The organism is Novosphingobium indicum (genome assembly GCF_014645195.1).
Lineage (GTDB): Bacteria > Pseudomonadota > Alphaproteobacteria > Sphingomonadales > Sphingomonadaceae > Novosphingobium > Novosphingobium indicum.
Genome location: NZ_BMLK01000016.1, coordinates 1 through 57,098 on the forward strand (window position 1 = coordinate 1; position 57,098 = coordinate 57,098).

The 57,098-nt window shown below is 59.7% G+C and carries 61 protein-coding genes and 1 pseudogene (1 of these 62 running past the window's edge); 38 read left to right on the forward strand and 24 right to left on the reverse strand.

Annotated features, from left to right (window positions below; all coding sequences use genetic code 11):
- Together IEX64_RS16030 and IEX64_RS16035 are read left to right on the forward strand one after the other, a co-directional pair.
- Positions 1-396: pseudogene (locus tag IEX64_RS16030) on the forward strand (UPF0149 family protein); the annotation flags it as partial.
- A gap of 42 nt (positions 397-438) precedes the next feature.
- Positions 439-1,071 (forward strand): hypothetical protein, encoded by a 633-nt coding sequence (locus tag IEX64_RS16035; RefSeq protein WP_141521624.1) that lies wholly within the window; start codon positions 439-441, stop codon positions 1,069-1,071.
- Between the two features lie 18 nt (positions 1,072-1,089).
- Here the strand turns inward: IEX64_RS16035 and IEX64_RS16040 are convergent, their stop codons facing one another.
- Together IEX64_RS16040 and IEX64_RS16045 are read right to left on the reverse strand one after the other, a co-directional pair.
- Positions 1,090-1,557 carry a hypothetical protein gene (locus tag IEX64_RS16040; protein WP_098108345.1) on the reverse strand — a complete coding sequence of 156 codons (468 nt, stop codon included), beginning with the start codon at positions 1,555-1,557 and terminating at the stop codon, positions 1,090-1,092.
- A 9-nt stretch (positions 1,558-1,566) separates the two neighbouring features.
- Positions 1,567-2,091, reverse strand: coding sequence for a helix-turn-helix transcriptional regulator (locus tag IEX64_RS16045; RefSeq protein ID WP_098108346.1), 525 nt, complete (start codon positions 2,089-2,091; stop codon positions 1,567-1,569).
- Positions 2,092-2,768: 677 nt separating this feature from the next.
- Here IEX64_RS16045 and IEX64_RS16050 point away from each other — a divergent pair.
- Positions 2,769-3,461 (forward strand): hypothetical protein, encoded by a 693-nt coding sequence (locus IEX64_RS16050; RefSeq protein ID WP_141521625.1) that lies wholly within the window; start codon positions 2,769-2,771, stop codon positions 3,459-3,461.
- On the opposite strand, the gene IEX64_RS16055 is transcribed toward IEX64_RS16050, so the two are convergent.
- Positions 3,458-4,255, reverse strand: coding sequence for a hypothetical protein (locus tag IEX64_RS16055; RefSeq protein ID WP_098108347.1), 798 nt, complete (start codon positions 4,253-4,255; stop codon positions 3,458-3,460). The genes IEX64_RS16050 and IEX64_RS16055 overlap by 4 nt on opposite strands.
- 130 nt (positions 4,256-4,385) lie before the next feature.
- Between IEX64_RS16055 and IEX64_RS16060 the strand changes: the two genes are divergently transcribed.
- Positions 4,386-4,574: a hypothetical protein gene (locus IEX64_RS16060; protein WP_141521626.1), complete on the forward strand. Its 189-nt coding sequence runs from the start codon at positions 4,386-4,388 to the stop codon at positions 4,572-4,574.
- 10 nt (positions 4,575-4,584) lie between these two features.
- Here the strand turns inward: IEX64_RS16060 and IEX64_RS16065 are convergent, their stop codons facing one another.
- The 20 genes from IEX64_RS16065 to IEX64_RS16160 all read right to left on the reverse strand — a co-directional run bounded on the left by IEX64_RS16065 (position 4,585) and on the right by IEX64_RS16160 (position 23,514).
- Positions 4,585-7,416: a conjugal transfer protein TraG N-terminal domain-containing protein gene (locus tag IEX64_RS16065; RefSeq protein ID WP_098108348.1), complete on the reverse strand. Its 2,832-nt coding sequence runs from the start codon at positions 7,414-7,416 to the stop codon at positions 4,585-4,587.
- A gap of 12 nt (positions 7,417-7,428) precedes the next feature.
- On the reverse strand, positions 7,429-8,871 hold the full coding sequence (locus tag IEX64_RS16070) for a conjugal transfer protein TraH (protein WP_098108349.1): 1,443 nt from the start codon (positions 8,869-8,871) through the stop codon (positions 7,429-7,431).
- Positions 8,871-9,674, reverse strand: a complete 804-nt coding sequence (locus tag IEX64_RS16075) for a conjugal transfer protein TraF (RefSeq protein ID WP_098108350.1) — start codon at positions 9,672-9,674, stop codon at positions 8,871-8,873. Before IEX64_RS16075 ends, IEX64_RS16070 begins: the two co-directional genes overlap by 1 nt.
- On the reverse strand, positions 9,667-10,050 hold the full coding sequence (locus tag IEX64_RS16080; protein ID WP_141521627.1) for a hypothetical protein: 384 nt from the start codon (positions 10,048-10,050) through the stop codon (positions 9,667-9,669). Before IEX64_RS16080 ends, IEX64_RS16075 begins: the two co-directional genes overlap by 8 nt.
- Complete coding sequence (locus IEX64_RS16085; protein ID WP_188821194.1) at positions 10,047-11,879, reverse strand: conjugal transfer protein TraN; 1,833 nt, start codon at positions 11,877-11,879, stop codon at positions 10,047-10,049. The genes IEX64_RS16080 and IEX64_RS16085 overlap by 4 nt, the downstream gene beginning before the upstream one ends.
- Entirely contained in the window at positions 11,876-12,610 is a 735-nt protein-coding gene (gene trbC, locus IEX64_RS16090; RefSeq protein ID WP_098108395.1) for a type-F conjugative transfer system pilin assembly protein TrbC, read from the reverse strand. The genes IEX64_RS16085 and trbC overlap by 4 nt, the downstream gene beginning before the upstream one ends.
- Positions 12,611-12,618: 8 nt before the next feature.
- The gene (gene traU, locus IEX64_RS16095; protein WP_373290160.1) at positions 12,619-13,632 is read right to left on the reverse strand and encodes a conjugal transfer pilus assembly protein TraU; all 1,014 of its coding nucleotides are present in this window, start codon (positions 13,630-13,632) and stop codon (positions 12,619-12,621) included.
- Positions 13,619-13,900: a hypothetical protein gene (locus tag IEX64_RS16100; protein ID WP_098108353.1), complete on the reverse strand. Its 282-nt coding sequence runs from the start codon at positions 13,898-13,900 to the stop codon at positions 13,619-13,621. The genes traU and IEX64_RS16100 overlap by 14 nt, the downstream gene beginning before the upstream one ends.
- Positions 13,897-14,475: a type-F conjugative transfer system protein TraW gene (gene traW, locus IEX64_RS16105; protein WP_098108397.1), complete on the reverse strand. Its 579-nt coding sequence runs from the start codon at positions 14,473-14,475 to the stop codon at positions 13,897-13,899. The genes IEX64_RS16100 and traW overlap by 4 nt, the downstream gene beginning before the upstream one ends.
- A 74-nt stretch (positions 14,476-14,549) precedes the next feature.
- Complete coding sequence (locus IEX64_RS16110) at positions 14,550-15,086, reverse strand: S26 family signal peptidase (protein ID WP_229710484.1); 537 nt, start codon at positions 15,084-15,086, stop codon at positions 14,550-14,552.
- The gene (locus tag IEX64_RS16115; RefSeq protein WP_098108399.1) at positions 15,064-15,633 is read right to left on the reverse strand and encodes a TrbI F-type domain-containing protein; all 570 of its coding nucleotides are present in this window, start codon (positions 15,631-15,633) and stop codon (positions 15,064-15,066) included. Before IEX64_RS16115 ends, IEX64_RS16110 begins: the two co-directional genes overlap by 23 nt.
- A gap of 142 nt (positions 15,634-15,775) precedes the next feature.
- Complete coding sequence (locus tag IEX64_RS16120) at positions 15,776-16,138, reverse strand: hypothetical protein (protein WP_188821196.1); 363 nt, start codon at positions 16,136-16,138, stop codon at positions 15,776-15,778.
- Positions 16,135-18,699: a type IV secretion system protein TraC gene (gene traC, locus IEX64_RS16125; protein WP_098108400.1), complete on the reverse strand. Its 2,565-nt coding sequence runs from the start codon at positions 18,697-18,699 to the stop codon at positions 16,135-16,137. Before traC ends, IEX64_RS16120 begins: the two co-directional genes overlap by 4 nt.
- Before the next feature lie 5 nt (positions 18,700-18,704).
- A complete protein-coding gene (locus IEX64_RS16130) occupies positions 18,705-19,361 on the reverse strand; it encodes a hypothetical protein (RefSeq protein WP_141521629.1) in 657 nt (218 codons plus the stop codon).
- The gene (locus tag IEX64_RS16135) at positions 19,361-20,164 is read right to left on the reverse strand and encodes a DsbC family protein (RefSeq protein ID WP_098108356.1); all 804 of its coding nucleotides are present in this window, start codon (positions 20,162-20,164) and stop codon (positions 19,361-19,363) included. Before IEX64_RS16135 ends, IEX64_RS16130 begins: the two co-directional genes overlap by 1 nt.
- A gap of 8 nt (positions 20,165-20,172) precedes the next feature.
- The gene (locus IEX64_RS16140) at positions 20,173-21,486 is read right to left on the reverse strand and encodes a TrbI/VirB10 family protein (RefSeq protein WP_098108357.1); all 1,314 of its coding nucleotides are present in this window, start codon (positions 21,484-21,486) and stop codon (positions 20,173-20,175) included.
- Positions 21,486-22,286, reverse strand: a complete 801-nt coding sequence (locus IEX64_RS16145) for a type-F conjugative transfer system secretin TraK (protein ID WP_098108358.1) — start codon at positions 22,284-22,286, stop codon at positions 21,486-21,488. Before IEX64_RS16145 ends, IEX64_RS16140 begins: the two co-directional genes overlap by 1 nt.
- A complete protein-coding gene (locus tag IEX64_RS16150; protein WP_098108359.1) occupies positions 22,283-22,846 on the reverse strand; it encodes a type IV conjugative transfer system protein TraE in 564 nt (187 codons plus the stop codon). Before IEX64_RS16150 ends, IEX64_RS16145 begins: the two co-directional genes overlap by 4 nt.
- Before the next feature lies 1 nt (position 22,847).
- Positions 22,848-23,132 (reverse strand): type IV conjugative transfer system protein TraL, encoded by a 285-nt coding sequence (traL, locus tag IEX64_RS16155; RefSeq protein ID WP_098108360.1) that lies wholly within the window; start codon positions 23,130-23,132, stop codon positions 22,848-22,850.
- 58 nt (positions 23,133-23,190) lie between these two features.
- Complete coding sequence (locus tag IEX64_RS16160) at positions 23,191-23,514, reverse strand: hypothetical protein (RefSeq protein WP_098108361.1); 324 nt, start codon at positions 23,512-23,514, stop codon at positions 23,191-23,193.
- Positions 23,515-23,916: 402 nt separating this feature from the next.
- On the opposite strand from IEX64_RS16160, the gene IEX64_RS16165 reads away from it, so the two are divergent.
- The 5 genes from IEX64_RS16165 to IEX64_RS16185 all read left to right on the forward strand — a co-directional run bounded on the left by IEX64_RS16165 (position 23,917) and on the right by IEX64_RS16185 (position 27,252).
- Complete coding sequence (locus IEX64_RS16165; protein ID WP_141521630.1) at positions 23,917-24,270, forward strand: hypothetical protein; 354 nt, start codon at positions 23,917-23,919, stop codon at positions 24,268-24,270.
- A gap of 108 nt (positions 24,271-24,378) precedes the next feature.
- Positions 24,379-24,873, forward strand: coding sequence for a hypothetical protein (locus IEX64_RS16170; RefSeq protein ID WP_098108363.1), 495 nt, complete (start codon positions 24,379-24,381; stop codon positions 24,871-24,873).
- 84 nt (positions 24,874-24,957) lie between these two features.
- Positions 24,958-25,176 carry an antitoxin MazE-like protein gene (locus IEX64_RS16175; protein WP_141521631.1) on the forward strand — a complete coding sequence of 73 codons (219 nt, stop codon included), beginning with the start codon at positions 24,958-24,960 and terminating at the stop codon, positions 25,174-25,176.
- 647 nt (positions 25,177-25,823) lie between these two features.
- Positions 25,824-26,930 (forward strand): helix-turn-helix domain-containing protein, encoded by a 1,107-nt coding sequence (locus tag IEX64_RS16180; RefSeq protein WP_168176417.1) that lies wholly within the window; start codon positions 25,824-25,826, stop codon positions 26,928-26,930.
- Positions 26,931-26,964: 34 nt separating this feature from the next.
- Positions 26,965-27,252 (forward strand): hypothetical protein, encoded by a 288-nt coding sequence (locus tag IEX64_RS16185; protein WP_098108366.1) that lies wholly within the window; start codon positions 26,965-26,967, stop codon positions 27,250-27,252.
- Here the strand turns inward: IEX64_RS16185 and IEX64_RS24460 are convergent.
- On the reverse strand, positions 27,242-28,084 hold the full coding sequence (locus IEX64_RS24460; protein WP_229710486.1) for a lytic transglycosylase domain-containing protein: 843 nt from the start codon (positions 28,082-28,084) through the stop codon (positions 27,242-27,244). The two genes, IEX64_RS16185 and IEX64_RS24460, sit on opposite strands and share 11 nt — an antisense overlap.
- A gap of 233 nt (positions 28,085-28,317) precedes the next feature.
- Here IEX64_RS24460 and IEX64_RS16195 point away from each other — a divergent pair, with 233 nt between their 5' ends.
- From IEX64_RS16195 to IEX64_RS16335, 29 genes are all read left to right on the forward strand, one after another.
- Positions 28,318-29,523: an AAA family ATPase gene (locus IEX64_RS16195; RefSeq protein WP_188821199.1), complete on the forward strand. Its 1,206-nt coding sequence runs from the start codon at positions 28,318-28,320 to the stop codon at positions 29,521-29,523.
- Positions 29,520-30,548, forward strand: coding sequence for a ParB/RepB/Spo0J family partition protein (locus IEX64_RS16200; RefSeq protein WP_098108369.1), 1,029 nt, complete (start codon positions 29,520-29,522; stop codon positions 30,546-30,548). The genes IEX64_RS16195 and IEX64_RS16200 overlap by 4 nt, the downstream gene beginning before the upstream one ends.
- 194 nt (positions 30,549-30,742) lie before the next feature.
- Positions 30,743-32,011, forward strand: a complete 1,269-nt coding sequence (locus IEX64_RS16205) for a replication initiator protein A (protein ID WP_098108401.1) — start codon at positions 30,743-30,745, stop codon at positions 32,009-32,011.
- Positions 32,012-32,925: 914 nt separating this feature from the next.
- Positions 32,926-34,218 (forward strand): DUF8535 domain-containing protein, encoded by a 1,293-nt coding sequence (locus tag IEX64_RS16210; protein ID WP_098108370.1) that lies wholly within the window; start codon positions 32,926-32,928, stop codon positions 34,216-34,218.
- Positions 34,219-34,503: 285 nt separating this feature from the next.
- On the forward strand, positions 34,504-35,346 hold the full coding sequence (locus IEX64_RS16215; RefSeq protein ID WP_098108371.1) for a DUF7146 domain-containing protein: 843 nt from the start codon (positions 34,504-34,506) through the stop codon (positions 35,344-35,346).
- Positions 35,347-35,559: 213 nt separating this feature from the next.
- Positions 35,560-39,783: a strawberry notch family protein gene (locus tag IEX64_RS16220; RefSeq protein WP_098108372.1), complete on the forward strand. Its 4,224-nt coding sequence runs from the start codon at positions 35,560-35,562 to the stop codon at positions 39,781-39,783.
- A 124-nt stretch (positions 39,784-39,907) separates the two neighbouring features.
- Positions 39,908-42,217 carry a ParB/RepB/Spo0J family partition protein gene (locus tag IEX64_RS16225; RefSeq protein ID WP_188821201.1) on the forward strand — a complete coding sequence of 770 codons (2,310 nt, stop codon included), beginning with the start codon at positions 39,908-39,910 and terminating at the stop codon, positions 42,215-42,217.
- 92 nt (positions 42,218-42,309) lie between these two features.
- Complete coding sequence (locus IEX64_RS16230; RefSeq protein ID WP_098108374.1) at positions 42,310-43,239, forward strand: ArdC family protein; 930 nt, start codon at positions 42,310-42,312, stop codon at positions 43,237-43,239.
- A 24-nt stretch (positions 43,240-43,263) separates the two neighbouring features.
- Entirely contained in the window at positions 43,264-43,908 is a 645-nt protein-coding gene (locus IEX64_RS16235) for a DUF6927 domain-containing protein (RefSeq protein WP_098108375.1), read from the forward strand.
- Positions 43,905-44,129, forward strand: a complete 225-nt coding sequence (locus tag IEX64_RS16240) for a hypothetical protein (RefSeq protein WP_098108376.1) — start codon at positions 43,905-43,907, stop codon at positions 44,127-44,129. Before IEX64_RS16235 ends, IEX64_RS16240 begins: the two co-directional genes overlap by 4 nt.
- Positions 44,117-44,335: a hypothetical protein gene (locus IEX64_RS16245; protein WP_098108377.1), complete on the forward strand. Its 219-nt coding sequence runs from the start codon at positions 44,117-44,119 to the stop codon at positions 44,333-44,335. Before IEX64_RS16240 ends, IEX64_RS16245 begins: the two co-directional genes overlap by 13 nt.
- A 43-nt stretch (positions 44,336-44,378) precedes the next feature.
- On the forward strand, positions 44,379-44,984 hold the full coding sequence (locus tag IEX64_RS16250) for a DUF7007 domain-containing protein (RefSeq protein WP_229710488.1): 606 nt from the start codon (positions 44,379-44,381) through the stop codon (positions 44,982-44,984).
- A complete protein-coding gene (locus tag IEX64_RS16255; protein WP_098108379.1) occupies positions 44,981-46,000 on the forward strand; it encodes a deazapurine DNA modification protein DpdA family protein in 1,020 nt (339 codons plus the stop codon). The genes IEX64_RS16250 and IEX64_RS16255 overlap by 4 nt, the downstream gene beginning before the upstream one ends.
- Before the next feature lie 79 nt (positions 46,001-46,079).
- Positions 46,080-46,754: a hypothetical protein gene (locus IEX64_RS16260; protein WP_188821204.1), complete on the forward strand. Its 675-nt coding sequence runs from the start codon at positions 46,080-46,082 to the stop codon at positions 46,752-46,754.
- Between the two features lie 29 nt (positions 46,755-46,783).
- Positions 46,784-46,999, forward strand: a complete 216-nt coding sequence (locus IEX64_RS16265) for a hypothetical protein (RefSeq protein WP_168176418.1) — start codon at positions 46,784-46,786, stop codon at positions 46,997-46,999.
- Between the two features lie 98 nt (positions 47,000-47,097).
- Entirely contained in the window at positions 47,098-47,607 is a 510-nt protein-coding gene (locus IEX64_RS16270) for a hypothetical protein (protein WP_188821206.1), read from the forward strand.
- A 69-nt stretch (positions 47,608-47,676) separates the two neighbouring features.
- The gene (locus IEX64_RS16275; protein ID WP_098108402.1) at positions 47,677-47,922 is read left to right on the forward strand and encodes a type II toxin-antitoxin system VapB family antitoxin; all 246 of its coding nucleotides are present in this window, start codon (positions 47,677-47,679) and stop codon (positions 47,920-47,922) included.
- Positions 47,922-48,317: a type II toxin-antitoxin system VapC family toxin gene (locus IEX64_RS16280; RefSeq protein ID WP_098108381.1), complete on the forward strand. Its 396-nt coding sequence runs from the start codon at positions 47,922-47,924 to the stop codon at positions 48,315-48,317. The genes IEX64_RS16275 and IEX64_RS16280 overlap by 1 nt, the downstream gene beginning before the upstream one ends.
- 91 nt (positions 48,318-48,408) lie before the next feature.
- Complete coding sequence (locus tag IEX64_RS16285) at positions 48,409-48,936, forward strand: hypothetical protein (RefSeq protein WP_188821208.1); 528 nt, start codon at positions 48,409-48,411, stop codon at positions 48,934-48,936.
- Positions 48,933-49,238 carry a hypothetical protein gene (locus tag IEX64_RS16290; RefSeq protein ID WP_098108382.1) on the forward strand — a complete coding sequence of 102 codons (306 nt, stop codon included), beginning with the start codon at positions 48,933-48,935 and terminating at the stop codon, positions 49,236-49,238. The genes IEX64_RS16285 and IEX64_RS16290 overlap by 4 nt, the downstream gene beginning before the upstream one ends.
- Before the next feature lie 31 nt (positions 49,239-49,269).
- Positions 49,270-51,309, forward strand: coding sequence for a DNA cytosine methyltransferase (locus tag IEX64_RS16295; RefSeq protein ID WP_098108383.1), 2,040 nt, complete (start codon positions 49,270-49,272; stop codon positions 51,307-51,309).
- Positions 51,310-51,687: 378 nt separating this feature from the next.
- A complete protein-coding gene (locus IEX64_RS16300) occupies positions 51,688-52,440 on the forward strand; it encodes a hypothetical protein (RefSeq protein WP_098108384.1) in 753 nt (250 codons plus the stop codon).
- Between the two features lie 3 nt (positions 52,441-52,443).
- The gene (locus IEX64_RS16305) at positions 52,444-53,574 is read left to right on the forward strand and encodes a phosphoadenosine phosphosulfate reductase domain-containing protein (protein WP_188821210.1); all 1,131 of its coding nucleotides are present in this window, start codon (positions 52,444-52,446) and stop codon (positions 53,572-53,574) included.
- A 23-nt stretch (positions 53,575-53,597) separates the two neighbouring features.
- Complete coding sequence (locus IEX64_RS16310; RefSeq protein WP_188821212.1) at positions 53,598-54,914, forward strand: hypothetical protein; 1,317 nt, start codon at positions 53,598-53,600, stop codon at positions 54,912-54,914.
- 85 nt (positions 54,915-54,999) lie between these two features.
- Positions 55,000-55,227, forward strand: a complete 228-nt coding sequence (locus IEX64_RS16315) for a hypothetical protein (protein ID WP_141521633.1) — start codon at positions 55,000-55,002, stop codon at positions 55,225-55,227.
- Between the two features lie 10 nt (positions 55,228-55,237).
- Complete coding sequence (locus tag IEX64_RS16320; protein ID WP_098108386.1) at positions 55,238-55,699, forward strand: hypothetical protein; 462 nt, start codon at positions 55,238-55,240, stop codon at positions 55,697-55,699.
- 67 nt (positions 55,700-55,766) lie between these two features.
- Positions 55,767-56,048, forward strand: a complete 282-nt coding sequence (locus IEX64_RS16325; protein WP_188821214.1) for a DUF5983 family protein — start codon at positions 55,767-55,769, stop codon at positions 56,046-56,048.
- Positions 56,045-57,034 (forward strand): adenine nucleotide alpha hydrolase family protein, encoded by a 990-nt coding sequence (locus tag IEX64_RS16330; protein WP_229710489.1) that lies wholly within the window; start codon positions 56,045-56,047, stop codon positions 57,032-57,034. The genes IEX64_RS16325 and IEX64_RS16330 overlap by 4 nt, the downstream gene beginning before the upstream one ends.
- Before the next feature lie 18 nt (positions 57,035-57,052).
- Positions 57,053-57,098 carry the 5' portion of a DUF3768 domain-containing protein gene (locus IEX64_RS16335; RefSeq protein WP_206049462.1) on the forward strand. 326 nt of this gene lie beyond the right edge of the window, so only the first 46 of its 372 coding nucleotides appear in the window; the start codon lies at positions 57,053-57,055; its stop codon lies off the right edge, out of view.

Consider the following 57,098-nt stretch of genomic DNA (forward strand, 5'->3'; position numbering starts at 1 on the left):
AAAAAACAAAAGCTGGCCGCCGAACATCTTGCCCATCGCCTCGATGAAATCAGGCGCGCGCTTTCTGACGAACGTAACAGCTATGCACCAATGCTAACGCTGCTCGATAACGGTGACTTCGACCTGACAGAATGGGCTACCGGTTTCCTGGAAGCCGTGGGCCCGGATCTCGACCTATGGCTATATCTGTTGCAGGGAAAACGCGAAGCAGGCCAGTTTGGCCTCATTGGCGCGCATGCTGCAGGTCCGATGGGACAAGCCGCCCGAGAATGGATTGCCAAACACGAAGATCACGACCGGCTCAACGATATCGTCTTGAGGCAATGGGAATTCATTCCCAGTCTTCTGCGAACGCTCTATCGCACGAGACTTGCAAATGCGGCCAACTCCAGATGACGCTGCAAACCTCTACATCGCTCACGTATGCGGAGACACACCTTGCCGCCCCGCTTCCGACGCCACCGGCCAAAACCCCTCACAGATTTCGTCGTTTCGTTTGATGCAGCCCGGATCGAGCACGTCATCGCGGCGAACGATATGCGAGACGATCTCCCACCGCTTGTGGTAGCAACGCAGATAACGGCATGCGGTGCAGATTTCATGCACAATACAGCCCACCAGCTCAGCATACTGGCGGGCGACATAGATAGCGAAGTAGCCGCCTTTGAATCGCTCGTATTCTGCGCTTACCGGACCCGCATCGAGTTCAGTTCCATCCCCACGGCAATCGATCCACAGCAGATCACATCAATCTTCCAAGACGGCTTCAACCTATGTGTCGACGCCGTCGAAGAGAAATTGAACCGGCCAATTCGCGCGCTGTTTCAACAACGCCTTTTGCAATATGCCCAAATCGATCACCCAGCACGGGCCCAAGCGGACAAGTTGTTTTCACAGCTCTACGCCGCCGTCAAAGGGGCTTCAGAACCGATCGCTGACTACGGCAAGTGTGATCTGAGCGAGCGCGACATGAGGACGGCCACATTGTTCGTTAACGCATTCTCGATAACGGTGCCGGTTGAAGCTGCAAAAGCGATCCAGGGAGCACTATCCCACCGCGGCTTTGTATAACCCTGCGGCGGCCTCCCATTAATGTCGAAACTGATCCCAGTCTTGCCAGTCAGCTCCAGACGTCCCGCGCTTCACAGCTTGAATGTGAAAGGCCGTCGCAAGCACCATCAACACCACAACGATCGCCGTTGGCGTCGAACGGGTGATGGCATAAATCTGCTGAGCCATATCCAGTGATACCCAACGCGCAAAATGCGCACCGAGGCTAAGCAATTGAAGTGCAGTCGCCCAAAGCGGCCAAATTCGGCGCGCATTAAGCGCGAGAATGCCAAACCCGGCGAAACCCACGACGTCGGTCACCAGTGACCCGAGGTCGACAGCGTCGAAGCGGCTACTCCGCATAAATACCAAAAGCGAAAACTGCAGAACCGCCATCGCCACAACAGTTGCCGCACCCAATCGCTCAGGAACGCCTCCCTTCCAAAGGATAAAAATCAAGGCGACGACGAACGCGACCCAATAGATTTGCCTTAATTCTTCAAGCACCGATGTCCCCTAACCCGGCGTAAATAGACGCTGCAGCGCGTCGGCAACGGCTAAGCTCGACAGCAACATGAGCGAAATGAGTACGGCGATAACGAAAACCAGGACCACCCGCCCCGGCTTCCCGAATCTGTCGTCCACCCAATCCAAGCCGGCCCCATCGCGGTTCGAAATATCAAGCCAATCCCGATATGGTCGAAAACGCCGAGGCTTGGGCAAAACAAACATCGCTTGAGCATCAACGATAATCTCTCCTGTGTCGGCCCCCGTGACCGAGGAGTCCACGCCGAGCGTTATATGTGTGCTTTCTCCACATATGCTGGTCGCCTCTTCAAAGAGACGCGCGGTCTCTTTTCGGTTCGACGTACCCCATTTGTCCCGAACAGCCATAATCCGCTGATCGACGGTATTTGGCGATAGCCCAAGCTCGCGGGCGATCTCTTTCGTCGTTTGATGATGACTGAGCAAAACAAGCACTTCCGTCTGCTTTGACGTCAATTGCGCCAGCAAATCCTGTGCCTTCTGGGGGGTCAGCATAATGCTCGAAATCCAACAGCGTCATCCCCGCGAACGCCGTTCACGCTCCCGCCATGTCGCAAGATATTAACCAAACGAAGCCGCAATGCTTGGTCCTCATGTTCCCGCGCGCGCCATTTCCTATCTTCATTATGGCATAAAACCACATATGAAAATTTTGTAATAGTGGTGGTTTTTTCATATGCGCCACCACCATAGGTCAAATCACTGCACTAATTTTTGGCGTTGATCTCCCATTATATCATCGCGAACATAACACTGAACCCCGACTGCCGGGGGATTGGATTGGACCGCCGCGGGCAACGACGTGCCTCGACGTTCCCGCACCAAAGTGGACAACCGCAACATGTCTCAGGCGATCCCGGAATTCGAAGATGCTCCAATTCCTTTTACGCCTTCCTTAAGGCACGAGGGCGTTCCAGACGTGCACTTTTCGGACCTTAAATCTCTGCTTTCAGCATTCGACGACTTCGAGCGAACCCAGGACACTCGGGGCTTGCCTCTCGAAGCCCTTGAGACGACATGCCAACGCATCCTGGACGCTGACCCATTTGAACCCCTCGCTCTAGCGATGCGCCGTATTCTAGGCCATGCAAGAGAGATCCTCTCGCTAGGCTCCTGATCTGACTCACATAGCTGATGCTTGGCAACGAGAGACGGTATGCTAACCCGAGCGCATGACCATCAATCTCGAACTTGAATCGTTCTATCGTGAAGCCTCCGAAGGCCTCTTGCCGTCGCGCGATCCCAAAATAGAACGCATGAAATGCCAGATCGCAAACTGCGAGCTGGCGATCGAGCCGGTCAATCCGACAAAACTGGCAAAGATGAATGATGAAGGCGAGGAATGGGGTAACGCCGCGTTCGCAACACTACGAGCAAACGGCTTCATCGACCACCATTCTGGACATTTCACATGGACGCGCTTGGACAATGAAAGTCGCGTTCGCGAATTTGAGATTCTTGCTGCAATCGAAGCCGTCGTGTTACTGCGGAGCCAACGCCTCGACATGGAGCCACTTGTTCCATCGTTGGAAAAGCAAATTGAGTTAATCAGGAGTCAGACCGGACGAGCGCACGCGTTGGAAACCTGTGTTCAAGCGCAAATGCTGCTACTCATGCTTGTCGCATCTATGAATGCGACCGAACTATTCCGTGAATATGCCTCGTTGGCCAAATCGAGTTGGGTTTACGCCTGGTCTGCTTCACTAGGGGCAAACGCAATTGAAGCTATGTGCTCTCGTGCAGCCGATATTGTGAAAGCCGTAACCAATCACGACGGATTAGCGGCCGCACGGGCGGTCACAGCCCTGCGCGGCGTTCACCTCGACACTCAATGCGAGGGAAAATCCGGCGTCCCTTTGGCCTAAACGCTAGCACTCACAACATAGGCCTGGGCCGCGTCTCCGGTCTCCACCAGCGGCAACATTATGGGGTGAGCAAGGTGGACTAGTGGGAGTGTCCTGGCCCTCAAATCGGCTTCCCGCACGCGATTGTGATCGGCTATTCTCGATCGATCCAGGATGATCTCCTCGCCGCCAAGCAAAACTTCAGTGATCGATGCTCGGACACTCAGCCATATCGCGATGAGATCCAGTCGCCCATCGGGCAAGCAAAAACCCGACGCCGACCGCAACTCGCGCAACCAAAGCAACCCGCCTGCATCAGCAAGAAGATTCCAGAGAATTCTGAAAAAGGCCTGAGGCAAGAGACGATTAGCTACCTCTCCGATCGTCCGGCGCTCGCCTGCACCAAAGAGCACGGCCAAGCACTCCATCGATTTGAGATAATAGCGCTCATCGCTGAATGCCCAAGCGTTCATCTCGCCGGCGAGCTGGACGAACTTGGCCAATCGATGACCGCTCTCCCGTAACAATCTCGTGCAGCAAATTTCGACGAAAATCTCCAGACGATCGACCCCTGCTTCGATCATGCAGGGCGTCCACAACACGGGCGAAAACGATTTGTGCTGCTTTCTGAGGTAACCGTCGGTCGCAAGCGCATTGAGAACGCCAAGTATAGCGCTGTTTGAGAGTCCGCTTTCAGCGGAGAACTGTTTGGTGACCAAACGCTTCTCCGCGGCGAACTCGCCAGCGAGGAGACGCCGGCGTAAGTCGAGATAGAAATTGAGCGGCTTGTCGGTCGGCATCATTGCCTCAGTCATGGTCTGCAATCCGTAACCGCGATACCGGCTCACTGGCAAGGGCTGCCATACCTCCATTCGATTTGAGTACCACAGCTCCAACTGGATTTTTGGGCGAAGCTGTGGTACTCAAATCGAAAGGATGAAAATCATGTATGCTCCTTATGACGGCTCACCGGAAGGCAATGCGCTCGGATTGCTCTTAGATGCCGAGCGAGATCGCATTGCAGATGTTATGGTTGATCCCTTTGAAACGGCAGATGTTGAGCCTTCGCTTCTTCATCTCATCGTTTTCGTCGTAGCGGCAATCATCTTCCTAGCCCTTTGTGTAATTTACTAAGGGTCGAGGTCTAGTCGCCTCGATCCTTTTCCTCAAACCATCTACGGTTCTGTTTGTCTGTTACCTGTTGGCCGAGATCCACAGCGCCTTGAACCGCCGACGTTCTGTTCGCTTCAGCTGAATCCCGTCGACCTTCAATCGACTGACGACCAGAACTGATCGCCTCCGCAACCTCGTCAGCCAATCCACTGGGGTCCGATTTGTCCCGACGGTGCCCTATCCCTCCGTGGCCGCCTAAGCTCGACCGTAAATCAGACTCCGAAAAGTTACCCGGGCCGTCCACATGTCCGCGCAATTCAGTAGGTGAAATGAACTCATCCCGCACAGGCGCCATAATGCTGTCGACATAGTCGCGTGCAATTCTGTCGACGATCATGTCGCGCGCGCGCATTTGCGTCGGCGTCAAATCCACGGACTGAAGCGATGGCGCGCCAAGGGCCCTGAATTCGGCGCTATGGGCATAGTCCTGATACCGGCTTGCCACGATTTGCGACATGTCCTGCGAGAACTGCGCACCACCGCCTTCTCGGAGTGTCCAGGTCGTACCCAGACTTCGCGATGCTTCCTCGATCTCGGCCAGGTTGTGGTCAATCGATCGAATCTCCTGAACCGTCCTGTCGCGAAACGATCGCGAATCCGAATAGCCTTCGCGCTGCGAGAAGGTGCCCGATCGCGCAGACGCCTCCTCCTGATGCCGAAAGTCTTGGCTAGCCTCCTCACCTTGGCGGCTAACGGACCCCGAACTTACACTGGCGCGGTCGCTACGCGATTGTGAAGCACCATCCGTGAAATATACCCCATCTGATGCATCAACTGAATAGTTGCCAGAAAGGGCGGCGTTTCCAACACCTGCACCGCCAACTTTGCCAATCTTGCTACCCTTTCCACCTCCCTTTGGGCCGCCGCCGGGAAGACCGACAGATCCTCCAAGACCCCATGTTGTATTCTCAGCAGAGCGGTACTGATCCTGCGCCAAGCGAGTAGCTTCAACGCCCTGCCCGATATCTCTGCTGGACCCGACCTGATCAGTTACGCCCTGATTTGACGAGTAGCCTTCTCCCTTGGAACTGCTCGAGCCTTGGGTCGTAGAGTTTTGTGAACCACTCGACGACCGGAACCCCGTCGATTCGCTAAAGCCCATGCTCTCGAGTGCCGCAACGCGCTCCTGGCGAGCATGGGTCAGCTGTGTACGGCGCGTTTCGAGCTCTGACGCGGCCTGGCTGATATCCGCCATCGTCGAACGCGTGACACTCGGATTGAAGCCGAGGCTGCTGATGCCCGGCCGGTTGTCGAAGATCGCAGTCCCATCAGATGTCTGACCAAACTGTGTGCCGTTGGGGTTCGTAAAGGACGAACGCGCGAAACCGCCCTCAAAAGAAGGCGCCGTGTTCCAATGATCGCGCTGCACGACGTTGCCAGTCAGATTTTGATAGCTCTGGTTGCCATAGGCGTAATTGCCGGTAGTCCGTTCGATCGCGGCAGCCTCGGCTGCCGACTGCGCCGGCGCCAGCATAGAGGTCGCCTGGCTCGACACCGCCATGGCCCCGCGCGCCAAGCCGGCCGCCAAGAAGGGAATCGACATCATCAGGAACCCCGCGATCGTCGCCGTGTCCGAGTTCACAGCGTCGATGCCCTCCATCGTCGCCATCGTGAAGCCCGTGGGCGCGGCCGCGGCCATTGCAGCTTCTTCACGCCCCATGATGAACATGTGAAGAACCGCATAGAGCGGGCCCCATGCGGCAAGGTAGAAGAAGCCCGTCAGGTAGCCCTGGAGCGCGCTCACGCCCGACTGAGGCATCAGGAACAGCGGGAAAATGACAGGGAACATCGCGTAGAACACAACCGTAAGCACGATGTTGAGCAGCGGAACCCACGTCATCGCCTGCTGCGCGATCGTCACATAGGTGTTCTTCGCCTGGGTCTCGGCGCGCAGCATCGCAAAGGTGTCCCCGTCAGTGCTGGACAGGTTTGCCCGCGCCTCGAGAAACGCGTCGGTTAGAGCCCTCTGCTGAAAAATCTGAGCGGCCGTCTGACCAACGCCATGAAACTGCGCCGCCACTTCGGGCAGATCGGCTTCCAGCTTGTTCTTGGCCGCCGCAGCGGTGAGATCTGGAAAGATGCTGCGCGCCGCAGTCGAGAGCTCAGTATCAGTGGCTGCAGGAACGCCTGCAGCCCCGGCGAGTGTGTTGTAAGCTGCCTCGCAGGTCACGATGCTGGTTGTGTTGTCGGCATTCCAGAACGTCATAGCGCGCGCCGGCGAGCCTGGTCCCATTGCGGCCAGCACGTCCGCCGAATTCATGACATCGCCAATATCCTTCTGCCCGAGCAAGAAGTCATAGAACAAGCACTGCTTGTCGTACTCGGTCAGATTGGCGTGGACGCGAGGATCGCGGAACTTGAAGTCTCGAGTCTTGTCGTACAGCCGCGCGCCATAAATCATCCCATTCGTCCGATACTCGAGCGTGTCCGGCATCACGAATACGGTCTCTGCCTGCTGGGTGAGCCAATCACCGATCTGGCTTGAAAAGGACGCTATCGCCGCAAGACCTATCGGAACGTTGGCCACGACAGCCGGCGCCAGACCGGGGTTGATCCGATCCGTCACTTTGACGCTCGTGGTCGGGACGATCAGCGCCATGTACATGAGCGTCGACGACAGGAACCACGAGAACCAGGCGCGCCAATTCAAGCTGAACGCCACCACGAGCAGCACGTAGGCAAAACCGATCACCATCGTTACCCGGAGCATGGCCCGAAAACCCCCTCCCCCGGTCCATGCGGCAACCGCGTTGAGGACATTGACGATGTACTCGCCGCCCCCGATGGTGAAGATCTCAAGCATGGATCGCCTCCGTCAGTTCAAGCCCTGGGCAGCCGCCCCAGATCTGAATGAAAGTGCCGCGGACATTTGCGGAGAGATTGTGTTTCGAAGTGTTCGCTCCAAAAACACGGCTCGATCGACAAAGATTTGGGTCCGCTGGAGACGCTCGTTCATCGAATAGCTGTAGCTATCGATGACCGAACTGACGTTCTGCAGCTGGTCGCGCCACTGCTGCAAGGTCGCATCGTCAGCTTCGCTGAACGATCCCTGCGCCTTCTGTACGTAGCTGTAATATTCCCGGACAATCGTTTCGAGCATGTCCATCGCCACGATCTCGGCGAGGCCTTGAATGTCGGCTTCTGTCATCCCTCCGAGCTGGGCTGCCGCGTTGACGGTAATAATCTTGTAGAGAGGGACGCTCGTACCACCGAGAATGCCGACCTCCTCGGCCGTCAGCGCTTCGTTGGTGCGAACCTTGTTCGCCATCGATCGGATTAAGGTGGCGATACGAGGCTGAAGAGCCTGACTGGCACTGATGGTGACGGTATTCGAATACGAAGGATTGAGGCAATCGTCCGTCTCATCGCAGCGCAGAACCTTGGTTTCCGTCGAACCGACCAGTAGAGCCTGGATCAAGTCGCGGTTTCCATGTCCAAAGTACTTGATGGTGCCGTTGGCATCGTCCGAATCGGCCCGCTGGTAGACGATCGTCCCGACCAGCGTCATCAGATATTCCTTGAACTCCCGATCGAACGACGGGTAGCTCTTGTTGAGCATGTGCCAGGTATAGTTGTAGGACTTCGACGGGATGGTATCATCGCCATTCTTATTGAGCGTCTCCGTTCGCTCCCCGCCAGCATTGCAATCCTGCCTCGCCTTCGCCCAATCGGTCGCAAAGCCCTGACTGTTCGCTATTGCCTTGCAGACTTCGGAATCGCGCCCCTGATTCTTACCCCATAGACCAGCAACCAGCCCCTGCGCCGCCTCGCAGGACGAGATGTTCATCTGATTGAGCTTCTCGATCTTCTGAGCCATCTCCTCGATGGTTTGCGAGATCTGTGGGCTGATCGACTTGATCGCCAACTGGAAAGCGAAACCAAGCGCGTTGCTCGCCACAGCTTTGAGCATCGCCACGATCTCGTCCGTATTAATGAACGAAAACGCCCCGCCGAAGATGTCGATGCCGCCACAGCCCGCCTTTACGCTCGGCAGCTGGACGTTGACCGGGTTGATGTCCTTGTTCTTGAAGCGCGTCCAGACGCCGCCACCCGTGTAGTACCCGGCCGACTGGCCCTGAAAAGCCGTCGGACCATATGCGTTGCCGGCACCGCCCATATCGTTGAAGAAATCGTTCAATTCCGTGCCCACATTGGCAAATGTCTGAACGGCGCACATCTGCGATGCTGTAAGCACCAGCACCGCAATCCTCACACGCTTCCGCCACGGGGCGCGCCCGCGCCTGTCGATCCCGGCCATCAGTAATCACTCCCTGGTTCGGTCTGCGTGAGTGTGAAAATCCGGTCCATGACCTCATCAGCAGCCATTAAACCGTAGCCGATCGGAATTGGCCGCTTGGTCTGGGTATCGAACAGAACAAGCGCCGGGACCTGATCTCCCGTCAGCCCCATCTTTCGATATTGGCCGGTGTCGACCACATAGTGCGGAAACTGGTCGTTCGGCCCGCCGTCCATGGAAACGGCAAGAACTTCGAGCCCATACTGATCTGAAAGTGATCGGACGATCGGACCGAAGACACGGCAAGCTGAGCACGCTGACGAGTAGAAATAGAAGACCCCGTAACGCTGCGACAGCTGCGCCATCGTCGAGGCCTTTGCGGCCTTGCGATCCTCCATCCAGGTTCGCTTACCAAGCGAATTTATCGGGCGCTCAAACGTATAGTCGAGCTCCGGATTCTGCCAAACCGTCCTTCCCCAAACATCGGCAAACGTCGAAGCACGATCCAACTGCGCGCGCTGATAATGCATATATGCCGCCAGGTTCTCGGTCGTCGGATTGAGAATGGCCCGCGCCTTGAGTTCATCGAGCTCTTCGCCAATGGCTGCCAATTGCTTGACTGCAGGCACCGCACTCGGCGTCTCTAGCAAGGTTGGATACTTCTCCTTGTCAGGATCACAATAGAACCAGCTCCCTAGCTTTCGCTGCTCACAATAGAAGACATCGCGAACTGGCCCTGTGTCCTCCGCAAAGGTTGGTATCGCCGCGGCCGCCTGCGAGATAATAAGCGCGACCGCCGTCACACCATGAAGCGTTTTACGCATCGTCCGACTCCCGCGTCGTTGTGAGTAGATTGAGAATCATGCTGACGTTCAGAAGGCCCAGGCCCCGATCGATCATTCTGATGCAGCCGCCGTAGAGCGACGTCACAGCGTCGATTCCGTGCGGGGTGAGCCGATACTCGCAGAGCGTTTCGTCACCGCGGCGCACGATCCCTTTGGCGATCATCGTGTCGAGCGCGGCCGATACGTCCGGAACACGCACCTTGCGCTGGAACCAGTCGGAGAGAACCTCCTGCAGGTCTTCATCAGTTGAAATCTTCTGGCGAGAAATCGCATTAGCGACCGCCAGCTCGAACACGCTGAGATCGGGCACCCTTCGGTCAAAATGGATATGAGAAACGTCAGGCATCAACGTCATGACCCCCCGTGCAACTTGTAATATTCCTCGATCTTGTTCTGGATCTCGATCGACGTCTCGACTTCGTCGGGCACCTTCGCCGCATCAACGAACTCGTCATAGACTTCGGTGAAATCCATCTGCGACAGATCGAGTTGCTGAAACTCTTCGACCGTGAAGCCTTCGCAGTCGGGGTTCTTTGCCGTTCCCCAACTCATTGCGAGCTGCGCGCGCCCCTGTTCCTGAAGGATCCGGCTCAACTTGCTTTCAAAGCAGCAATAGCTCTTGCGCTTGCTGGTGCAGACCCCGAGGATCTTGTCGGAACAATATGTCCCGACATAGTGGCACAGCCCCATCCGGTCCTTCACATCGAGCAACTTTTCGTCGTTCGAGCACAGGAACATCGTCAGGAACGGCGTAGCCAGTGCCGCGATCGCCGTGGGCCCGCCCGCGATCGCGGCGGCGCCCGCGGCTGTTGTTATGAGGCCCGAAGTCTTGCCTGCGCAGCAATTGACCAAACCGAATACCGGCTTGTGACACCCTTCCTTGGCCCCATTGAACAGCGTCAGGTTATCTGGGTCGAACTGATCTCGGACATCGCCCATGGTCTGCACCGCGACCATGGCATCCTTGAATTCAGTAGATGCCTGCCGCTCAACCTGCATGCATTCGCCGTTGATGCAATAAAGATCGCCAGCGCACAGATAGGCCTGCGGATTTGTCGTGCCGCTCGCCGGCGTGACGCAGCGATACACGTCATCGTAGACATTGCATGACCCGTCGTCGTTTTCGCTCAGGCATTCCTTGTGATCAAACGTACATTGGGCGTTCGCCTGCAGCTCAGAACAGTCGTTGGCTGCCTTGCGCTCCGTGCACTGAAATGTCCGCGTCCAGGCCCAGCATGGCTGCGTTACGTCGACGCCGTTGATGTTGCGAGTCACCGGATCGCTGTCGCTGCAAACTTCGCTGCCCTGTTCAGCGCACTGCGCGTTGCCGGCGAAAGAAGCACAAGCAGACGTATTTCTGGTGATAACGGCGGGCTTTACCGTCTCGCCCTTCGACATCCAGAACGCCCCTGTCGATGGAACGATGCCCGTAAAATAGGCGGAAGAAGCCGCCGTAAGTCCGGAAATTTCCTGCGTACATTCAAGTATCTCGGTGCTGTAAGAAGAGTCCTTGCAATCGCCTGCAGCCTTGTATCCATAGAGACTCACATTACCACAATAGGAAAACGTTCCTTTGCTTTGACAGGTTCCAGACGTGACATATGAATTGAACAGCGAGCGTTTGGCATATGGACCTCTGTCCGCTGTGTAATAAACCCATGTCGTTATCTTCTCTACTTCAACATTTAGGGTCTCAGTGCACGTTTGCGTGCTCGTGATGATCTGGTCGCCCTCATTACATGTCTCGAAATACGTCGATGATGTCGTGCCGTCATTGGGCAGAGGCTCGCAATTACCGGTCGATCCGCCTGCCGAAAGGCCCGTTCCAACATATGCCTCCGGATCATATTCGATATCCTGAGCCGTGGAGAGGTCGATCGTTGCGGGGTCAAACTCCGGCCGCGAACTGTCGATAACAACACCGTAGTCCGGGTTGGAATATCGCTCGGAAATGCCCGCGTCAGTCAGTCCATCGGGGTCATCGAGATATTTCGACGCGTCAATGGCGGTGCCGCCGTAGCCAGGAACATCATTTTCGCTTCCCTCAGCTACCGCGCCGCTCGCCTGTGCGTCACGAACTGACTTCGCGAAATCTTCGCCCTGCTTGAGCGCGTCCGCCTGCGCCCAGCCAGGAACGGGTGCCAACAGCAAAACTGCTACAACAAAGGCACGCCAACCAGTCATTGCCGCGGTGTCAGGTTGGCAAGAGCGACACGCGCCGCAGGCGCACCAGGCCCCCTGCCCTCAACGAATTCCTGGAGAGCATAGGCCAAGCTGACGTTGCCCGAGATCCTGTCGTGTGGAGGCGCCGGAGTTACGCAGTCAAGCTGATCGCACGGCTCGAAATTCGTCGACGCCGCGACGATGGTGGGTACGCGGTCGACCTTGAACGCCCGAAAGAGCCGCGGATCGATCGCAATGTTCGACGCCGATTTCTGGTCTACTACTCGAGACAGCGCCTCGACAAATGGCTTAGGGCCCTCAGCCGAAAATCCCCGGAAGATCACGACACCGCCAGCTTTCGTCGTATCGGCGATCGTTCGGCGAAGCGATTCCCCTGGCATCGACAAACTCACGAACGCCATGATTAGCGGTGTCGATTTGGGCCCAGCGACGGTGCTCTTCGCGCCTGCCACCAGCTCATCCAGATTTACCGGACCTTCGCTCTTACCAATCGCACTCACATCAAGATCGGCGATCCGATCCCGGGCATTGTCGACCACCTCTCGTGCCGCAGCGGCCGGTGGATCGCCTTGGCCAGTGACGAAGTCGAACACGTCCTGCGCGTCCTGACGCCCGTTTTCCGCGCGCTTCTCCACAGCCTGCAAATCAAGCCCGTCGATCGTCTGCGCCAGTGCAGCGCTCACGATCCCGATCGCCAATACACCGCCAAGACCAACCATCGATTTGCGCATTTTCGTCCTCACAACACGCAGCAGTTACGCTTGCGCCAAAGTAGAAAGCCCATGTCTTCACCAGTCACTGGGTAAGTCCTCGCGGCACCGGGCAGCAAAACCGAACCGCCGATCGGGGAACAGGCCTCGCGCCCCGACACCATTGGCGTCGGGTTGACTTGCTGCAGCCGGTACTGACTCTTTTTGAGGATCGGCATGACATACTTACCGCACAGCGCCTTCGAACCCATCGTTCCCCATGCAAGCGCTTGGCGGTGCATCTTGTAGACCATGCGCTCTGCCGCCAATCGTCCCGACTGGGTCATACCCACGCTCGCACCCACGTTCCCGTTGAGCGGATACATCGACCCCTGGCAGCCATCACACCAAAACAGTTCATTGAGCGGCAGATGTGCCGTCGCGGCCACGCAGTCGGCCGCGCAAGCCGCCTGAGCTAATGGATTTGCAAAGATCAACGCCTCCGGATTAATCAGCGTCGTCAAGGTGTCGTCCTGCCAAAGCGGATCGATCTCGGTCATGTAAGCGATGTCGAAGCTGGCCTGTTCGAAACACACGAAATCCGTCAGGATCTCCAGCCAATAAAGCAGTGGATAGACGTAGTAGTGGACATGATACTTCGCCGTGTCAGTCCCGCCGTTCGAGCCCACATTGGCGGCATATCCACTGCCCATGGTCAAACCCGGTGACAACTTGATCCCACCCAGGTTCGGAAAACAGAAAGGCTTCGTCGTCACATCAATCAGGCGTGCCGGCTCCCAAAAACCCATTGCGACGCCAATGCGCGGAATGGGTGATCCGCACAGGCAGATGGGCGAGCTCGGATTGCTGGTGTCCGCTCGCGAAGAAGGCCAAATTCGCAGACCGCCAACGGATAGCGGGAACATGCACCCCCAGCACACATCAGTGATCGGATTGACAAAGCTTCCTGAGCAACTGCCTGTCGGAACTTGCGCGCGCGCCGCCCCGGGGATGATCAGGAGCAGGCCGAGAATGGCTTGGACAATCCACCTAGGCATCGTCATCGCAGCCGTCCCCGGAGAACAAATAGGCGTCGTCCGCTGCATTTTTCGCTCGAGCCCAAAAGAGGCCCTGGACGAGCACGAAGGCGCCGAGACCGGCAAACAACGCAGCCGCACCTAATTTCGAAACCGATACCGCAAGCGGCCACAGCCAGGTCAGGATAGCGACAGCGACGAGCGCTCCTATGAGCCGGCGTCGCGCAGAGCGAAGTTGACGCGTTTCCGGCGCCGCCATCGGATACGGCATATGCTTTTCGATGAACTTCCTCATGACCCCTGCCCCGGCTTGAGTGCAACTTCACGCACGATGAGTAGCTTGCCCTTTTGCTCGACGAGCGCAGGCGTATGTTCGATGCCGAACTTACCGGTGAGCGTGCCAGCCTGGTCGAAGTAGAACCGGCGCTGCTTGGCCTTCATGAGATCAAACGGAGACCCGCTGACCATGATGATCTTTGCTGCGCGTTCATCGCCCTGTCCAAGGGCCCACGACACCTGGGCTTCGTCGTCACCATCAATGAACAATAGCTTTTCGGACATTGTAATCTTGTCGAGGGGATTGATCCGCTGACCAGCCACCGCGATCAGGTTGCCCTTGGCGTCCCTAATGTCGCTCTCTAGAGTGATGGTCGGATCATATTCCCAAGTACGGCTCTCCGTAGCCGCGACCATCCCGGCGACAGGCGTTGGCCGCATGACTTTTGCCTTCACCCGCTCAGCGAAACGTGCGTTCAACTCGTCCAGCTTTCCGCTGGCCTTCGCCGCTTCGAGCTTCGCCTTGATCACGTCGAGAAAATCTGGCTCGATGATCGGCCATGCCTCGCCCACTTGCCCATGATCCACGGCCATCGCCGCGTGGAGGCCCGGCAAGCCTGCACCGCCGATCGCACCAAAGAGAGCGACTGCCGCGAGTGACCGAATCCTCACAGCACCGGGCTCCCAACGCCAGCAATGCGGTCACGGCACACAAAGCCTATCTCCGCATATCGGCTATCAAACCCGTCCTTGTGACCACTTCCTGCATAGACGCACCCATCAGGAATGCGGCCAGTCGGCCCCGCGGCCAGCGGGTCTCCCTTAAGTGTGAATGGCTTGAGCCGAGCGACCTTGTGACCGTTCACCAGGACGTCGCGGCCAACGTGCTCGACAACGTCACCGGGAACCCCATACGCAATCTTGGCGAACGCCGGCGGAGGACTTCCGAAATACTTGAGGACCATTGGATCGCGGCCCGGGTTGAAGATCACATAGTCCCCCCGGTGCGGGAATTGTCCTGCGGAAACCAGAAAGGCCCAATTGGGAAGCGACCCGCTTTCATTGATCATGAAGGCGTGCGTCCGGCTCCAATGGGAGAGCGACTGGCCGGCTACAGCAAGAACACACAGCCCGCCGATCGCCGCCATCTTGGCCCGAAACGACAACCGAACCGGCCGCGCCTTATTGTCTATGACGATCGTCACCGTGACCTCCGTTGCTGGCCATGAAGGATTCCATGCCCTGCTGTACCGGCGTTATGGCGGCCACCTTGGGCATGGGCACCTGGGCATAGACCTCGCTCTTCACTTGCGCTGTGATGTCCGGGATATCGCCGCCGACGATCGCTTCGTTCACCAGCACGATGCGGCCATCCTGGCCTGCGGCAGCCACAGCCTTGTCGAGCACCGCCATGAATTGGGCCGTCTGCTGCGCGGCCGTGCGATCGTCGCTCCCAGACCGGGCTTGCGCCTGAAGATACTCGGCTATCACACCCTGGAGTTGAAGCTTAACGAACCTGTCTTTACCCATGCCGTCATCGAGGAGGCTCTTCGTCACCCAGGCGCCCCAGACAAGGCAAACGGCCAAGCCGACAACCAGAGCGGCATCTTTCAGCTTCAGTCCCCCGGAATTTTTTGGCCGCTTCGCTCCCCGAGCAGACGCGCTGGCCGACGATACAGGTGCGCTTCTATGCTTCGCAACCAGCCCGTCTTCGGGAGAGCTCGCAGATCCGGCGCCGAGCTGGACTGCCATCGCTGAGGCATCCCCCCGGGAAGCTTCATCCTCGATGGCGCACGATGCTCCAGCATCCGCAGCAACATCCCCCTCTCTACCGCCTAGCAGGTCTCCTTCCATATCGCCCGATTGCAATGATAGGACCCCTGCAAGACCTCGCTTAACTCGCTGTGTCATCGTCAAATTCCTTCAGGAGAATGTGCGCCAGTGATTGCCGGCGAAAAATGCCAGCGAGTGCGAACACGACTGCCAGCACCCACAGGAGAATTGCATCGAACTGATGCTGCCGGGCTGCATCGGCCGTGATGTAGCGCGACGACAGATTGGCCAGCTGATGCATGAAGCCTTCGAGCGAGAAATTCGCGACGGCACACAGCGCCATCGTGACTGCACCGACCGCCACCAAAGCGTTGACCGACACCCAACCGAGCAGCCTCAAGCCAGTGGCGAGAAACGATTGCGCGAACGCTTTAATGCTGGCCTGCGCGTTCGGGCGAGGAGCAGTTCTTGCGAACGCCATCACTCCGCTGCCTCCCGCAGGCCATCCTCGACGACATACCGGTTCGGAAATGCGACCATCTCGATCGCCTGCGCCATCGGATATCCGGCAGTGACATGGTCCTCGATCTTCGCGAAGACATCGGGACTTGAGGAGTAGAGCGAGGCGGAAAAGGCGTCGAGCACGAGGCGGCAAACCGTCTCGGTTTCCGGCCCGCGAACCAAAACGTCCGAATATTCGACGCCGTTGCGCTTCAGGGAACGCAAAAGCGCCTCTGTGTAATTCGACATCTCAAATCGATCGGACTTGCGGAAATCGGCGATGGTCTCCGATTTCTGCTGCAGGATCACGAACCAGTCGGAGTTCTCGAGGGCAGCGCGCGATCCGTCGGACTTGTAATAGTCATTGATAGACTGTGTCGCGGTGATCAATGACGCACCGTATTTGCGGCATGTGCGCGCATAGGTTTCAACGAAATCCGCCATGGCGCCGCCCTTCAGCATCTGCCAGGCTTCATCGATCATCAGCGCCTTGGGAATCGAGCGGCTCATGCGACGCATCGTCTGTGATGCAACGAACATGATCGACGTCAGTACTACGCCCCTTAATTCCTCGCGCGAGGCGAGATCGGAAAGCTCGAACACCGTCAGGTCAGCGGTCAGATCGAGATTGTTGTCGCCGACGAAGAAGCGGCCATATGTCCCTTGCTGCGAAAAGGGCAGCAGCGACGTCGCCAAGTCCCGCGCGTAGTGGTGCGCCTCTCCTTCGAGCGCGGTGATGATATGATCAACCGTGCCGTCCCGGTTGTGCTCGGTCCAGACCGTGTTGACGGCTCTGTCGATCAAGCCCCGCTCGGTATCATTCAGCCTGTTCTCGTTCCGCGCCATCTGGGCAATGATCGCCTTGAGCATCGCCATGCAGTCCACGAGGTAATCCTCATCCTGCTCAGCAACTTCTTGGTCGATCATCCGGAACGGATTGATGGAGATCCCCGACGAAAGCTTGAATTCGCTGAATGTGCCGCCCAACGCCTTTGCCATGTGCTCGAACGACCGTCCGTCGTCGATCACGATGACCTTTGCTCGCACACCGGCAAGACTTGCAGTCAGATCCTGCAGAAGCACGGACTTTCCCGAGCCGGACTTTCCCGCGATGGCCACGTTGTGGTTGCCCGCCTTGTTCTGGAATGGAGACCAGAACTGAGGCTGCCCCCGTCTACCGATGAAAAGCACATGCGGAATTTCGCCGCCGACATATTCACCCTGAAGCGGCGCAATCGCCGCCACGTTGGACGACAAGAGTGTGCGAAACCGCTTCATACGCTCCAAATCGGATTGCAAACCGTCAGCAATCATCAGCGGGAAGTGCGACATGAACGCGGGGAGCTGAATATGGGTCTCGTCGATGAGATCCCACCCGGCCGCCTTGTACATGCCCTTCACAAGCCGCTCGGCGGTTTCGGCCGTCCCACGCGGCGCAATGATACTGAGCGTATAGTATGTACGGATCAACTTCTCGCCCGATTTCACCCGGTCCTGGACCATGCGCCACTCGGCCGCCTGATCCTTGATCTTCGGAACCAGCTTGACGCCTTGCCCTTCCGACAGCGATTGCGTGCGCGCGAACTTGAACCCTGCCTTGGCCTCGGATGCCTCGACGCCCGGAATCACGCCGCAGACCGATTGAAGCGTAGGACATGGCAGGCAGAGCTTTGGGTTGAAGATATCGCCGATGGTCTTCTGGGTGTCCCATGGTGCCCAGCGATCGGGAAAATTGCGGATCGACATCGTTCGAACGTCAAACCGCTCCGGAACGAAATCGTCATACTCCGGCACGCCGTCAACGACATTCCCGGTAGGCCGCAAAGATTGCGCGTGGAGAAGCAACCGATCTTTCTCGACATGCGTCACAAGGTCGCGCCGGATGCACTGCTCGTTGATCGGATCGAAACGATTGTAGCCAGGCGCATCATCTCCCGCCCCTGTCGACGCGCACAGAATCTCGTCAAAAAAGCGGATAAGGTGCACAGGGCCCAGATGTCGCACCGGCACATTGATGGAATCGAGAGCCGAAACGACGCCTTCGCGCATCGTCAGCAGGTCCTCAACTTTCAGTCCGGAACCATCCGGCGCACCGACTGACAGCAACACGCGAAAGTTTCGCAAATTGAATGGCCCGTCACTCGCGAGACTCTTCCATGCCCCCGACCGCAGCTTATCCGCTCGATGACGTGCGAGCGTGCCGAATACTCCGCCCGCCTCGATCCGAGGCAACACCCATTCAGTAAGCTTCTCGGAAATGCGCGGACTGGCATAATTGACAATGCTAAACGCACACCCTGGCATGAGAACGTCGGAAAATATCGTACCGACCATCTCGGCTGTCCGCTCATCGCCGCCGATCAACGGCGCCAGTTCAAGCACGAAGCCTTTGGACCGAACCTGGTAGAAGAGCTGCCTTTCGTCGTCGTAAGAACGATATCCCAGGAAATTCGACAACATCGGGATCGATGCCGGCCGCATCGTCTGTTCCGGCTTTCGCCGATCGCCCAACATCAGTTCGGTCAAGTTTTCGATGATGCCCATCGAATTCACTCCTGCGCAGGGAACGATGCGGCCTGCCGGCGCGCGCGCTTGGCAAGCTTGGCATCGACCTCGGCCTTGATTTGATCGATGGCCTCCGGTCGCGCCTTTGGTGCAGCGTCACCGGCGGTGACGAGCGCGCTTTCCGGCTCGGTTGCCGGGCGAACCAAAGACAGCAGCGGCGGCGCGCTCTCAGCCGCCGCCAACAGGCCTCGCGAGTCCCCTCCCTCGCGGCCACGATTAGCCAGCTCGACGCTGCTAGCCGTCCGGCCCGGCAAACCGACCTCCGTTTTCACGACCGCGCGATCATGCGTGACGCCGGCCCCATCAGTGTAGGCCGGAAACACCACCGAAAGTTGATATCGCTGGTTGTCCTGCATCGGCGCGGATGACGCCGCCGCCTTCGCATCAGCCATGTGCGAACGATCCAAATTACCGTCATCGACTTTGTACGGCCCTGCCGGTGAGACGAAGCCGTCCGCACTTCCCGTGGCGATTTCAGCGAGCGCCTGATCGTCGATCGTCATCGACGGTGCGCACTGGCCGTCTGGCGCCGCGCATCGAAACGAGCCCTTGACGTTCGTCCCAAGCGACGTGCAGCCGGCGAGCGCGACAAGCGCAAGAACGGCCATACCGCCTTTGGCAGCGTAAGCTATCGCGGCCATCAGCTCGCTCCCTTCAACCATGTCTCGAGAAATTCGCGCGGCCTGAAGCCATGGACCACTGCTCCGTCGCTGCGGACGATGACCGGCGTCCCGGAGAATCCGTTCTTGCGAGCAAAAGCCTCATTTGCATCAAGGCCGCTTGTGTCGCACTTCCTCGCCTCCAGAGGCTCCTGCTCGTAAGCCTTCTGCAGAGCCTTCGCCCGATCGGTTGAACAGATCACCGCGTCTGAAATCGACCGTGTGCCCAGTACAGAAATTGGGCGTTCGACCACTTTGACGTTCATCGCCGCAAGCGTCTGGTGCAGACGGTTACAATACCCGCAGCGAAAATCGCTGAAGACCGTCACAGTGCGGCTGCCCGAACCCCATGTAATGGCGCCCGACGCCGGCAAGCCTGCAAGCGACACCTTCTCTGCGGGCGCAGCCACCTCCTTGGCTCCAGGTTGCGAAGAACTACCCGCGTCGGCATCCGGATCGCTCGCTCTCGCTGCCCCCCCAACGATCGTTTCCGGGCTGATTTCCAGTAGCCGCGCGGCGGTCAGATCCTGCCGGGTCTCCATGTCGTAGACTCGGCCGATGATAAGGAAGCGGCCGCCCCGGTCCGTATAAAATAGGTTCGACCCCGCCTGAATCTCGCACAATCCAGGAATCTTGCCGCAATCAACCGCCGCGATCTTCGTCTTGGGCAAACGCTCTGCAAGCGTCTTCAAAAGCGACGCATCGTCCCCGCTCATCGCGTAAACGGCGGAGCCTCCCGCCACTACGAGCAAAGCCACGCCCAAAAATTTCGCCAGCTTGTACATGATCCACCTCAGTTTCGAATGAAGGTGCCGTCAAGGAACACCACCTCGACATCGGCGCCGGTGGGCATCTCGATGACCGGCTGATACTGCTCGGCCCGCTCGATCAGATAATCGGATACGGTATCGCCGGCCTTCGACACCCCTTCACCAAGACCGCCCTTGACGATGTCGCCTGTTGAAAGCTGCTGGCGCTGGCCGTTGACACTGACGTTCGCGCCGCTGAAGATTGAGTTCGCGTTTGCGGAGAAGCCGCGGCCGAAGCCACCCGCGAGCCCGGCCAGGAACGCCTGACCAATGAGCCCCCCTTCACGACTGACAACGCGCCCTCGCAGCCCGACTTTCCCTCCAAAGGAGATAAAGCCCTTCACTTCCGAAACCGCGAAGCGCCCACCGGGCTGCGGGCAGGTCATGCGCTGCAGCTTCACATAGACCTTCTCCGAGGAAAGATCTCCGTAGGCAGCCCCATTGACCATGCAGCCTTGGACTTGCGTCCTGTAGAGTTTCCCGTCCGAGAAGACCGACCGCGCAGGCCCGGTGATCCGCAGCAGAACGGGCAGAGGATCGCTTTGGCTGTGAACGTTTGTTGCCGCGTCAACGCCGACGACGACTTTGGCCGTCGCTATCGAATTAGGCGGCAGGAAATTTGGGCTGTCTGTATATGTTGCCGCCTGTTTTCCGCCCGCTTCGATCCTCTTTGCGTCACCCGAAGGACCCGGACTGCCACCATCAAACGAAACCAGCTTCACCTCATTGCTGCGACCTGTACCCGCTTGAACGCCGGATACGCCCAGCGCACGCGCCGATGCGAGAGCACCAGGCGCCGATGCTGAAGGGGCCGACTTCTGCAGGCTGTCCAGTTGCCCCTTCAGCTGATCGTTCTCGCGCTGATAGGCCTCCAAGACCCGCGTCGCGTCCGCCTTCATTTGCTCGTTTTCCTGACGAAGGCTCTGCACTTCATCCTGGACCTGATCGACCCGCGTCGCGGTCTTATCGACGCCCCTCAGCTGATTCTCCTGCGAATTGAGCTGCTGGTCGTACATCGTCATCCAATCACGATCGGCCATCTGCCGGTTCATGATCGCGTCGGTCGACACCTGCGTCTTGGCGTCGCCTATCACATTCTTGGTCGACTTCGAGCCGCTCCCGCCCAGAATATAGTACATCGCCAAAAGGCCCACGACGGCAACGCCCCCGTAGAGGATGAGTTTTTGACGCCGCTCCGCCGATGCATTCTCGGAGATCAGCCCGGTATCTTCGACGGCGTCATACTCGCCGCCCCGTTGCCCCTCGACGTCCTTGGCCTTGCGCTTGAAAATGTCCATCATAGCTCTCCTGCAGGAACCACCACGTAGGCTCCTGTCGCTTGGCCGGGGGCCAACGATGGGTTGGAAATGCTCACCGCGACAGCGCCGCGTGAGGCGATCAGGTCTTCGCCCAAAAGCACGGGCTCGCTTCCCGTGTTCTCGATGCGCAGCACCTTGCCCGCCAGCAACAAGCCGTCGTATTCGCTGACGAGCTGCACTTTCAGATTACCGACATTGACAGGCGCATGCGGCCGATCGTGGATCTCGAAACCTTCGGCCGGCTTCTGCTCGAACATCGCGCGCACCAAGCCAACCGCCTGCTGGTCGAGTGGCAAGCCCGATTTCAGAGCCATCGCCTCCCGTTTGGGCTTGTTGATCTCCGCATTGGCGACGAACACCTGTTTGGCTTCGGCGCCGGATACGCTGCAAACAAACTTGTAAACGAAGCCCTTCTTCGTCGTCCCGAAGAACGACAACGACGTGCGAACGTAGCCTTCGGGAACCGACAAGTAGATGTCACCTCGGGTCGCTTCGTGAACGACTGAAAAGTCCTCATTGGGATTGCCGCTCGATACTTTCGAGACCGACGCGAATTCATCGTCCTTGAGCGAGATTCTCGTGAGGTCCTGCTTAGAGGCATCGCATTGCACGGTTCCATTGTCGGCGACGGAAACTGTCTGATCGGCGAGAGCCGGTGCCGAAGACAGCAAACCTAGCGCCAAGATCACTGCTCCTAAGGAGCGCTTTGCCAGGCAATCGAGTGACGAGAGCAGCGCCGCTCCCGCGACCAATTCGCATTGGCCCAAGACGTTCGTCATTCGGTTTCATCCTTCTTGAGAACAACGCCAAAACCGAGAAGCTTGAGGCTCAGACCCTCGTATTTCCATGTGAAGCGGAAGACGCGATTCTCGCTGCGAACATCGCGCGCAGCGACAACCGTATGCAGAACGCCGCCGACCTCGCTGGTCAGCGCTTCGGGATCGACCCGTATCCAGTCGATCGTCACGAACTGGGTGACTTGGGAGCCCTGCTGCTCCTCGACGATCTTCGCGAGTTCCGCCTTCAACGGCCCGCGAGCCTCTGGAGCGGTAATCTTGAGGATGGAATCCATCCAGTACTGCAACGTCTCCGGCGATCGATTTAGAGTGAGGAGTGCCGCGTCGCGCGTCACCGCTTCCAGGTAGTCCGCCGAAACGCCCGCGGACGAAATCGCCATTTCCTTGGGCACGACAGGCTGAAGAATGACCTCGCGATCACGTCGGCTCGCGAACGTCAGAAGCGCGAAACAAGAAAGCAAGAGTACGAGGCAAGCGATCGCCAGCAGATTTCGCTGCTTGAGTGCCCGCTGCGATTGCTCGTGTGCGAAAGCAAGATCCATATCAGCCCGCCATGACCCGAAGATGAGAGGGCGGGGCGACCTTCAGACCAAAGAAGCCGCCCGGCAGATGCCAGTAAGCGACATGCAGCACCCAGTGCATCGAGCGACCGGCTCGAAGTTTGCGATACCCCAGCCAGGCAGCCACTGACAGGGCGAGCCCGATGACGATGTGCTGGCTAAGAATCCCCCAGGTGAAAGGGATAACCATCACAAGGAATTCATCGAGCGTCCAAAAGCCAATAAGCTCCGGGTCGTCGAGATGCTTGGGAATGCTATACTGATCCATAAGACCGCCCCGAGGAGATTTCATGGGCCGCCGGAGACGTGCGGCCCATGAAATTGGTTCAGATGGTGGCGGTCACAGTCGACGTGACGATCGGCACGCCGGTGCCGGCGCCGACGCCGACCCCGACCGGAATCGCGACCTGACCGAGCGAGAAGCGACCCGAAGCCAGACCGACAACGCCGCCGGCGAGAGACAGCACCGTGATGATCTTGCCGCCCGAACCTTCGAGGAAGTCCGTGAACTTCGTCAGCGCCGTATCGAAGGTGCCGTCCGTGCCGGCGAACGCCATTTCCACACCGACCACCGACGCAAGCGCCACCAAGCCGGCCGCGACGGCAATATTCTTGCCAACATTGGCAGCTTCCACTTTGAGAGCATTCATGAAGAGTACCTTTCCGTGTAATCCTGCGCATCTGCGCGAACACACCACGGAACAGACCCGGCGCTCGATCAATAACGCCCCGTCCTTTTTGTAACCACTTCTTAAATGAAGGCGGTCTATTTGATGAAATCGGGCATGATTCGGCACCCTGCACGGTTGCTTGCGGCACCACCTGGAGTCACGCAGTCTCCACTCCGGGTTCTATTTGCCCCCACAAGGAACAATATGCGCCCTCGCCTGGCGCTTTTGTGCGCCTCACGAGGCGAACATAGGTCGACCTACGGATACTCCGACCCATCGTTCCATGCCGAACCACATCGTTCAGCGCTCGAAGCAAGGCGCTTATCTACCGCCAGTTCCAGTGCTACCAGCGGCTCGGGATAAGCAGGGGCCTCCAGATCCGTGAACAGCGATTCAAGAGTTACCGTCTATAAGATGCGGGTAAACGAAAGTGCATTTGCGATGACACTGAACGCGATTCGGCAATTAAGCCGCCGTCATCTAAGATATGAAACCCTGTCCGGCGTTATAAACTACACGATATCGACTGATATCGCCCCCCCTTTCGAAGCCATTGAAGAATTACGTCTTGGAGCACCCTTTGATGGTGATATCCAGATTTTCCTCAGGCTGCATGCCAACAAGAGAGATCAATTCGAACACTTTCGTAAGCGGCTTCAAGAACTTGTGGATTTTCCTGTTTCCGCCCGAGAAACGGTAATCTTTTGCTGCTTGCTCGTGACACTCTCTGATTGAGGGCTTGCCAAAATCCTCTGTTTCCTCCCATAACAGCAATGCAAGTGCATTGGCCGTATAGGAGTCAGTCCCATACGGCTCAATGAAACCACACTTTGGGGTATTCATATGGGCCAGTTGATTCGGATGGACGCCGACGAGCAGAGCGCCGAAACCAACCCACGATCCAGCGCAGGCTTTGGGTATGCAGTGATCATCAGAGAAGCGATGGCCAGCCAGAATGTCAGCCTGCGCGAATTGCAACGACGAGGCGTCGTGAACGACCGGCTACGACGACAACTCTTCGAGAAAATCGAGGCAGGCCTAATAAGCGTTACCGAACTGCAGCAGGTCTACGATTGCCTCGGCATTGATCCCCTAAGAGCGATGGTCGCCGTCCAAGTCCTCAATAATCCGCAGGCCTATTTCGATCCATGCTGCGAAACGATCGCTGCCTACACCGAAGAACTGGGAATCGCTCTAAACGAGCAGCTCTCTGCGGTCCGGGGTGATTTCAAACCGATACGCAGAAACCTCTGCCGATCCCACGCGCAGAAGATCACAGAACAAATCTGCGCTCACCACGCGCGGGTCGTAGAGCGAGAGGAAACTCCGATCGCCTGACACTGTGCATCGGCCCTGCCATTGTTCAGCCTCCCCGTCCCTAGGAACAGCCGCGTAACGTTCCTCTCCGAGAGGAGTACCCACATGGCGATCGACCGAAAGGCAACGCACAGACAGCGCATGCGGGACCGCGGCCTGAGGCCACTGGAAGTCTGGCTGCCCGCGAGCCTCATCAACAGCATCGACGAATTGAAAAGGGACGGCGTAAGCCGTGACGCTGTCATTACCAACGTCATCAATTCCTACCTTAATCGAGAAAGGCACCAGAACGACGATGTAGCAATTCAACGCAACCCAGAATGAAAAAGGGCTCGGTTGGCGCCGAGCCCTTTTCATAACCCACTGGTGGGAAAAGCAGTCACTTTCTCCTTACCAGTCCAACCCTTTTGGCGCAACCGATTTTGCGCAGCGTTTTGCTGCGCTCCAACGGTACGCCAAGCCCGGCCGGGCGTATGCCCGACCTTCACTGGTCCACGAAGGAGGAGATAGCACAGACAAAAAAGACCCAGGCATGGCCCGGGCCCTTGGAAGGATGAGGCCTCCGCCTGAAAAGGCGGGCAGCGCCAAAAGTTCACGTCCGAAAATACGCCTCACCTTCGCATTCTACAAGATCTAACCCGCGCCTGCCGCGGAGTATGATCGCGTCTGTGCCGTCTCTCGCAACACGCGGGAGCGAACGAATGAGTATTGCCATATGTCCGGCCGGAATCGTGACGACCCACCAAACAAGTGCGTATCGCGGTCATTCCAGTGCGATCGGGGACTTAGTTAAACTCGCTGATCGGCTGCCTACCGAGATCCCGGAGTTGCTCACGCCGGCGGACAGATCTCGATGGGCGGCACTCGTGTATTCAAGTTTGAGGAACGCGGCTAACAACCTCGAAACCCCTAACAAACCACTTCGAGCACGACTGCTCTGTGCGCTGAATTACCTTGCGAAACGAGGTAGCGTGACCCATCCCATCACGCGAAACACCTGGGGTAAACTCTATGAGCTTTGCCTCATGTGCGCCCATGAACAGGACTGGTCAGCTCCAGCAGGTCCGGTAATGGGCGCAAGCAACAAAACACTCGAAGACCGCTGGAACATCCAGAACGCAAGGCGTGTGCTGCGCGAATTGGCGCGCTGGGGCATGATCATCCCCTTCTGCGCCAAGGGCAATGGGCATCGATCCTATCGTCGAACGGCAAGCGGGCCGATTGGATCTGGATGGTCATTGGCCCCCCTGCGCATCCTCGTGAAATCGATAGAGGACCTCGTTCAGACCGAGGAACATCTGAGGATGAAGAGAATCGAATTGCCTAGGCGAACCACAGACGCACTGCGGTCAGCCTCAACTCTCCTTCGCAGCGTAACCGACTGCTCGTGGGCGAACGAGGCAGAGCAAAAACTCGGAATGTTAAGGGCGCAAAGAGACCAGCTACGAAACGCTGACATAGCCGAGCTTCAGGCCATTTGCTCCGATGCTGAAGACTTCCTGCTCGAAGTAGAACAGCTACTGCAATCTGCGATCCGTTGCCCCGATTTTGCGGACGAGTCGTCCACTAGACCGGACGATACCGTCCACTACCAATACAACGATTCAACAAACCAAGGTGAAAGTAGCAGCTCGGCAGAAGAGGAGTACGCGCACGACGGCCGCTCCCTTCCCGCTTCAAGGTCTTTAGGGGATACCTCTAAACCGGGTTTCGAAGATCCCTACGGCATCATTCGAAGCGGATTTTCGTGGCGTGAGACTTCTTGGCTTTTTCCCTTCACGCACGATCTGATCAATCTGCGTCATGGTCCTACCCGGTCGACACCACACGAACTGGCGCGGCTCATAGGCGTGTCCAACAACATCGCCGATGCCTCCGTCGCCGCGCTAGGCATCGCCGCAACGACACTGTGCTTGCTCATCACAGGCCAGCTCGTGGCGGAGAGTAAGATTCACAAATCAGCCGATGCCTATATGCGCGGAATAGTCCGTAAAGCCGCCGACGGCGATTTAAACATCGGGCATACTGTATTTGCGCGCAGGAGAACTGCGGAACACAAGCCCTTGGTTGCTTGTTAATGATATTTGCGTGAGTTGGGACTACACTTCAAGCATGAACCAAGCAGCGCTCATAGCCTGGACGTCCCTTTACATCGCGGTTGGCTGCATGGCGCTTATTTGCGGTGCTCTTGCCGCGGTAGCCACGTTTCTCGACCTGTTTCAAGGAAAATGGCGCCCCTCTTTTGCCACCCGCCTCGACATTGCCCTCGCCTTGCCCAAGATATGGCTGCGATGGCAACGAAACTATCTGCTTGGTACACCCGTAATCGCCTTCATTGCGCTGTATTTTGCCTATCATGTCGGCTTCGACGTCTTTTGGAACATCGAACCTACGGGATAAACGAAGCAAGCATCACCGATCGAGTTGGCACGCGCGTTCCGACCGGTTCATCACCACGACCCTGCTGGTGCTGCTCGATAGACGCCAAAATCTTACGAACATAGGCCCTCGTCTCGCGAAATGGCGGGACACCGCCATATTTCTGCACGTTGGCAGGGCCGGCATTATAGGCGCTCAGCGCCAGTGCCCAATTTCCAAACGCATCGAGCTGCTGCCGCAGATATCTCGCCCCACCTTCGAGATTGTCCGAGACATTCCACCGATCGGCAACGCCGAGAAGCCGCGCGGTGCCTGGCATAAGCTGAGTTAAGCCGGTTGCACCCTTCGGACTTAACGCCGCCGGATTATAGCGACTTTCCTGGACGATGAGCGCATCAAACAAATCTACGGGTACGCCGGCGCTGCAGGCGGCCGTGACCATCCGTTCGAAAAATCTGGCTCGCCGTACCTGCTGCTCTGCCGTCAACCCCGGGTAGGCCCGATATTGGCGTTGACCACATTGGGTTTCGGAGAGCCGCGCTGGAAAATCCCCAGTTACCCCGGCTCCGCCGCCACGCATCCATGACGGTATATACACCAAGTCTCCCGCAGATGATCGACTCGGCAATTCATCATCACCAAATCCGAGAAACTCCGACTGAAGGTTCAGTCCCGCAGATGCGGACGGATCATTTTCACGTCGAACCTCCGCCGCCGGCGTGTTGCCCGGCTGCAGCAATTGAAAGCCAACCGGTTGCCCTGAGAATGTCTGAACATCGGCTTCGCGAGCCTGGGCAGACCCTAGCCACCCCAAAGCACACGCCAGGGCCGTCATAATCGTCAACGTCTTCACATCAGACCTCGTTTCCAAAGCCTGGCTGTGGGTATCGCCGCGATGGCCTACACCCCCTCCGAACTGACATCAATCCGGTTTGTTCGCTGCGAGCCTTTGAGAACACGAGCGGTTGATGTCGCGGCTTTGCAAAATCGGGCTATTTTGAACAGCAGTTTGACATTTGACGCTGAATACTGGCATGAATATCAAAGTTGTTCGAAATTCTCGAATCAGGCCGGAGTGGTTCATCCATGCCATCGTATACCGTCAAAACACTTCGCGCTCTGACTCGCTCGTGCGAGGACATGCGCGACCGAGTCAAACAGATCGCATTCGAACCCGAAAATACCAAAGTGCTCAACCTTACGTTCGGTCCTGGCATTGCCGCCGAACTGGTCGGGCGTTCTGTTGAAGCTATCCGGCAAGCCGAAAAAGACGGTCGCCTGCCGCAGCCCAAGCAGCTGGGGAACGCTCGTCGATATTATACAATCGATGACCTCACACATATCCGAAAGGTGTTCGGCATCGAAGTCGGTAAAGCGTCCGATGAAGATGCTGTCGTCGTTGCAGTTCAGAATTTCAAAGGCGGCGTTGGCAAGAGCACCATCACCAAGCACTTTGCAGACTATCTAGCACTGCATGGCTATCGTGTTCTTGTGGTAGACTGCGATCCTCAAGCATCCACGACCACAATGTTCGACATCCAACCCGAATCGCTCCTCGACGACGAATGTACTCTAGGCGAATTTTTATCGCCTCGTAGTACCTTCGATGAATTCCCGAAGGCAATTCACGACACCGCTTGGCCGACGACCAAAATTGTCCCTTCCAGTCTTGGCCTGCAGGACGCTGAATGGGATCTCACTTCGACACTTACCGAAGGAAGCCAAGCTGTTCGAGAGAGCCTTCAACGGCTCAGGATCGGCCTGCAGACGGTCATCAAAGATTTCGACGTCATCCTACTCGATCCTCCGCCAGCCATGGGCTTTTTGGGCCTCAACGTAATGGCAGCTGCCTCGGGCATCCTTATTCCAGTGCCTGCCCGCCAACTCGATTACCTCTCGACCATACACTTCATGGAAACGATCGCTGAAAATCTCGAGATCCTGGATTCCCACGGAACGCCAGTCGACTACGGTTTCATTCGAATTGTGTGCTCCGCCTTCAACCCTGGCAAGCCGGGCGAACACGAAATGCTGCAGATGATGCAAGCGACCTACGCCAATTTTCTCCTGAGCCAGCCCATTCTGTCATCAGAAGAAATAAAGAACGCTACGCAAGCATTCCGCTCGATCTACGAAAGCAAGCCATCGGCTGCCACTGCGACATATCAGCGTTGCCGCGACAACCTTGATTCGGTCTTTGGCGAGGTTCTGCAACAAATTCGCCAACAATGGCCCTCTAAGAATCTTGCGATGCAACGAACGACGGACGATTCCGGGAGTATTGCAGCATGAGCCGTCCCCGCCGTCGATCAATTATCGGTGAGGCTTTGGCCTCCACTCCGGAAGCGGCCACCGATCAAAGCGAACCAGCGGCCCCCACAGCGCCGGAGCAACGAACCACGTTTACCGCGAAGCGTCTTGACGCATTCAGCGAAGCATCGCGCATGGTCAAGCGGCCCACCATCAAGCTCAAGCCCGCGGAATGCTCGATCTGGCCGGGCAACGCCCGCGACTATCAAGAACTGTCCGAAGACCGCCTACGAACCCTGATCGAATCCATTCAAGCCGAGAACGGAAACAAGATCCCCGTAGTCGTTCGACGTACCCCAAAAGCCCCCCTGCCCTATGAATTGATCATCGGCACCCGGCGACATTGGGCAGTTTCCTGGCTCAACGCCAACCACTACCCCGATATCGATCTTGTCGGCATCATCGATGATCTCGACGATGAAGCTGCATTTCGTCTCGCTGACATTGAGAACCGCGAACGCGAAGATATCTCCGACCTCGAGCGCGGACGAAATTACAAATTCGCTGTCGATACGTACTATGGCGGCGTCCAGACCCGCATGGCCGAGCGTATCAAAGTCTCAAAATCGATGCTGGCCCGCTACATCAGCCTGACCGAAATCCCCAGCATCATCGTATCCGCCTTCAATTCGCCGATGGACCTGCAAGTCCGTCATGCTGACAAGATCCTTCCTGCTCTTCGCGATCCAACCAAACGCCACAAGATGGAAGAAGCAGCTAAGGCCATTGCCGCAGAGCAAAGTTTCCGTCAGTCCGGTGACGAAGAGCCCATTGCAGGCAGCGCCGTCGTCGATCGACTTATTAAAGCTACGGCCAACCGCCCAAGAGGCAACACAAAAACCGTCATCCAGTCGGGCGACGTCGCAATCGGCCAGGTCGACCGTGATCGCTCAACCGGCCTTACGATTACGCTCAAGCCAAGCACCCTGTCCGCGGATGAAATTCTCGACGCAATCAAGCCGCTGATCGAACAGTCGAAAATTTTCCAATTACCGCCGCCCTCGTAGCGCCTCGACATTGACGGCATTCCCGGCACCGCTTGTCGACATTTTGAACGCCAAAATTGCACGGTTTCGTCTTGATTTTCATATACATACGTTGAATTTCCCACGCGTGGGAAACGCCGCTCCTCAGATAGGTTCACGCAGTGTCAAACAAGAACACAACCACGATCATAGACGGGAGGCCCGTCCAGTTCGAAATGTTCTTCACGCTGCCCGATTTCAGCGACATATCCCTTCGCGACTATCAGGAGACAATGCAGCGACCCTTCTTCAGCCTCTCCAAGAGGAAGCGGCTAAAGCCTATCGACTACGTCAGCCCCGACAAATCCGTTCGCGTCAACGTCTCGGCCAATCCTCAATACGGCATGGCAACGATCTGGGACGCGGACATCATGATCTACCTCGCCTCGCACCTTAATGAGCTGCGCGAGCGAGGGGAAAACGACCTCTCCCCTTCGATCCGCATCCAACCTGGCGACCTCCTCAAGCGTATCTGCTGGGGTGTGAGCGGCCGTGCCTATGAACGCCTGGTTGCGGCATTGGACCGCCTTCAAGCCACGACCATCAAGACGAACATCCGCGCGAACTCAAAGACCCGCGAAACGACATTCTCCTGGATCGACAGCTATACCCATCTTGTTGACGAGCGCACGCAACGCTCGCTCGGGATGGAAATCACGCTGTCCAAATGGTTCTTTGATGGCATTATGGACCAACGCAACATCCTCGCCATCTCTCCTCTCTACTTCGAGATCACCAGCGGTCTTGGCAAGTGGCTCTATCGCGCGAGCCGAAAACACGCCGGCGGCAACGGAGCAAACGGCTTCACGATCGGATTTGAAACACTCCATCAAAAGAGCGGCAGCGAAAGTTCGCTGCCCTCCTTCAAAAACAAGATTATCGAGCTCGCCAGAGCGAACAGCCTTCCAGACATTAGCCTTGAGGTCATCGATCCCGACACCGCAAGGCCAAAACTCAAGATGGTAATGCGCAAGTTCCTCAAGGAGGAGCCGCCATGTGATGATCAAGAGCCCCCTGCCCTGCGCTCCGCTTCCCGGGCCATTGAACCCGAGCGCACCGCCGTCTCGCGTCCTGCACAACAACGTACTTCAGATGCACCCGATAATGAATTTGTGAGTGTCGAAGCCGCTCGAAACGTGATTGCCAACGTAGCCGACCTGCTGAAGGCAAACGACCTCGAAACTCCTGCAGGAGCGGCCTCTAGCGAACCGTCGGGCCAAAGGAAACGCAGCGCCACCACCCGAGCAGAGCGAATACTCGATCCAGGCGTATACCACGCCATAAGAACCGAGTGCCCTGGCTGGGACCTCGACGTTATGATGAAAACCTTCGACGCGTTTCTCAACGCAAATCCCGAGGAATTGCCGCACAACTACTCGAAGCGCTTTCTAGGGTTCATGCGCAAGCATCACGAGCGCAACAAATATCAACTTCGACAAGGTTAAACGTCTCGCGCCTCTCGCCCTGCACACGAGACCGCTGCCCTCATCCTCTGCCCTCCCGGGCCCCTCCCCACGCAAATGCCTGGCCCACGATCGCGCCGACGTGTTTTCAGGAATCGGACAATTCATCGATCCGCCCGCGCCTACCTTTGCAACGCCGTCGAAGGTAGACAGTGTGTTAGGCCCCCTTCCCTGCCTAATTCAAAGGTACGGAGCCATCACTCGAACGTGGAATAGATCGCCAAAATGCGCGCGATTGAGGCGCTTATGCCTCCTCTCGCGCGTTCACACCGCGATTCATGTCAACAACCACGCCAACCCGACATGAACCGCCGAGAATCGAGAAGATCGACCTTCCCGAAAACACGATACGACGTTTGACACACGTTCCCGAAAACACGTTCCTCAAGCCTTCGCAGATGCCAGACACCCCATACATCCGCCGCAATTCCAACATCATAAGCCATCATGCTCGCGACATCCGGCTGAGTTATCCACACCGCGCCCTTGGCCAACGTACTTTCAGATGCGGATCGACGTGTTTTCAAATCAGCCGCAACGTACTTTCAGATCGAATCCGACGTGTTTTCAGAATCTGTCCACAACCAGCGACTCGCCGGTTTTCTGGACAAGTTCTGCGCTGGGAAATGCCGCTAACTCTTTAACTTCACCCTTAACACCACTAACGCGCATTCCGCCTGCGGCGGGATCTTCGATATGAGATCAGGAAAGGAGATTCTCCTACCTGCAGCACATCAACGCATTGTTAGGGCAGGGCAGGAGGCTCCTGCAAACAATCACCTCCCCAGCATTTCATCAACCTCCTCAGCCCTCAACCATTCGAGCCTTGGACAGTACCGCTTTCCTTGATATGAGAACATACTTGGAACGGCTTGCATTTCCCGGGATCGGAAACCGTGTGGATCGTACCTCGTGACACCAATGGCCTCAAAAGCCGGACTGCTATACCGGAGGCCTTACGCAGCGCCCTGGTGCGCTGGTACGTTGGAAGCGGTTCCGACGCCGATCATCGAGCGGCTGTTTCTCTCGTCGTCACCGCTCGAGAAAACGCTCAATGGATCGCCTGCGACTGTTTGAGCCACGAGCAGCCACCTCCGCTCATCAGCCCGGCATATCTGTCGGAAGCTGAAACCTATTACCTCCGCCGTCTCACCGGCAGACCGCATCACCATCGTCGCTGCCCTCTCTATCTCCCCCCTTCACCTGACAGGATTCGCGAACGCCCAAACGACAGCCTTTTTGAGATCGAATATCCCAAAGGACTCTTCTCAGCCCACAAAGAGGCGCCTGAAAAACTAGCCCAGAAGCCGCTTGAGGATGATCCTGACGATCGCAGTCGCGGAGTTGCCATACCACGTCTGGGTCGCTTGATGTGGATGCTTCTGGAGGCGGGACACACAAATGTCTTGCCCCCGCTTCCTCCGCACGGATCACCTAATCACGGGTTGAACCATGAATTCGCTCGTCTTCATGCCGCGGCCGAACGTTTTGAAATCGCGCCCCACGTCAAATTATCGGATCATCTCTATTTCAACGTGAAGCAATGGGAATCCCGTCGGGTACAAGCACGATTGCGCGAAGCGGAACGCGCCTGGCCCGAAGGACATGCACCACAGGCATTTCTCGTCCTTGAGGCTCATGCCATTTCAGGCACGACCATTCACACGGGGTTGGGCGACCTCGATATTCGAAATCGCATACAGCACACCGGCATCATTCGCGCCAAGGTCGAACCACCCTTCATCGCTTTGGTCGTAATCGGCGAACACAATCCGCGTGAGGGATACCTGCCGTTACGGGCCTACGCGCAGCCAGTGTTCAAGGGAAACAGGTTCATACCCGTCGACCGGCATAGTGATCGCGTTCTCCTTGAAACGCTCACCACGCTTCAATACAAGATGCGCCGCAAACGTGTCGAACTAGCCGTCAAAAAACCGCTATTCGACGTCGTCACGCATGCCGGGATGGTAAGACCAGACGCGATCGTGGCATTTCTCGATCACAGGACAGGGCTCGAGGCTGACTTTGCGATCCAGCTCCTCAGGGAGCGAAGCCCACAATACCTTGAAATGAAAGCCCTTGAACGCAAACGTTTCGAGGAGTTTCACCGGACTATGACATTGGATGTCCGTGATCTCGAAAATGGCGATGTCATGGCATCACTAGAACAGATGATAGATGATGCTTAAAATGAAGCCCCGTCACTCGTGAGAGAAACAGGGCTCCCCCATGTGGATGTTGGGTGATAGCCTTGGAGACACCTCTATAGCAACACCCCTGTAATTAAATATTATTAACCAATCTTATCCCCAAATACTCAAAATATATAAAATATGGCTCAATGCATAAATATAGTATTCACGAGAAATTTTCTAGAATTAGATGTACTACGCCGGTTTGGCAGCAGTACCACGCTGCAACAGCTTTTGAGGGAAGCGAGGAAAGGGAAGGGCGTAATTTGAGGAGAAGATCCCGTGACGCACAACCCGACATCGGAAACCCTGGATATTGTCAAACGTCTCGGCGGCCAATGGCACGGCCATTACGCCTTGTGCAGATGCCCCGCGCATAATGACCGGAAGCCCAGCCTCAGCATCAAGCAGGGCCGCCGGTCCATCCTCGTCCACTGCTTTGCCGGCTGTTCCGGGCAAGCAGTCATGTCATCGATCCGCCGCGTCCTCGGGCGATCGGTAGAGGACCAGAATCCAACGGTCGCTCCACACCGCTTACCCAATACCTCATTTAGGCAGATCTGGGAGCAAGCCGGGCCGATCAGTGGAACACTCGCCGAGCGTTACCTGAAGGAGATCCGGGGCATCACGTTCATCCCCAAAGACGTCCGTTTTCATCCGCGTTGCCCAAAGGGGAAGGGGAGGGACGTCCAATACCTCCCGGCACTCATCGTAGGCGTTTTCAGGTTAGGCCAACTTTGCGCAATCCAGCGTCAGTTTCTCGATCCCACTACTGCTGAGCGGACCGCACGAATGATGCTGGGCAATTCCCGAGGCGGTATCTGGCCAAGCTATCATCCCGGTACGAAACTCCATCTTGCGGAAGGTTTCGAGACGGCCTGCGCTTTCCAACAGATCAAAGCGCTGCCTGGCGCCACATGTTTTGGCGAGCGCAACTTTAGTATCGTCACGCCTCCAAGCCACATCAAGGGTATCACACTGCTCCCGGACAATCAGGCCCAAGCCATCTCCCTGGCCAACACGGCAATTGCGGAACGCAGCACCGAAGATGTCCCCATCGACATGCTTCCATGCCCCGATGGGTTCAACGATTGGGCCGACATCATCGCGCCGAAACGACCCTAACGATCATTGCCCGCGGTCACGTATCCTCGCAGCCGCGTACATCCGACAACACAAAATCGGCATCCGCACAGAACAATCGCTCGCCGGCCTACGGCAGGCGAACATCCCTGGTTCCTAGCCGACCCAAATCGTTCAACACGCATCGAAAGCAAAAGAGGAGAGGGGGGAGTGTGGGGTGATCTGCGAAGCCGCAGATGCCCCAAGGAGACCTCCATGTCCGATCTTCTCGATTACACCGTCGTCAACGACGCGCAGGCCGCACGCAAGATCGCAGCGCACTTTGCAGTAGGCGGGTCCGTTACGCGACGCCAACTCAACGCGACAATGTCCGAGACGTTCGGAGGCAGCGACGCAGACGGCTACTGGACCCAGCGTGACAGTTTCGAAATGCTCGAACACGCTCTTGCCCTTCACCTCGCCAGCGATGTGCATCGTATCGACAAACTGGCAGACATCGCCATCTCAAGCGCGCTGATGCAGCGCCTGCCGACCCAGACCGTGCGAAGCGAGGAGCAAATCGAGCTTCAGCAGTTCTCGACCCCCGCAGACATCGCGGCGCTGGCCATGCTGCTCGCCGCGATCGGCGACGACGACATCGTGCTCGAACCGAGCGCTGGCAACGGCCTCTTGATCGCCCAGGCCCCGCGCGGTCGCGCGCTCCAACTCAACGAAATCGACCCGCGCCGCCGTGATCGGCTCGCTCACATCTTTCCCTATGCAACGATCACCGCCAATGATGGCGCGTCGCTGGTCGCGCTTCACGCGGATCTTCCGCGCCCGAGCGTCGTCCTCATGAACCCGCCGTTCTCGCGCAGCATCGGCCGCGGCGCCGATGACCTGGCGGCGCTCCGCCATCTGCAGGCCGCGATCAAGCGGGTCAGCCCGGGCGGCCGCGTCGTGGCCATCATGCCCGACTGGTTCGGACCCTGCGCCCGCCTGCGCACGGCCTACGAGGCGATCCTCGCCGGTTGCACCGTGCGCGCATCGCTCCGACTCCAGCACTGCTACAGGAAACACGGCACCGACATTGCCGTTCGCCTCTATGTCATCGACAAGATCGCCGGCAACCTCATGCCTGCGGTCATCGAGCGCGCGGCCGTCCTCGACTTCCTCGATACCGTCGACATCCCGGCTCGCATCAAGCTCGAGCCCGTCGCGAACCTTCCGGTTCACCATGTGCCTGCGAAACCGACTTCGCTGTTCGGCGCCGCGCGCAAGACCAAGCTGGCCGCTCCGCGTCCCTACCACGCGCCCAAGGCCAATGCGGTCCTGCCGGTCGGCTATAGCAAGCTGAAAGAGCCCGCACCTCTGGCCGAACAGGTCGGCGTCTACTTGCCCTACCGGCCAAGCCGCATCGTCTTTGACGCCGCCGGCGAACACCCGACCGCGCTCGTTGAATCGGTCGCGATGGGTTCGATCCCGGCACCGATCCCCACGCACATCCCGCATCTGCCCGAGCGCACCGTCAGCGAACGCCTCCTGTCCTCCTCCCAGCTCGAGACCGTCGTGTATGCAGGCCACGCATGGAGCCAGACGCTGCCCGGCACCTTCAAGCCTGCCAAGGAGGGCGTTGGCCTCGACATCGATCCTGAAGGTCGCAAGTACCGCAAGGGCTTCTTCCTTGGCGACGGCACTGGCGCGGGCAAGGGCCGCCAGATCGCTGCCTGCATCCTCGACAACAAGCTGCAGGGCCGCCGACGCCACATCTTCATCACCAAGAACGAGCCGCTGCTCGAGGACATCCGCCGCGACGTCACCGCGCTTGGCGGCCTCTCGGCCGACGTGCAGCCGCTCTCGAACTGGAAGATCGGCCAGCCCATCACGATGGACGAAGGCACTCTGTTCGTCACTTATCCGGGGCTGCGATCTGGCCGCTCGGACGCAACCCGCCTTCAGCAGATCCTCGATTGGGCAGGGCCCGACTTCGATGGCGTGATCGCTTTCGATGAGGCTCACGAGATGGGCGGTGTCGCAGGCGGCGAGGGCGCCCTTGGCAAGACCGAAGGCTCCCAGCAGGGCATCTGCGGCGTCCTTCTGCAGAACCACCTTCCTGATGCGCGTGTCCTCTACGCTTCCGCCACTGGCGCCTCTGACGTCAATAACCTCGCCTACGCCGTGCGCCTCGGCCTCTGGGGGCCGGAAACCTCCTTCCCCGACCGGGAATCGTTCATCTCCAATATCCGGCAGGGCGGCATCGCGGCGATGGAACTGGTGGCCCGCGACCTCAAGGCGCTCGGCCTTTACACGGCGCGCGCGCTCAGTTTCGCGGGCGTCGAATACGAAGTGCTGCGCCACGAACTGACACCTGCCCAGATCGAGATCTACGACACCTATTGCCGCGCCTGGCAGGTCATCAACACCAATCTTGCCGCCGCACTCGAAGCGACGAACGTCGTCGACGCCCTTGAAGGGAAGACGCTCAATTCGGGCGCGAAGGCCGCCGCTCGCTCGCGCCTGGAAGGCACGCGCCAGCGCTTCTTCGGTCAGGTTCTGCTTTCGATGAAGCTCCCCACCGTGATCGCGGCGATCGAGGAGCACCTAAAGCAGGATCATTCCGTAGTCGTGCAGCTGGTGACGACGGCGGAGGCCATCCTCGACAGGCGCCTTTCGGAGATGACGGCCGAGGAACGCGCCGAGCCGCAGATCGAGCTGTCTCCCACCGACCAGATCGTCGATTACCTCAAGCGTGCCTTTCCGACTCATCAGATGGAGGTCTTCACGGACGATACCGGCGCCCAGCATTCCAGGCCCATGCGCGATAAGGACGGCAACCCGGTCCACAATCCCGAAGCCATCGCCGCGCGCGACAACCTGATCGAGCATCTTTGCGCGCTCCCGCCGATCAAGTCGGGTCTCGATGCCCTGATCGAACATTTCGGGCCGGATCGGATTGCTGAAGTCACCGGGCGTTCCAAGCGCCTGATCACCGGACCGGACGGCCGCCAGAAGGTCGAGACGCGCACGCCGCGCACCAGCCAGGCCGAGGCCAGCGCCTTCATGAATGACCAGAAGAAGGTTCTCGTCTTCTCCGATGCAGGCGGCACGGGCCGATCCTACCATGCCAGCCTCGACGCGGTGAACCAGGACCGGCGCGCCCATTTCCTGCTCGAGCCGGGCTGGCGCGCTGACCGGGCCATTCAGGGTCTCGGTCGCACGCACCGCACCCATCAGGCATCGACGCCGCTGTTCCGGCCTGTCACCACCGACTGCAAGGGCGAGCTGCGCTTTACCTCGACGATCGCCCGCCGCCTCGACAGCCTTGGCGCCCTCACGCGCGGCCAGCGCCAGACCGGAGGGCAGGGCCTCTTCGATCCCGCCGACAATCTTGAAAGCGATTACGCGCGCGACGCCCTCGTCTCGTGGTTCCACCTTCTCTATCTCGGCAAGCTCAAGAGCACGAACATGACCGAGTTCATTGACCTGAGCGGGCTCGAGATCACCGAGGGCGACGGCGTCCTGAAGGAAGACTTGCCGCCGATCCAGCGCTGGCTCAATCGCCTGCTGGCCCTGCCGATCGGGCTGCAGAACAAGATCTTCGAGGAATATCTCACCCTCGTTGAAACCCGCGTTGCCGCGGCACGCGAGGCCGGCACCCTCGATGTGGGTGTCGAGACGATCACGGCCGACAGCGCCCGCGTCATCAGCGACACGATCCTGCGGACCGATCCCGGCACCGGCGCCACCACGCACCTTCTCACGATCGAGATCGCACGGCGCAAAAACCCGATTTCGCTCGAGCGCATCCTCGATATGGTCCGCTGGCGCGAGAACCCGGCATTCGTCATGAACGCCAAGTCGGGCCGTGTTGCACTACGTAGCAAGGCAAACGCCTGGATGGACGACGAAGGCGAGCCGATCCTTCGCATCGAGCTGCAGCGACCCTGCAGCCGCAAATCCATGCGCGAGGCGGATCTGTTCGAGACGGCCTGGGAGGAAATCGACGAAGACACCTTCCGGGCGAAATGGCAGGCCGAAGTCAACGAGGCGGCCGGGCAGCTGGACACCGAGACGGTGCGCCTCGCAACCGGCCTCCTGCTGCCGATCTGGTCGGCGCTGCCGTCCGATCACCTCGCGGTCAATCGGATCGTCGATAAGAATGGCAATAGCTGGCTTGGCCGTATCGTCTTCGAGCACAGCATCGTCGAACTCTTCACCAAGCTCGGCCTTGCGAGCAGCGAAGACATGCCCGTCGAAGCGATCACCAATGCCGTCCTCGCCGGGCGCAGCGTCCAAGTTACCCGCCCGTTCCCGATGGCCTTCAAGCGCTCGCATGTGAACGGCAACCCGCGTGTCGAGATCGTAGACGCTCCGGCATCGCAGCTTTCATGGCTCAAGTCGCTCGGCGCATTCACCGAGATCATCCAGTATCGCACCCGCATCTTCATCCCTGTCGCGCAGGCCGAGGCCATCATCGCCGAGATCCTCAAGCCTTCCTGACACCGGCCCTATCCTTCCTGATCGACCAAGAGTGCCGTGGCTGCCAGGTCGGTCAGGAGAGGGGAGGGGGAAGAGAAGGGGTGTCCGTGAATTGGCCGGACGATGAGAAAAAGGTGTTTTCCCCATGATCCAGACCGTCAAGCTCGCGAAGCTGGTGCTGTCCGACATCAACGTGCGTACCCGCGGCGAAGACCTGATCGAACAGTTCGCCGCCGACATTTTCGCGCGCGGCATCCTGCAGAACCTGGTCGTGACTTCCGTGAAGAAGCCGCGCGGCTCCTACGGCGTCATCGCCGGCAGCCGCCGCTTTCGTGCTCTCAAGTTGCTGGCTGAGCGCGGCGACATCAACGAGGCCGAATACGACGTGCCCGTGCTGATCCTGAGCGGCGGCAATGACGAGCTTTCCGAAGCCTCGCTCGCTGAAAACTTCCATCACCTCAATATGTCGCCCGCCGACGAATGCCGCGCCTTCCAGCACTGTCTTGGTCAGGGCGGCGACATCGACGCGGTCGCCAGGCGTTTCGGCATCACCCGCCGCTTTGTCGAAGGCCGCCTGCGCCTCGCAAACCTTGCCGAGCCGATCTTCGACGCCCTGGCGTCCGGCGAGCTGACCCTCGACATGGCCAAGGCATACGCCTCCACCGAAAGCCATGAGCGCCAGCTGATGGTGTGGAAGAGCTACGGCGCCAACAGCTACCATGCCAGCGCCGACACCATCCGCCGCGTCATCGCCAACGAATCCATGAAGTCCACCGATCCGATTGCGCGCCTTGTCGGTGAAGAAGCCTACGTTGCTGCTGGCGGCATCGTCGATCGAGACCTGTTCAGCGACAACGGCGATCGCTGGACCAACCCCGAGATCGCCCACACGCTGGCAGCCGCGGCGATGGAAGCCGAAGCCAGGCGGATCGGTGAAGAACGTGGCCTCGCCTGGATTCGCCCTGTCGCCTCGAACTCAACCTGGGAAGTCGCGCGCGACCTGTTCCGCGTCAACCTGCCGAGCCTGCCGCTTAGCGATGCCCAAGCCACCCGCATCAGCGAGATCGAAGCACGCCTCAGCATCGTAAGCCTCGAGATGGAAAACGAGGAACTCGAGGAAGAAGCCTGGCAGGCCCTCGATGCTGAACACGATGCTCTCAGCGACGAACTGCGCGATGCCGGTCGCCGCGAGAAGATCCTTCCTCCCGAACTCGCCCCGCGTGTCGGCCTGTTCCTGACGCTCTCGCAGGACGGCAGCATGAAACTCGACGACACCTATTACAGCGAAACGCCGCTCAGCGTCACCATGGTCGAACCCGATGAAGACGGCGAGGACGCGAGCGACACGGGCGAAGACAGCATCGAGGGCGAAGCTGCCCCGCGCGCCCCGACTTTCCGCATCGAGGAACGCGAGACCGGGACCATCACCGGCACAACCAAGGAAGTGTCGCCCGACGAGGCCGCACCGGGCGGGAAGGCGCTCAGCCAGGTTCTCCTCGACCAGCTTGCGGTTCAGCGCCGCGACGTTCTAGGCGCATCCATGATCGCCAACCCTGCGCTCGCGCTCGACTACATGCTGTTCGCCATGGTCGACAAGTCCACGGGCACGGACGAGACCTGCGGCACTACCATCCGCGCCCCGCACCCGGAAGATCCGGTCCGCTTCGACGCCTATCCCAAATCGGTCGCCCATGACTACCTCGCCGAAGTGCGCGAAGGTCTCGACGCTTCCTGGCAGGAGCATCGAACCATGATCGCCCGTTTCGATGCCTTCCGGGCACTTGATGATGAGGTCAAGGCGGCCTGGCTAGCATGGACGGTCGCCACGTCGTTCAAGTCGAAGGAAAGCTACAGCCATCGCCAGAATGCCCTGCAGAACCACCTGGCCGGCCTGCTCGAGGTCGATGTCGCCAAGTGGTGGCGGCCAACCTCCGAGAACTTCTTCGACCGCGTACCGAAGGGCTCGCTACTCTCGCTCCTCGACGAAGTGGGCGGGCCCGCTCTCTCGAGCCGCCATGCGAGCCAGAAGAAGGGCGAAATCTCGACTTCCTGCGAGAAGCTGTTCGCCGGCGACGCGGTGATCGAGGCCGACGTGAAGGAAAGGGCACTGGCCTGGGTTCCCGCTGCGATGCGCTTCGCCGCCGCCGAGGCGTCGACCGATCAGGACGATGGCGATGCGCCCACTGATACCAACGGAGCCGAGGACGATCTGGCCAGCCTGATCGACGCAGCCCTTGCTGGACCCGACGACGGCGATGACGGCGAGGGTGTCTCCATTGATGACGACGACTCGACCGATGGCGACGAGGATCAGCAGGTCGATGACGGCGAGGGTGTCTCCATTGATGACGACGACTCGACCGATGGCGACGAGGATCAGCAGGTCGATGACGGTTCGCCTGCTGTCTTTGGCGACGATGATGCGGTCAGCGAGTGGGCCGAAGCGGCGGAATAACGCGCGTCCTTCCAACCTCATTGATGAACCGCCGGTGGGCTGTGCGGCTCACCGGCGACCTTTCTCGCCACACCGGACAAGGGACATACCCCGTGAAGACTCCCCGCAATTCGCGTGACATCGCGCGCGAAGTCACCAATGCCATCGTCTCCCGGCTCGAGGCCGGCACCACGCCCTGGACCCGCTCCTGGTCGCTGACCGGGGAGGGCGGCCGTCCACTGCGCCACGAAGGCACCCCGTACAACGGCATCAACTGCCTCTGGCTCTGGACGATTGCCGACGCGCGTGGATACCGCAGCCGCTACTGGATGACCGCCCGACAAGCCGAAGAACTCGGCGCGCAAGTGCGCCGCAAGGCCGATCCGTCCATGTCGATCTATGCCTCCAGCTTCCGCAAGGCCGGGCAACCCGGATTGATGGGCGAGGCCACCGGCCAGCTGATCCGCTTCCTGCGCCACTACATCGTCTACAACGCAGACGAGATCGAGGGCCTGCCCGACTACTACTACGCTCGCGACGTACCCCCGACACCGAGCCTGCTTTCGCAGCGCCAGGACGCGATCGACACCTTCTTCGCGGCAATTCCTGCGCGGGTACGCCATGGCGGCGACGAAGCCTACTACAGCCCGCTGGGCGACTACATCCAGCTACCCCATCCCGGCAGCTTCAAGTCGGGTGACGCTTACGCCTCTACCAGAGGACATGAAAGCGCCCATTGGAGCGGGAGCAAGGACCGTCTCAACCGGACGTTCGGCAAGCGTTTCGGTGACGATGCCTACTGCGTCGAGGAACTTTGTGCTGAACTGACAACAAGTTACATTTGCGCTGAACTCGGCCTGCCGACCGAATTGCACGATAGCCATGCCAGCTACCTCGCGCATTGGGTCAGGGTACTTCGCGCCGACCACAGCGCCATCTTCACCGCCTCGGCCAAAGCCGAACAAGCCTTCAACTATCTGCGCGCTTTCAGCCTTGCCGAGGCGAATACGCCTGCCGGCGATGCCCTGAAGGCAGCGGCATGACCTCACACATCAGGAGACATCACCATGGGCTGGCTTTTCATGAACAGGCACCACATGGGCGGGCACGCTACCCCCAAGTCCTATCTCGACGCCCAGTTCACCTTCATCAATGCGCCGGACGACACCGGAGTCGCGCGCGGCGCCCGCGTTCTTGCATCGTCCTGCCCCGGCAACCGGGTCTGGTACGCAGCGGTGCAATACTCCGAAAACGGCGTGCCGACCGAGGTCATCGCCATGGTCTGCCTCGTAAAGTGGAACCCGAGGGACAAGGAGGCCATGCACTTCGGGTACAAGGACATGAGCGAAAGCATGGGCCCTTGCGAGGCTGAGGCCCCGGAGAACATCCTTCGCCTGCTCACGCCAACCACTAACGAATATTCTCTCGACTGGCGCCGGCGCTGCCTCGCCCGCCTGCAGAAGCGTTCCCGAAAGATCGTCGATGGCATGCGCGTCAAATTCCCGCAGGCGATCACCTTCACAGATGGCTTCGCCGGTGACGAGTTCACTGTCATCAAACGCGGCGCGACCATAACCTTCCGCCCCGTTGGCAGGCACGGCCACTATCGCATCCGCAATTTCCGTGACCTCGACTGGTCGATCGTCCCGGAAACGAAGGTCCATCGAACGATCTTCGCGCCCCGTCCTTCTTCAACGATGCCACCGCCATGAGAAGGGCATCCAGCCTCTCGCCGCTGCGGGCACGGCTCTGCAGCCGCGAGAATGCCATCCGTGTCGCGCAGCGCATGATGCAGTCCGGAATCGCCGTCATGGTCGCCCCCGGCGATGACATGCAGCCCTGGCGCGTGATCGAGCGCGCCGATCTATCGGCCAGCGAAGTCGCCGTGCGCATTGCCCTCAAGAGACAGGAGGACTTGAGATGTCCCGCCTGAAACCCGCATCACCGCGATCCAAGCATCAGATCGACGACGCCCTGAAATTCATGCGCCGAGCGCGCGGCCTCCTGCGCGCAGCAGGCGCCCCCAAGGCGGCGAGCCGCCTCCACAGCGCCATCAACAGCGCCGAGGGCGCCCGGCGACACTGCGAACGCCGCCCCGTTGTCGAGACCATGTCGGCCTCGCTCGCCGACGCTGAATGAGGGGAGCGGGGGAGGGGAGAGCGAACGATCGAGGAGAACATACATGCCCGCATTCGCTTCCTCCCCCGCACCCGAAATGACCCGTTGGGGTAAACCCGCCACGGCCACCCAGCGCCTGCCCGGCATCTGGCGCGTCGTGACCCCATCGCATGGCGGCTTTGTCATCTCCGAAGCGCGCCAGGCCGCCATGCCGGCGGCCTTGCGTCTGGACGAACCCGAATACGAGCATGACGTTGACTGGTCACTCGTGATCCTGGCGTTCCAGACCGATTTTGCCGCTGCCGGAGATCCGCTCTTCGACATCGAACTCTCGCTTGCCACCAGTACCGTCAAGAGTTGGCGACCCGAACGCTGGGAAGCCTATGCCAGCGAGGCGCTCGAACCACGCCAAAGCCACGTCAGGCGTGAGCGCGAAGCCTTCGAGGCACGCATCGGCAAGCTTGTCGTGACCACCGCCTATGGCGATTGGGCCGATTGGGTGCCGGAGGGCAAAGTCGGTATCCTTGGCTATACCCTCGTCAGCGTCGATCATCTGGCCCGCCCCACATACGCCGATCCCATGGTCAAGGCCCTGGTCGATGCAGCTCGTTACGAGGCGCGCGGCAGCGTCATCAGCTTCGATGAACTCGACGCCGAGATCCTGCCATGACAATCGAGGTCATCATCGGCCTGCCGCACCTCAATGAAGGGCCGATCCTGCAGCGCGCGCGCATGATGCAGCAACCCATGCTGATTTCCGCAAACTGCCTGTCGCGATGGCGCACCGCTTCAGGTGGCTGGCGCGAATGGCAAGGCTGGCGCACCGGCCAGCTTGCCAATGCCCATGGGCTCAAAAGCCTCGATCTGGACAGCGCCGGATATGTCCTGATGGCCAGATATGGCGGCTATCCTTGGTCGATCGCCGACTACATGGCGCTAGCCGCGTCCTATCCATTCCGTCGTTTCGCGGCGGCCGACTATTGCTGCGAGGCCGAAATCGCAAACGATCGCGCCGAAGTCCTCGACCGGATCTCGCGAACTGTCGCCACTAACCGCGAATGCCGCTCACGCGCGGCCGACCTCGGGATCATCGATCGGTTCATGCCCGTGCTGCAGGGACGATACCCGCAGGACTACGAACGGTGCGCGGAAGCCCTCGCCTGGTCGATGCTTCCCGGCGCCGTCGTAGGCGTCGGATCGATGTGCCGCCGCGACATCGATGGCCCAGACGGCCTGCTCGCGGTTGTAGCGCACCTCGACAAGATCCTGCCCAATCCCGGACCACGGCTCCACCTTTTCGGTGTCAAAGGTTCTGCCATCCCATACCTGCAACCCTATGCCCACCGCGTCGCTTCGCTTGACTCGCAGGCCTGGGGCACCGCGGCACGCCGTGACGCGCATCGCCGGCGCGTGTCCAAGTCCGACGAGCTCGCAGCAGACCATATGGAGCGCTGGACAGGGGCGCAGCTTGATCGGCTCAGCGAGCCCCATCGTCCTCTTGCGATCGCGCCCAGTCCTGTCCCGAAAACGATGCCTGCCGATCCATGGGAGGCGGCCGTGGAGCAGGCCCGGGACGAGATGCGAGCCCTCATCGAATCTGGCGACCTCGCTCACGATGAAGTGACCGGCGGTTGGATCGAGGCATGGGCAGCCGACATCTACCGCGAACGGCCCAACGCCGCCTGAAGGCCATTAGCCCCGGAGAAGAGGGGGGAAGGGAAGGGCGGGCGCGATGATTGCGCCCGGTCCGTCCCGGAGCCCCACGATGACATACGACGTCCCGTTTCGCCACCAACAGGCGCTCGATCCCAGCAGTCTCACCACGATCGCTGCGACGTTCCACGCGCTCGGCAAGGGCATCGAAGATTGCCGCAACGCCGGCGTCGATCCTGAACACGATCCAGCCATCGTTCTACTCGTCCGCCACTTCGCCCGCATCATGGCATTCCGCGCCGATGATGACAGCCTGCGCGCGCTTTGCCGCCACCGTATGGGTGAACTCGAGCGCTTCCCGGCGCTACTTTCGCTCGCACTACACGGCGTCAACAACGACCGGGCGGCCAAAGAACGCTTTCACGCCGACGGCCGGACTGCCATGCGCGGACTTGCCAGAGAGCTCGGGCTTCCTGAAGGCTGCTATCGCGTGACCTCGTTTCACGGCGACCCAGCGATTTCGGGCGCCGTCGTGCTCAGCACGTGCGACCTCGAGGTGTCTCTGAGCGTCGGTCCGCTCCACGAGGGCAACGAAGTTCAATACTTCGCCAAGCGCGGACCAGCGGCGCGCGATCGCCTGCGCTTCGCCTCCATGCGTGAATTCGTGAAGACGGCGCGTTTCGCCGCCCGAATCCGACGCGAGCTGCAACTTGGCGCCACCGGGCAATCACATGCGCTGGCGGCCGCTGCCCGGGGGCCTGCCATTCCTGAAACAGTCGCCGCGTAAGACATTTTACCCTATCAGGGATGTCACCCATGCCCTCGTCCAAGACCATCGATGTCGTTGTCCGCATCCGCTGCCCCAAATGGCTCACTCAAGCACAGGCCCGGCGCGAAGTCCGCACCCTGATCAACGACCAGACACACCACGGCCACGTCGAGCCATGCGCAGCGCGACCTTGGGACAGCGAAGTCATCGGTGCCGAAAACTTCCGCGCTGTCGCCGTAAAACCCGCCCCGCAATCCCGATAGTGCGAACGGTCGGCATCGAGCAATTTGCCCGGCGGCGCACCTGCGGCAACGGCAACCCGAATGCCTGATGTTGACCAATTGACAGGAGATCCATGATCATGAGCCGATATGACTTTCCCGGCAAAGGCGTTGCCAACAGCGTTACGATCGGATGGGATCGCCCGCTGGCGACGTTCTTCGTCCAGGTGATGCAGCCCCATCCACGAATCGATGGCGAAGAGGCCATTTTCATTTGGCGCGGCACCGCGCCCGGCGAACTCCCCACCGCCGCGGCAGCGATCGCCCTCGCAGCGGACTATGCCGACCTTCCAGACAATCTTGGCGCTATGCTCGAAACCGACCGCCTCAAGTCGCTCGGCACATTCGACGGTCCGGCCCAAATGGCCGCCAAGCCCTTCATCCAGGCAACGCCTCCGCCGATCCGCTCCGAAGCGGAAGCACGCGAGGCCGGATATACGCGCGCAGTCGTGGCGGACTGTTCCCAGCACACTCTTGAGCTGCTGATCGAACCAGGCACCGATCTCGATTCCACCTTCCTTGCCTTCGACCGCAGCGAGAACGAAATGCTCCACGTCCATGGCTGGAACTTCACGATCGAGCCGGAATGACCCCTGTCGGGACACAGTTGGATTAGACCCGGCAGTGTAGTATATCCCAACGCAATGGAGGATATTCCGATGTCTCTTTACGTCAAGGACGAGGAGGTCAACCGCATGGCGCAGCGCCTCGCCGCGATCCAGCGTGTAAGCAAGACCGAAGCGGTGCGCCGAGCGCTCGAACACGAACTGGAACGCGAAGAACAAACGCCGACCCTCGTCGACAAGGGCCTGGCATTCGCGCGCGCACTGCGTGCCAGTGCGGGGCCAAATGCGGGCAGGGCTGCCGACAAGGCTTTCATCGACGACCTTTACGGAGAACTTTAATGTTCGTCGATGCATCGGCGATCACCGCCATCCTCGCGGGGGAAAGCGATGCCGCTGACCTGCTCAGGCGTCTCCAGGATGCACGCATACGCATAACTTCGCCTCTCGCAATATGGGAGTCGGCCCTTGCGGTTCGGCGCATCCTCGATCTGGAGGTCGCCGTGGCGCACAAGGCCGTCGAGGAGTTCCTCCAGCTTGCCCGCATCGAGGTCACCGCTGTTCCAGCGCGAGCCCACAAGCAGGCGATCGATGCTTACGATCGCTACGGCAAGTCGCGTCATCCGGCTGCGCTTAATTTCGGGGATTGCTTCGCTTATGCCTGCGCGCGCATCGCCGGAGTGCCGCTCCTGTTCAAAGGCGATGACTTTCCCCAGACCGACATCGAAGCGGCCTGAGAATACGCCAATACTACCATACAAGATCCGGATGCGCTTGAGGTGAGGGGGCAAGGGCTTGTCGATCCATGAAGGATCGACGGAGGTTCCCTTGTCCTACACCATCGATATCGGAGCAGCACCGGCCAACGCCGAGTGCGCCCAGCTTGGCCAAACCCCTGACTTCGAACGGGTCAACCGCTTCGAAATCGACGCCTACCGGATCGCTATCATCGCTATCCATGGCCTTCCCCCCGAAGGCTGCCGGTTCACCAGCAAGCCCAACCAGCATGATTTCGGCACCTATCGCACGCTCGTCCTGCAGATCGATAATGAGAACGACACCGCTGTTTCCGCCTATGCTGAAGCGGTAGAGGACGGACTCGACAACTGGCACGATGCCGGAATGGCGCCACCGATCGACTATGATGGAGTAGTCGCCCGCATTCCGCGTCCCCAGCTTGACGAAGTCGTCATCGGCGCGCTGCTGACCACAAGGCCGGCCGCGGACGGCCGCTTCGCGATTCCCCACTTCGAGACGCTCCACAACAACCTCGCAGCCGCATTCCCCGAATGCGCCGAGAGCGCTCAAGCGCGACTTAGCCGTCTGGTTGATAATCCGGGGGAAGCTCACTCATGACCAAGGCAAAGCCCCAAATCGAACTGCGCTGGCGCGAGGAGAACTACGGTTCCGTGCATGCCGTGGCCGCGTTTCGCAACTACGCCGGCACCTACAACTGGAGCCAGCGAACCCACCAACGCTTTCGTGGCTGCCTGAAACGCTCCGGATTTGCCTTCCACCAAGCTCGCAGCAGCTACATCTGCCACACCGGTGATTCCGACGAGCGCAAGGCGGCACTCTGCCGCGAACTCAAATCTGCGGGCATCAACATCATCCTCGGTGATGTGACGGACCCGGAGCCGGAAGTTCGTCCGGCATAACTCAACCCCCATTTCAGGAAGGCTGCGAACCATGCATCATGGGGCGATTACCCGCGTGCGCGAAATCCGCCATGCTCACCTGTTCTGTGGCATCGGTGGCGGCGCGAGGGGCTTCAACAAAGCCTCGCCCCGCGTCGGCAACACTCTGGCCCGCTTCGTTTGTGTCGGAGGTATCGATGTAGACGCCGGCGCCATCCGCAATTTTTCGCGGATCACCGGCTGCCAGGGCACCGTCATGGACCTGTTCGATCGCGAACAATACATGATGTGGCACGGCCGCGAACCGGCGAACGACTGGCAGGAGGCGATCCCCGCCGACATCCGTAAGGCTTTTGGCCCGGTAGTCGACGTCGCTTTCCTTTCGGCGCCGTGCAAGGGCTTCTCGGGCCTGCTCTCCGCCGCCCAGTCCAAAACGGACAAGTACCAGGCGCTCAATCGCCTCACCCTGCGCGGCGTCTGGCTAATGCTGGAAGCCTATAAGGACAACCCGATCCCGGTTATCCTCTTCGAGAACGTCCCCAGGATCCTGACGCGCGGCAAATGGCTACTCGACCAGATCACCGCGCTGTTCCGCGCCTACGGCTATTCCGTAAACCTCGACACGCATGATTGCGGCGTCATCGGCAACCTGGCCCAAAGCCGCAAACGCGCACTGCTAATAGCACGACACATCGAAAAAGTACCGCCGTTCATTTACCAGCCCCGCGAACACCGCTTGCGCGGCGTCGGTGAAGTCATCGGCAAACTGCCTCTTCCCGGCGATCCCATAGCCGGCGCCATGCACCGGGTGCCCGCCCTGCAGTGGAAGACATGGCTGCGCCTTGCTCTTGTGCCTGCCGGCAAGGACTGGCGGGCTCTCAACGAGCTATCCGTGGTCGATGGAAACCTGCGGGATTTCGGCGTGGTGCCCGAAATGCCGCTGCGGGAAAATGCGCTGGGCGTGAATGCCTGGGCCGATACCGCGCCGGTCATCACCACCCACCGCGCTCCGGGGCAGGGCCGCTTCTCTGTTGCCGATCCCCGTGTCGATACGCGTTGGAATGCCGACGTCCTGGGCGTGCGCGAATGGCAAAAACACACCGGGACAGTCGCTGGCCGGAGCTCTTCGACCAACGGCGCTTACAGCGTTGCAGATCCCCGGCCGCCCGCGAGCGCCAATCAGACCTACCACCAATACGGCGTCAACGAATGGGACAAGAATGCGGGAACCGTATCCGGCCAATCCCTTCCCGGCGGAGGGGCCCACTCGATCGCGGATCCGCGCATCGCCGGGAAACCGCGCTTCAACAACGTATTTCGCATCGTTCCCTTCGATCAGGCTTCACCGGCCGTCGCCGGGCCCGGCGGCCCTGCCGGCGGCGTCGCTGTCGCGGACCCGCGTCCAGAGGGAAAGGGATATACCACCACCAAATACAAGGTGACGCCCTACGATCGCAGCACCCGCGCCGTGATCGGTGCCAGCACCACCGGTGATGGTGCCTTTGCCGTCGCGGATCCCCGGCCCGCCTGCCTTAATCGCCCTGATCGCGAAGGCTACTCTACGCAAGGGCATTACGGTGTGACGGCATGGCACCAAACCTCGCGCGCGATCCCTGCCTATGCGAAGAACAACAACGGTTCCTGGTCCGTCGCTGACCCGCGCGAGGCAGTATTCGACAGCGATCCGATCACGCTGCCCAAGCCCGACGATCGCCTGACCTGCCGGATCATCGCCACCGACGGCACCTGGCACCGCCCGTTCACCACGCTGGATCTCGGCGCCTTGCAGTCCCTGTTCGATCCCGAAGAAATCTTCTTCCAGGAAACAACCGAGCAAGGCGATATCTGGCGCTGCCATACTCCGTTCGACCTGATCGAGGGTAGCGACGTCACCAAGCGTGAATGGATCGGCAATATGGTCCCCGGCGCTGCCGCTACCGGAATGGCCGAAACGATCGGCGAAAGCCTCATCCTTGCCGACATGGGCGAAAGCTTCTTCCTCTCGAGCCGCGAGATCTGGGCCAAACCCGGTGCGCTCGCGCTGTCAGTCAACAACGACCAGGCTGCCTTCGCTCTGGACGCATCGGCATGACTGCCCGTCCAACCCGCGCCGAGGTGCGTAATCCCGTCCTGTCGCTACCCGCTGCCGAGCGACTTCGCACACTCGACCCCGACAGCCGGTCCGCCCTTCGCGCAGTTCTCATCGACCTGCAGATGGATGCCCGCCAGCGTGCCGAGACATCCTGGCGCCGGCACAAAGCCCCGATGGCCGCCTACTGGAAAGCGGTGTCCGTCTATGCGGGCCATCTGGCACGCGCGCTATCCGGCCCGGCGCATCGGCGGCCCTCCCGAGGCCAGTGTCCTGCCGACCCAAGAGTGGCACTCACCCGGGGAGGATCGGGACCCATTAGAGAGAAGAGGGAAGGGGAGGGTGATCTGCCCGCCAGCAGATAACCCAGGGAGAACCCACATGGCCAATCATTACCTTACCAGTTCGTTCGTCCTCGAAATGTCCACCGAGGACGCTGAGATGGTCCGCCTGGCGCAGCGCGCGAGCGAAGCGCTCAGCGACTTGGCTGACGAGGTCAGCTACGCCGATCTCGGACCCCGCTTTGCCGCCTTGTTTCCACCCAAGGATGGCGACGATTTCGGAAGCTTCCTCGACCTCTTCGACGATCGCAACTTCCCCAGCTTCGACTGTGACATCTCCATCGATACCTCCAACGCCGAAGGGTGCTGTGCAGTAAGCTTCAACGGCAGTAACTTCGGCGTCGAACAGGTCGCCAAGCTCATCTTCACGGCCTGCAAGTCTGCCCTGCCTTGCGCCTTCTCGTGGGCGTTTACTTGCGACCGGCTGCGTCCCGACGAATTCGGCGGGGGCTGCGCTGTCATCACCGAGGCCGGAATCAACATTGATAGCACGCCCGCTATGGTCGGCCGCGCGCTTGCCGCCGCGGCCATTCTTCCCTTCGATCCGGCATGCGTCGCAATCGAGCACAAGCGATTCAGCGTCACGCAAGGCGAAGTCCTCGTATCCTACAACGGCCAGCGGATCGAACAATACGGCGACCGGATCACGTTGATTGGCAAGGACTGGGAAGGATACCCGGATGCCTTCTGGATCGCGGTGGCGTATCGCGAAGCGATCGCACGAAGTCTCGCCAAGCGACTTCCCGTCCCCGAGGAAGCCGCAATCATGGCGCATCTACCCCAGAAGCGCTGACCGATGCGCCCGGCCATCCTGCAACCTGCCGGCACCCTGCCGGCAGGCCTGCCGCCCCTCACGCTTCCATCGGAAATCCTCACGGCGATCCGAAGCGGAGCATGGGTCGTTTTCAACGTGTCGGGCGGCAAGGATTCCTCCGCCGCGATGTTCACCGTCAACATCGTGCTCGACCAGCTCGGTCACCCGCGCGAGCGGCGCGCCGTCATCCACGCCGATCTCGGCCGGGCCGAATGGGAGAGCACACCCGGTTTGGTCGAACAGCTCGCAGCGCTGGCCGGACTTCCTCTGACGGTGGTCCGCCGCGGTGCCGGCGATCTGTTCGATCGCTGGGCGCAGCGTTTCGCAAACGGCAAGCGCCGTTACGAGGCCCTTGAGACCTACAATCTCATTGGGCCATGGTCCTCCGCCTCGCTCCGCTTCTGTACGTCGGAGGCCAAGGCCCACGTTATCGGCCCGCATCTTGCCCGCGTGCTGCGCGGAGCGACGATCATCAACGTGCTCGGCATCCGTCGCGACGAAAGCACTGCCCGGGCACATGCGCCGGACTGGAAACGCGACACGCGCTATGCGGCCAATGGCAACGCCCATGGTACGCGCATGATGCTCTGGCATCCCATCGCCAATTGGGCAGCGGACGAGGTCTTTTCCGCGCACGATTGTCTCGGCATCCCGCTACACGAGGCCTACACCTGCTACGCCAGCTCGCGGCTCTCGTGCCGCTTCTGTGTCCTGCAATCGAGCGCCGACGCCCGCGCATCCGCGAGCGCCCCGGCCAACCGCGATGCGTTCGTCCACTTGTGCGGGATCGAAGCGGAATCGACCTTCTCGTTTCAGCCCTCCCGCTGGCTTGCCGACACGGCGCCCGGCCTGCTGCCGGCAGACCTGCGGACGCGCATTGCGGAAGCCAAGATCGATGCCCAGCATCGCCGAGAGGCCGAAGCCGCGATGCCCGGAGGCCTGCGCTACGTCAAAGGCTGGCCGCCGCGCCTTCCGACCATGGCCGAGGCGGACCTGATCGCCAAGGCCCGCGCGCCGATCCTCGCGCGCCACCAGCTGGCCAATCACTTCCCGACGGCCCGCGCGGTGCGCGCCCGCTTTGCCGACCTGCTTGCTCTGCGGCGGGCCGCCTGACCTTACCACGAAAGGAAACGCCCATGGCCGATATCAGGGATCTTCCCGTCATGACCAAAGCCGATGCCGTCTCGATCGGTTTTGCAGGCTTCAACGACGTGCCGCACAAGCCGATTGACATACCGGACGGCGAATTCACGATTACCGCCAAAACCAGCGACGGACGCCGCGTCACCTTTTGCTTCCTGCCCGGAAAGGACTATGGCCCGGCAGAATTCGTCGACATCCAGTATCACGGTGCCGGCACGGCGATCCCCAATACCGATGGCGAACATTCGCCGATATTCAACGCCTTCGGCATCGGACGCGGCGGCCGCCATATCCTCGATGCGCGTTCGTTGCCGCTCGAGGATCGCCCTTCGATCCTCGTTCTGATGCTCGATCAGCCCAGCGACCACGATGGCCCCAATCGTCCGAACGCCCACGAGCGCCCCGTTGGCGCGATGTCCCACCAGACGTCATCGGTCCTCGCTGAGTGTCCGACCGTCGCCGGTTCCGCTACTCCCGGCGCCAAGCCCCTATGGGCTGCGCATTTCCCCGATTTCCCGCCTGCGGCCATGCCGCCGATACCCGACAACTGGATCGACGAGAGCTGGCGCAACGACGCCGCGCCCAGCTTCAAGGCCTGTACCGGGCCGATGGGCGAGCCAGTGGAAATGTGGATCGATTATCTCGACCCGGCGATGCGCGAGATCGTCGGCGCGCCGCGCTTCGCGCTTTACCGCCGCGACACCGAAGATGACCTCGTGCCTATCTATTCCGGCGATGACCAGGCCGAAGCTATGGAACACGCCAACCGTGAAACTCTCGCCTGCGCCTTCGCCAAGGCCGTGGCCCAGGCGCTGACCTGTAGAGAGTGGCAAGCCATGCGCCTCGCCAACCGGACGATCATGCCCGGCGCCTGTGCCTCTCACGACTACATCGATGCGAACATGATCATGCATGACGTCTGGCTGTCCTGCCGCGGCGCCGCGCTGATCGCCCAAGGCAAGATCACGGACATCGGCGATGACCTTGATCACGTCAACGCGGCCTGGTCGATCGCCAAGGCTCACTACCTCACCGCCACATCCGAGGGTGAACGCTTCGACGCATGGCGGTGCGGCGGGCGCGACATCCCCAACCTCTTGGCCACCGGTGCCGACATGGAACCCGGTAGCCAGGCGGTGCGCACACACCGGATCTATGAACCGGGAAGCATCGACCTCGACGAAAAGGAACAGCTCCTCGTCACCATCGGCAGCGATACGCGAACCTTCGAGAACCTGATCGAGGCTGAAGGGCATCTCTGGCGCGCTTATGCGGCTTTCGAATTCGAACACCACGGCGCGGCAAGCTAAATTTTCCCCTCTCGCACGGCCTTGGAGTGGAGAGGGAAAGGGAAGGGCGGAGGCGGAGTAAGTCCACGCCGGAAGGAGAAGTCCTATGTCCCCCGATACGAAGCAGCCCGCAGCAGCCGCGCCTCACGGCGGCGTGAAGATCATGGTTTGGCCGGACGGCACCTGGTGCTGGCAGGATGAATATTGCCCCGCCGACTATGCTTCCATGTCCGACGATTTCGAGATCATCGACATGGACGACATGCCCCGCGTCGAACGGCTCGCGCGCGACCACGCGCAGCTGTGCGACGACATTCTCAACGAACTTCACTGAGGAGGCCATCATGGTAGATCGCGTTTCCGCCTGGATCACGCTGGGCGGCTCCATCAATCCCGCCGTCTGGGCAAACCTCAAAACCGCGATCGCGGACGAGGGCCTGTCCACCGACTGGGGCGGCGAACCCTTCGACGAAGCGGAGCGTATCGATGGCCAAGCGCTGGAGCTGTGCGCCGAGGAAGTCGCCTACGGCAGATTCACGAAGCTCGAAGAGCTCTGCCACCGGCACGGCGTTCCCTTCGTTCGCTCCTGTAATGGCTATGACAGCCAGTGGGGCGCTGAACGCGTCGTCTTCACAGGCACAGGAGAACCCGTCACCTTTCCCATCGGCAACGATGGCAACCCCTACGTCGACCGCACGAAGATCGCCGAACTTGGCAGTCTGGAGGCCGTGGAAACCTATCTCGACGCTGCCGATTTTGCCGTGCCGCCTCTTGTCGTGACGGCTGAGGAGGCTTCGCATGACTAGCGCAAGGACCTCACGCGAAGCCATCGCCCGTTCTCACAGCAAGGCAACTCTCCACGAGGTGGCCCATATGCTCGTGCTGAGCACGGAACATATGAGCCCTGACACAGCCCAAAACTGGATGCCTCTCTGTCCCTGGGCCTGTTTCGAGAAGGCCGACTTCGGGTGGTTCATGTACGCCGCCGTCGATGTCGGCATCATCCGGGCGAATGACCTGCCGGCCGAGATCCACGCGGCCATCGACGTTGCCAAACGCGAGAACTGCGAATGGATCATGTGGGATTGCGATGGCCCGTGCATTGACGAGTTGCCGCAATTCGCATGGGATCATGAAACCCAGGTGCCCGCATGACACGGCTGCAGATGCCATCGCAGACCATGCGCACAACAACCCGGGTGCGGGACTATCTGGCGCTGCCGCGGCCGCCTGTTGTCCTCGCTTACGGCATCGGCGTCGATTCCACCGCGCTCCTGGTCGAGCTTGAAGCGCGCGGCGAGGCGCCTGACCTGGTCCTCGCCGCCGACACGGGAGTCGAGAATCCTCTTACTTACGAATACCTCGACATCATCCGGCCATGGATGGCCGCGCGCGGCATTCCTTTCGAAATCGTGCGCTATCAGCCGCGGCGCTTCAAACATTGGCCGCCATACTATTCGCTGCTCGAAATGTGCCTCACCAATGCCACGCTGCCGAGCAAGAGCTTGGGCGGGTCGAGCTGCTCGCTCAAATACAAAAAGGCGCCGCAGGACGCATTCCTGAAGACGTGGCAGCCCGCGATCGACGCATGGGCGAGGGGCCAGAAGGTCACCCGCCTGATCGGTTTCGACGCCGGCAAGCGCGACACGATCCGCTACACGCGCGCGGCCAAAATCGTCGATCCGCTCTACGAGTACCGTTACCCGCTACGCGAATGGGGCATGGACCGGGAGGCCTGCGAAAAGCGCATCGCCGCTGCCGGCCTGCCGGTGCCGCCCAAATCGAGCTGCTGGTTCTGCATCGGAATGACCCCGGATGAAGTCCGGACACTGCCGGTCTGGTGTCTGCGCCTGATTGTCCTGGTCGAAGCGCGTGCGGCGCCGCGCCTGCACACTGTCGAGGGGCTCTGGCGCAAGTCCACCCGCGCGCGGCCAGGCCGGATGACGGATTTTATCCGGCATGAACGTCTGCTCCCCGCAGACGACATCGACCAGATCACCCGCGAGGCCCCACTCGACCTCATCCGCTTCCAGGACGTCGCGGCATCGATCCCGGTTGCCGAGCGGCCAACCATGCGCAGCTGGATCGAACGCTTCAACGCGGCAATCCCGCCATCCGAGCGGCCCAAACTGGCCGCCTGACACCACCGGAGACTTCTGATGTTGAACACAACGGCGCCCAAGGACCTATCCCGGCGCGAGATCC

Coding starts and splice junctions, on each gene's coding strand:
- IEX64_RS16255 (WP_098108379.1), top strand. CDS start 44,981: ATGACAATCGAGGTCATCATCGGCCTGCCGCACCTCAATGAAGGGCCG.
- IEX64_RS16330 (WP_229710489.1), top strand. CDS start 56,045: ATGACACGGCTGCAGATGCCATCGCAGACCATGCGCACAACAACCCGG.
- IEX64_RS16195 (WP_188821199.1), top strand. CDS start 28,318: ATGCCATCGTATACCGTCAAAACACTTCGCGCTCTGACTCGCTCGTGC.
- IEX64_RS16150 (WP_098108359.1), bottom strand. CDS start 22,846: ATGGATCTTGCTTTCGCACACGAGCAATCGCAGCGGGCACTCAAGCAG.
- IEX64_RS16310 (WP_188821212.1), top strand. CDS start 53,598: ATGGCCGATATCAGGGATCTTCCCGTCATGACCAAAGCCGATGCCGTC.
- IEX64_RS16250 (WP_229710488.1), top strand. CDS start 44,379: ATGCCCGCATTCGCTTCCTCCCCCGCACCCGAAATGACCCGTTGGGGT.
- IEX64_RS16205 (WP_098108401.1), top strand. CDS start 30,743: ATGTTCTTCACGCTGCCCGATTTCAGCGACATATCCCTTCGCGACTAT.
- IEX64_RS16305 (WP_188821210.1), top strand. CDS start 52,444: ATGCGCCCGGCCATCCTGCAACCTGCCGGCACCCTGCCGGCAGGCCTG.
- traL (WP_098108360.1), bottom strand. CDS start 23,132: ATGGATCAGTATAGCATTCCCAAGCATCTCGACGACCCGGAGCTTATT.
- IEX64_RS16115 (WP_098108399.1), bottom strand. CDS start 15,633: ATGGCAGTCCAGCTCGGCGCCGGATCTGCGAGCTCTCCCGAAGACGGG.
- IEX64_RS16225 (WP_188821201.1), top strand. CDS start 39,908: ATGATCCAGACCGTCAAGCTCGCGAAGCTGGTGCTGTCCGACATCAAC.
- IEX64_RS16240 (WP_098108376.1), top strand. CDS start 43,905: ATGAGAAGGGCATCCAGCCTCTCGCCGCTGCGGGCACGGCTCTGCAGC.
- IEX64_RS16315 (WP_141521633.1), top strand. CDS start 55,000: ATGTCCCCCGATACGAAGCAGCCCGCAGCAGCCGCGCCTCACGGCGGC.
- IEX64_RS16135 (WP_098108356.1), bottom strand. CDS start 20,164: ATGTACAAGCTGGCGAAATTTTTGGGCGTGGCTTTGCTCGTAGTGGCG.
- IEX64_RS16235 (WP_098108375.1), top strand. CDS start 43,264: ATGGGCTGGCTTTTCATGAACAGGCACCACATGGGCGGGCACGCTACC.
- IEX64_RS16220 (WP_098108372.1), top strand. CDS start 35,560: ATGTCCGATCTTCTCGATTACACCGTCGTCAACGACGCGCAGGCCGCA.
- IEX64_RS16050 (WP_141521625.1), top strand. CDS start 2,769: ATGACCATCAATCTCGAACTTGAATCGTTCTATCGTGAAGCCTCCGAA.
- trbC (WP_098108395.1), bottom strand. CDS start 12,610: ATGCGCAAATCGATGGTTGGTCTTGGCGGTGTATTGGCGATCGGGATC.
- IEX64_RS16130 (WP_141521629.1), bottom strand. CDS start 19,361: ATGGCCGCGATAGCTTACGCTGCCAAAGGCGGTATGGCCGTTCTTGCG.
- IEX64_RS16170 (WP_098108363.1), top strand. CDS start 24,379: ATGGGCCAGTTGATTCGGATGGACGCCGACGAGCAGAGCGCCGAAACC.
- IEX64_RS16075 (WP_098108350.1), bottom strand. CDS start 9,674: ATGCGTAAAACGCTTCATGGTGTGACGGCGGTCGCGCTTATTATCTCG.
- IEX64_RS16100 (WP_098108353.1), bottom strand. CDS start 13,900: ATGAGGAAGTTCATCGAAAAGCATATGCCGTATCCGATGGCGGCGCCG.
- IEX64_RS16160 (WP_098108361.1), bottom strand. CDS start 23,514: ATGAATGCTCTCAAAGTGGAAGCTGCCAATGTTGGCAAGAATATTGCC.
- IEX64_RS16245 (WP_098108377.1), top strand. CDS start 44,117: ATGTCCCGCCTGAAACCCGCATCACCGCGATCCAAGCATCAGATCGAC.
- IEX64_RS16265 (WP_168176418.1), top strand. CDS start 46,784: ATGCCCTCGTCCAAGACCATCGATGTCGTTGTCCGCATCCGCTGCCCC.
- IEX64_RS16270 (WP_188821206.1), top strand. CDS start 47,098: ATGAGCCGATATGACTTTCCCGGCAAAGGCGTTGCCAACAGCGTTACG.
- IEX64_RS16275 (WP_098108402.1), top strand. CDS start 47,677: ATGTCTCTTTACGTCAAGGACGAGGAGGTCAACCGCATGGCGCAGCGC.
- traW (WP_098108397.1), bottom strand. CDS start 14,475: ATGGCCGTGGATCATGGGCAAGTGGGCGAGGCATGGCCGATCATCGAG.
- IEX64_RS16290 (WP_098108382.1), top strand. CDS start 48,933: ATGACCAAGGCAAAGCCCCAAATCGAACTGCGCTGGCGCGAGGAGAAC.
- IEX64_RS16055 (WP_098108347.1), bottom strand. CDS start 4,255: ATGACTGAGGCAATGATGCCGACCGACAAGCCGCTCAATTTCTATCTC.
- IEX64_RS16320 (WP_098108386.1), top strand. CDS start 55,238: ATGGTAGATCGCGTTTCCGCCTGGATCACGCTGGGCGGCTCCATCAAT.
- IEX64_RS16295 (WP_098108383.1), top strand. CDS start 49,270: ATGCATCATGGGGCGATTACCCGCGTGCGCGAAATCCGCCATGCTCAC.
- IEX64_RS16065 (WP_098108348.1), bottom strand. CDS start 7,416: ATGCTTGAGATCTTCACCATCGGGGGCGGCGAGTACATCGTCAATGTC.
- IEX64_RS16045 (WP_098108346.1), bottom strand. CDS start 2,091: ATGCTGACCCCCCAGAAGGCACAGGATTTGCTGGCGCAATTGACGTCA.
- IEX64_RS16070 (WP_098108349.1), bottom strand. CDS start 8,871: ATGGCCGGGATCGACAGGCGCGGGCGCGCCCCGTGGCGGAAGCGTGTG.
- IEX64_RS16260 (WP_188821204.1), top strand. CDS start 46,080: ATGACATACGACGTCCCGTTTCGCCACCAACAGGCGCTCGATCCCAGC.
- IEX64_RS16325 (WP_188821214.1), top strand. CDS start 55,767: ATGCTCGTGCTGAGCACGGAACATATGAGCCCTGACACAGCCCAAAAC.
- IEX64_RS16060 (WP_141521626.1), top strand. CDS start 4,386: ATGTATGCTCCTTATGACGGCTCACCGGAAGGCAATGCGCTCGGATTG.
- IEX64_RS16085 (WP_188821194.1), bottom strand. CDS start 11,879: ATGACTGGTTGGCGTGCCTTTGTTGTAGCAGTTTTGCTGTTGGCACCC.
- traU (WP_373290160.1), bottom strand. CDS start 13,632: ATGACGATGCCTAGGTGGATTGTCCAAGCCATTCTCGGCCTGCTCCTG.
- IEX64_RS16185 (WP_098108366.1), top strand. CDS start 26,965: ATGAACCAAGCAGCGCTCATAGCCTGGACGTCCCTTTACATCGCGGTT.
- traC (WP_098108400.1), bottom strand. CDS start 18,699: ATGGGCATCATCGAAAACTTGACCGAACTGATGTTGGGCGATCGGCGA.
- IEX64_RS16300 (WP_098108384.1), top strand. CDS start 51,688: ATGGCCAATCATTACCTTACCAGTTCGTTCGTCCTCGAAATGTCCACC.
- IEX64_RS16175 (WP_141521631.1), top strand. CDS start 24,958: ATGGCGATCGACCGAAAGGCAACGCACAGACAGCGCATGCGGGACCGC.
- IEX64_RS16140 (WP_098108357.1), bottom strand. CDS start 21,486: ATGGACATTTTCAAGCGCAAGGCCAAGGACGTCGAGGGGCAACGGGGC.
- IEX64_RS16200 (WP_098108369.1), top strand. CDS start 29,520: ATGAGCCGTCCCCGCCGTCGATCAATTATCGGTGAGGCTTTGGCCTCC.
- IEX64_RS16280 (WP_098108381.1), top strand. CDS start 47,922: ATGTTCGTCGATGCATCGGCGATCACCGCCATCCTCGCGGGGGAAAGC.
- IEX64_RS16080 (WP_141521627.1), bottom strand. CDS start 10,050: ATGACGTTGATGCCTGACGTTTCTCATATCCATTTTGACCGAAGGGTG.
- IEX64_RS16145 (WP_098108358.1), bottom strand. CDS start 22,286: ATGACGAACGTCTTGGGCCAATGCGAATTGGTCGCGGGAGCGGCGCTG.